The following is a 56,502-nucleotide window of genomic DNA, read 5'->3' as shown; positions in this document are numbered from 1 at the left end:
GGCAGGCGGAAATTGATGTTCTCTTCCTTGACGATCCGCTCTTCGATCTTGAGCGTGTATTTTTCGGCCAGAGCCGTCACCATTTCCTGCACGAGGCTCTCTGGAGCGGACGCACCGGCACTGATGCCCAGCGTTTCCACGCCTTCAAGGACGCTCCAGTCCAGATTCTCAAGCTTCGGCACCAGAAGCGCACGACGCGCGCCAGACCGCTCGGCCACTTCCCGCAGGCGCTGCGAGTTGGACGAGTTGGGCGAGCCGATCACGATCACCAGATCGCTCTCGGGGGCAATCGCCTTCACCGCTTCCTGACGGTTGGTCGTCGCATAGCAGATGTCTTCACGCTTCGGCCCCTCGATGAGCGGGAAGCGTGAGCGCAGGATGTCCACGATCTCGGCCGTATCATCGACCGACAATGTGGTCTGCGTGATGAAAGCCAGCTTCGCAGGGTCTTCCGGCTGGATCGTGCGGGCTTCTTCCGCATCATTGATGAGCGTGACGGCACCCGGCGGAAGCTGTCCCATCGTGCCGACCACTTCCGGATGGCCCGCATGGCCGATCATGAGGATGTGGAGCTGGTCCGGGCCACCGCCCGCGAAGTGACGTTCGGCCTCACGATGCACCTTCGAGACCAGCGGGCACGTCGCATCCAGATAAAGCAGGTTACGGCGCTGGGCTTCTGCTGGAACGGCCTTGGGAACGCCATGCGCCGAGAAAACGACATGTCCGTCTTCGGGGACCTCGTCCAGTTCCTCGACGAAAATGGCACCCTTGGCTTCAAGTCCTTCAACGACCGTCCGGTTATGGACGATCTCGTGACGGACATAGACCGGAGCGCCATAACGGCGAAGGGCCTCTTCCACAACACGGATGGCGCGGTCCACACCGGCACAGAATCCCCGCGGACCGGCGAGCAAAACGCGGAGGGTTGGAGGAGCGTCCACACCATCGGTGCGGGCAGGAGCGAAAGTCGTCTGTTCTGACATGGTGTTCCCCAAGCGGGCGGAGTTCGATATGTAGGACCAGTATCGACCGGATTGCCGCTCGTCGCAACGTCCGGGCCTCTTTGCCGAGCCTCTTTGTAGGAGTTTCTTCAGCTGATGCCAGCCATCCGGCGCTTCGCCTCGCCCCTGTTTGCTCCGGCTTTCGCCCTCCTGGCCCTTTCGAGTCTGGCCGGCTGCGACGAATCCAACCAGAGTTTCTTCGCACCTGCCTGTCCGGCCCTCGATATCCCGGGATCTGCAGCGGACCAGTTCGTCTATGACGGCAAGAGCGCGGATATCGGAAGCCTCGTCAGCCATGCGCAGATCACCTCCCTGTCCGGAGACTGCGAGCGGGGCCCAGAAGGACCGCACGGCCACCAGACGGTGCGCACACGCCTGAGCCTTGCCATGAACCTGACCCGGGGCCCGGCGGCGACCAGCGGTATGATCGACGTGCCATATTTCATCGTCATCATGCGGGACGGCAAGATTGTGGACAAGAAAGTCTTCACGGACACCTTCCGCTTCCCGCCCAATGTCAGCACACAGTCTGTCCGCACGGACCTTCGCCTGATTGACCTTCCCGCCACCGACAACATGGCGCAGGAAAATCCTTATACGCTCGAGATCGGGTATCAGCTGACACACGGCGAACTGGGCTATAATCGCGAGCATCTGGCCCCGGTCGCTTTCCACAGCCACACACAGTAAAATTACGTCAGGAAAAATATGTCGGGGCTGAGGCCTTAGCCCCGGCATGCAGGCACAGCGGGCTGCCCTGTGCCTGACATCATTTCGGAACAGAAACACATGGACAATCGCGAACTGACCCTCCGCGGGATTATTCTCGGAGCCCTCATCACGGTCGTCTTTACGGCAGCAAACGTCTATCTGGGCCTGAAGATCGGTCTGACTTTCGGATCATCCATTCCAGCCACCATCATCTCGATGGCCATCCTGCGCCTCATGGGCGGCGGGACAATGCTGGAAAACAATATGGTCCAGACGCAGGCTTCTGCTGCCGGTACTCTATCCTGCGTGTTTGCGGCCCTGCCGGCTCTCATCATGGTCGGATACTGGCATGAATTTCCCTATGCCATCACACTGCTGCTGACGATGGCAGGCGGCATGACGGGGGTTGTTTTCACCATCCCGCTACGCCGGGCGCTCGTGAGCAATTCCGATCTGCCCTACCCCGAAGGCACGGCCTGTGCGGAAATCCTGCGCGCTTCTTCTCCGGAAGGCGATGCGCGAAGCCTGAAATCCCTCACCCTCGGTACAGTCGTCTCGGGTGTCGTGGCGTTTGCCACATCGGGACTGCGCCTCCTGTCGGACGGGTTTTCGGCGGCCACCGTCGTCGGATCATCGGCATTCCGTCTGAACGGAAGCTTTTCTCTGGCCCTTCTGGGCACCGGCTATCTGGTCGGCATCGGGGGCGGTATTGCGATGCTGCTCGGGGTGTTTCTGGCCTGGGGCATCATGGTTCCGGTTCTGGGACATCTTTCGCCGTCAGCCACACCGCTAACCGAAGCATCGGGTCTCTGGCTGCACAAGGTCCGTTTCATCGGCGCCGGGACCATTGCGATTGCAGCAGTCTGGACACTGCTCGCGCTTGCCCGTCCAGTCGCACAGGGACTGAAAGAAGCGCTTTCCGTCACCCATCTGGCAAACGGCGATGACAGCGATCGCGATCTGGCACCTCGCACACTGATTGCCCTGTGTGCAGGGCTGGCAGTGCTGCTGGCAGGGCTGTTCAGCTATTTCCTGTGGCCCGTCATGCCGCATGGTGGCGCTCTGGGAACACTGGTCGTTCTGGGACTGATCGCCTGTTTCGGGCTGGGCTTTCTGGTCGCCAGTGCGTGCGGCTACATGGCCGGTATCATCGGGTCGTCGTCGTCACCGATATCCGGCGTCGGGATCATCGCCATCATTGCCATTTCGGTTGCCCTCTGGGGGCTGGAAAGCAGTGGCGTCCTGACGGTGGAACAACGCCCGATCGCCATTGCGTTCGGATTGTTCGTCCTCTCCGCCATCACCGCCTCGGCCGCCGTCTCCAACGATAACCTTCAGGACCTCAAGACCGGTCAGCTTGTCGGCGCAGCGCCCTGGAAACAGGAAGTTGCCCTGCTGATCGGCTGTGCCGTTGGCGCGATCGTCATCCCTTGGGTGCTTCAGGTGCTGTATCAGGCCTACGGCTTCGTGGGCGCCATGCCACGCACGGGCATGGACCCGACGCGCGCACTTGCCGCACCACAGCCCGCCCTGATGGCCGCCATTGCAACCGGCATCCTGACGCATCAGCTTGACTGGCTGATGCTGGAAATCGGAGCAGCGCTTGGCGTCTGTCTGGTCATTCTGGATATCGCGCTACATCGCCGGAACCTTGCGCTCCCGCCTTTGGCCGTGGGGATGGGCATCTACCTTCCGGCGGATGTCTCGGTCACCATCGGGATCGGTGCGGGGCTTGGCTGGCTGTTACGTCGTTTCCCCAAGGACCAGGGAACAATGATCGCTTCAGGCTTCATTGTCGGAGAAAGCCTGGTCGGCGTGGCCCTTGCCGCAATGGCGGGCGCCACGGGAAGTTCCGAGACACTGGCGCTTCCCGTCCCGGCCCTGCTGAATGCCGGGCTGGGCTGGGCGGTGTTCTGTGGTGTTTTACTCTGGTTCGGACGTCAGGTCAGACATTCAGAGTAAAAGCCTGCTTTTAGAAAAACGTCAGATCAGGCCTTGACCCACCACTGCACAGGTTCCTGCTCGGCACCCTCGGCTTGTGGCATCTCCACGACTTGCGGAGCGGCCTCCTTGCGGGGGCGCCCAACCGGGCGCGGGGTGCGGCGTGCCGCTTCGGCGGCCTGCTCGCGCGCCTGATGAAGCGACGCCTTGAGTGTCTGGATCGTGTCCTGATTCTCGCGTAGTTCGCGGTTCAGTTCGCTGATCTGGATTTTCGCATGAGCTTCGCGTGTCTCGAACGCCTTGAGCTGGGCCCGGACATCCGTCAGGCTCCGCTCGGCTTCTTCCCAGCGACGCTGTTCACGCTTGACCGACTGACGCAGGCGCTCAAGTTCTTCCTGATCATCCTGTCCGGCATTGCGTGCCGCGATCCCACGACCGCCCTGATGTTCGACCACGACCTGTCCGTCACGCACGAAGCGGCGACGGCGTTCAGCGGTTGGGGGAACCGGTCGTGATTTGGGAGTACGGGAGGACGCTCCAGCACCGAGACGGGCAAGAGCCTGTCGCAGTTTATCTTCTTCGTTAACCTGATGCTCGTCCTGCATTCTGTATTCTTCAACCAATATGATATTTATGGATTTTCCCCTGCTGAACAGGCCTGCCGAAAGGCAGAAAAGCTGACCGGATTTGAACCCGCTCAGCAGCCACATGTCCTGACAAGGATATGAAAAGTCGACTCGTCTGGAAGAACCCCAGCGTTCTGACGAAGATTTTCTAGCACTTCACGTGCATTCTGTCATCAGGGCAATAAGCGGATATTTATATTTTCTTCTGATTCCAGCGTCCCGGCGACCAGAGAATATCCGTTTCACCATGATTGTTGGCATGGCGCGCAAGAATAAAGAAGTAATCGGACAATCTGTTCAAAAAACGAAGTCCGTCTGCCGGTCTCTGCTCCAGTACCGCCACACGTCGTTCGGCCCGGCGCGCAACGGTGCGGACGAGATGCGCCTGCGCCGCGACGGGGCTGCCACCTGGCAGAACAAAGCTTCTGAGTTCCTGCTGGTGACGGCGCAGATCCTCAAGACGGACTTCCAGCCATGCAATGGCCTCCGAGGGCAGGCTGGGGGTACGTTCTGGGTCAGGCAGGCACAGGTCCGCACCAAGATCGAACAGGCAGGACTGGATCTGACGGATTTCGTCTTCAAGCACAGCCATCCGGAAATCCTGCGCCATCGAACAGCACAGAATTCCCAACTGGGCATTCAGTTCGTCCACAGTCCCCATCGCCTCGATCCGGTCTGAAGACTTGGGGACGCGTGTACCGTCCCCAAGAGACGTCTGCCCCCCGTCTCCACCCCGTGTCACGATCCTGTCGATGCGGATAGTCATGACCTGCCTATACCCTCCGCGCTATTTTCAGCGGCTTCTTTTGTGCTTCGCGTGATGACCGATGCTGCGATCGCCCATCAGGTCGCGGGCGCGGGACGTGTGATCCGTCAGCATCTTGTCCGTGTCCTTGGCAAGGGTCTTGATGTCCGGCGAGCCGCCCGAAGCCTGAGCCGTCGCGATGGCCTTGCTCAGATCCGGTGTCCGGATACTGACGATATCGCGCAGGAACATACGATCAAACGCGGCACCGTAAAGATGGGAAAACGACTCGACATGTTCCTGATCGGCCGCGTCAATCTTGGCGGCAACCGTCAGGTTGGCGTCTGAGGCGATCTTGGAGACGGCTTTCTGATTGGTCGTATAATCACCCTGAACGGTCGAGCCGAATGCTTTTACCACGTCACTGTTGCTATGGGTCGCGGCCAGCGTCGCAATAGCGATCTGGGTCTGGTCCATCTCGTCCACCTGCTGGAGGAACGCCGCATCTGCTGTCGTCAGCTTGTAGGTCGAAGCGACGCTCGGCAGCGCCGGCGCCGGAGGGGCATCGGGAGCATTACAGGCCGCAAGACCGGCCAGAAGGCCCGCAGACAGACACAGGCGGAGATACGAAACAGTCATCGAAGCTTCCTTTTTCAAACGCGCCTGCCCTGAAAAGACAGGCCGCGACAGACTGACAATGCACTCATGACAGTCTCTCATTCGCTGTTCAGACAACACATGATACATTCACGGCATGTCCGCAAACCCCATCCAGCCCCGCACGTCAGTTCTGCTTCGGGGCAGTTTCATTTTCGCTGCCCTCTCCGCAGCGTCCGGCGTCATGCTTGGCGCCTTGTCCGCCCATCTGCCGGACCGTCTGTTTGCCGTTCCGGGCGGCAGGGCCATGCTGCATTCCGCAGTTGAAATCCAGATGTGGCACGCACTCGGGCTTTGCCTGCTTTCCCTGAACGCCGCGCGCCTGTCGCCGCGCCTGATCCGCATGGCATGTCTGTGCATGGCGATCGGCATGGTTCTGTTCTGTGTTCCCGTCACCCTGCTCGCGCTGTTTGACCTGAAGCTGGGCCCCGTCTCGATTGGCCGGATCGCGCCTTATGGCGGGACAATGCTCATACTTGCGTGGTGTCTGGCAGCCGTTTCCGCCCTGCGGGTCAGGCCCGGTTTTTTCTGAGTTTCCGAAAGATCAGGAAGCCAACGGACTGGACAACAAGCGCCAACAAAAAGCAGACAACCATGATTCCGGTCAGGATCAGTTGCTCGCGCCCGACCCCCGATTCAATATGAAACAGGCTGTAGAGTTCCTGCCAGACGGACGTTCCAGCGATATGCTGCGCAGCTTTGATGGCCGGTTGCCAGAAACGGAAGACCGATGCGAAAGCAAGCGTCAGCGCCACGAGGACTGCAGTCCGGATCAGGGTTTCCGTAACACTGACTTCGCGGGGAGATGCTGCTTGCGGGCGGGGTACTGCTTTTTTCAAACGCATGACCTTTCCTGAAAATTGGGCTTTAATCATCTGTTCCTGTCATTCTGCGTTATGGCATGCAGAGGACAACATCAATGAAAGCCTTTTTCATGAACCGTTCCCTTCTTGCCGCCGGCCTTGGTCTGGCCCTGACTGCAACCCTTCCGGCACATGCCGCGTCCACAACGCCAGCAGTCCCTGCCCCCAAACTGACCGAAACATCCGCTCCTCCCGTCGCCGAACCCTATCCTGACACGGCTGTGGCGCACGAGCAGGTGGAACAGGCCTTCGCGCTCGCGCAGAAGACGCATCGCAAGGTTCTGCTCGATTTCGGTGGCAACTGGTGTCCGGACTGCAAGATGCTCAGCGGCATTTTCGCGCTGCCTGACGCGGCACGCTGGCTGGATAGCCAGTTCGTAGTGGTGCCGGTCAATGTCGGGCGGATCAACACCAATCTCGATCTGGCGGAACGCTATGGCGTGACCATCAAGTCTGTCCCGACCGTCATTATCGTTACCCCGGAAGGCCATGCCCTGAACGGTGACGGCTCCAAGGCGCTTGGCAATGCCCGCAGCATGTCTCCGCAGGCTGTCCTTGACCTCATTTCCGACTGGAACAAACGCGGCTAAGTCCCTGAGGCTCCGGCTTTTTCCGGAGCCTCATCTCATCTTCAGAGCGCGAGCACCTGCTCGGCTTCATGAACGACTTCAGCCAGAACATCGGCTTCGAACGGAGAGGTCAGCCCTGCTTCGGACACAAGTTGTGCAAATGGCTTGGAGCCTCCCTCGGCACAGAGCCTGCGGTAAACTTCCAGCGTCCCTTCCCGGTCAAGACGAGATCCCAGCCACAGTTGCAGCGCACAGCACTGCGCCAGCGCGTAGTCGATATAATAGAACGGCAGCCGGTAGATATGAAGCTGGGCCTGCCAGCGGCCACCCTTTGCAGGATAGGCCAGATCGCCCCAGTCCCGCCAGGGCATGTAGAGTTTTTCAAGCCGCTGCCAGGTCTGATGCCGCTCTTCAAGCGTCATGTCCGGATGAGCATAAATCTCGTGCTGGAAGTGATCCACGCAGACGCCGTACGGAAAGAACGACAGCGCATCAATCAGATGCATACGCCGATACCGTTCCGCCGCACCGTCCTCGACCAGGTCTCCAATCTGCGGCCAGCTCAGGAATTCAAGGCCCATGGAATGGATTTCCGCCGCTTCCATGGTTGGCCAGAGTTGGTCGATCCACGGCAACTCACGGCTTTTCCAGTTCTGGAACGCGTGGCCCATTTCGTGGGTGAAAACGCCGATATCGTTATGGGTGCCGTTAAAATTGGCGAAGATATATGGTGTCCCAACTGTCGGAAAAGACGTGCAGAAGCCGCCACCTGCCTTCCCCTCGCGGTTTTTCAGATCGAGATACCCAAGATCGCGCATCTGGACATAGAAATCCGCCATTTCGCCTGAAGGATCGAGGTCGCGGAACATGGTTTCAGCGCGCGCCACCAGCAGGTCATGATCACCTGCAGGCTCGGGGTTGCCCTGAAGGTCAATCAGGGCCTCATCCCATGCCATCACCTTGTCCCAGCCCATTTTCAGACGACGACGCTCCATGAGCGCACTGATCAGGGGCGTGACATACGCCAGAACCTTCTCCCGAAAGGCTGCGACCTGTTCAGGGCCGTAATCCGTTCGACGCATCCGGCGATACCCGAGTTCGATATAGTTCTCGAAACCAAGGGTTTTCGCCATCCGGTCCCGCAGAGCGACCAGTTTGCCGTAAAGGGCATCCAGTTCAGCGCCGTTCTGCTCGAAAAAATCCCAGCGCGCCTTCTCCGCCGCATGACGGACATCCCTGTCCATACCCTGAAGATAAGGCACCAGCCCCGACAGGTTCAGAACTTTGCCATCGAAAGGAATTTTCGCGGCCGCCAGAAGGGCCGTGTATTCTCCTGAAAGGCGGGCTTCTTCTTCAAGATCTGCACTGATGCGCGGATCAAACGTGGTCGTATCGGCTTCCCAGAGCCGCACCACATGCGGTGTTACGATGGCTTCGAGGCCAGCGCGGTCAGGATCGGCCAGCAGGCGCTTTTTGACCGTCACCTCATGATCGGTCGCGACCGGAGATAAGCGGTCCGCATAATCCCGATCGGCCTTGGCCGTCTCATCCTGCGTATTGCGCGAGAACTGGAGGTGCACATGCGAGGCCCAGGACTCATACTCGCGACGGACGGCGTCAAAAGCCTCCAGCGCCTCGACCCGGTCCCCGGCATCAAGCAGCGATGCAATGACATCGTAGCGCGTTTTGAGTGAGTTCTCGTCAGGCCGGGGGAAAGACAGTTCGGAAAAGGGAGGGATTGTCTTCGTCATGATCCAATTCTGACATTCCCCCGCTTCTGCGTCCATGCCCTGCCGCGGCTCCTGTCAGACGGGCTGGATAGCGCCCACGAACTGCGCAATACGGCGACAGGCTTCTGCCAGCTGTTCATCAGACGCCGCAAAGGACAGACGAAGATACGGACTGTATCCAAAGGCCGAACCCGGAACGGTCGCGACATGCGCCTCTTCGAGAAGGGCCTCCGCAAACGCCACATCCGTATCCAGAAGACGCCCCTCTCCGGATGTTCTGCCAATCAGGGCCGCGATCCCCGGATAGGCATAAAACGCACCTTCCGGCATGACGCAGGTCAGTCCGGGCACGTTCTGCAATGCACTAACGACCAGAGCCCGACGGCGCTCATACGTCGCCAGCATCCGTGCAATTCCGTCAGTATCCCCATCCAGAGCGGCAACCGACCCGGCCTGTGCAAGCGTGCAGACACCAGATGTGGAATTGCCCTGAACGGCAATCATGGCTTGGATCAGTGGTACGGGACCGCAGGCAAACCCGACACGCCACCCTGTCATGGCATAGGCTTTCGCCATGCCGTTCACGATCAGGATCCGGTCCGCCAGATCAGGCGCGACGTTCAGCAGGGAGAGGTGTTTGCGGCCGTCGAATGTGAGATGCTCATAGATCTCGTCGCTCATCACGAGAACATGCGGCGCCTTACGCAGCACGTCCGCAATGGCTTCCAGATCCTGTCGTTCAAGAATCGCACCGGTCGGGTTGTTCGGGAAATTCAGAACCAGCCATTTTGTACGCGGCGTAATAGCTTCGCGGATGGCCTCTGGGTCCGGGCGAAAGCCGTTCTCTTCCCGACAGCGGATCTCGACCGGAACCCCACCCAGCATCCGGGTGATCAGCGGATAGCTTACCCAGTATGGTGCGGGAATGATGACCTCGTCGCCAGCTTCCAGCGACGCCATCAACGCATTGAAAATAATCTGTTTGCCACCATTCGCGACCATGATCCGACTGGACGCAACGTCCAGATCGTTATCACGCCCAAACTTGCGGATGATGGCGTGGATCAGCGGTTTTTGTCCGGGAATCGGAGGATACCCGGTATCCCCGGCCCTGGCGGCCGCATAGGCGGCGTCAATCGCCTCCGGCGGCGACGGAAAGTCCGGCTGCCCCAGAGCGAGCGAAATGACATCCGCGCCCTCAGCTCTCAGTTCGCGGGCGCGGGCAGCCATGGCGATCGTTGCAGGCCGGGGCAGCTCCGCAAGGCGTGATGCGATGGTAAAACTCATGAAAGACCCTGACAGAAATTCTGGATCCGGGTGCAGGCCTCAACCAGGAGTTCCGTACTGGTGGCATAGGAAATCCGGAAATATCCCGGCGTCAGAAACGCCGTTCCGTGCACCGCCGCAACGCCGGTTTCTTCCAGAAGAGCCGTTACGAAAGCCTCGTCCCCATCAATCAGGCGGCCGCCCTTGGTGGTCTTGCCCAAGACGCCTGCAATGGACGGAAAGGCGTAAAACGCCCCTTCAGGAAGAGCACAGCTCAGACCGGGCGCATCATTGAGCATACCAATCACCAGATTGCGCCGCTCCTGATACACCTTCACCATATCCGAAATGAAGTCCTGCGGACCGGACACGGCTTCCTGCGCTGCCGCCTGCGCGATAGAACAGGGATTGCTCGTGCTCTGCCCCTGCAGCTTGATGAGCTGTTTCGTGAACTCCACCGGGGCTGCGGCAAATCCAATCCGCCAGCCCGTCATGGCATAAGCTTTGGACACACCATTCATCGTCACGGTGCGTGAACGCAGCCGGGGCTCAACCTGCACGACGGTCTTGGCCACAGCACCATCATACAGAAGCTTGGCGTACATATCGTCGGTCAGGATCCAGATGTCCGGATAGTCCAGCAGGACATCCGTCAACTCCTTCAGGGCGGCCTCATCATATGCTGCCCCCGTCGGATTGCACGGTGAATTGAGGCAGAGCCATTTCGTCCGGGGCGTGATGGCTGCGCGAAGCTGTTCTGCCGTCAGGCGAAAGCCATTTTCGGGGTCAGTCTGGACAATGACGGGCGTCCCATCGGCCAGCGTTACGATGTCGGGATAAGACACCCAAGCGGGGGCTGGAATGATGACTTCATCGCCTGCATTCAGGGTCGAGACCATTACGTTGTAGATAACCTGCTTGCCACCCGTGGAGACGCAGATTTCTTCAGCCTTGTAGTCCAGATCAAAGTCGGCGTTCAGACGGGCCGCGACAGCCTTGCGCAGTTCGAGCGTCCCTGGAACATCCGTATATTTTGTCTTGCCGGCCTCGATCGCCCGGATTGCCGCACGCTTGATGAAATCGGGAGTATCGAAATCCGGCTCCCCCGCAGAAAGGCTGATGATATCGCGGCCCTCTGCTTTCAAAGCGCGGGCTTTCTGGGTCACGGCAATCGTCTGACTGGGAAGAATGCGGTTCAGACGGTCGGCAATAAAGGACATGACAGGGTTCCGGATCATTTCGATGACGCGATCCTAGGCATGTTCCAACAGTTTTGACCACAGGCAGCCGGGCTGCGATCAACAAAAAAGGCGCCTTCCCTAAGGAAGGCGCCTGATATGTGTCAGACAGGTCCCGTAAAAGGTCAGGCGAGCTTTTCCATCTCGCGCAGCACGGCCTGTCCCATCATTTCGGTTCCGACTCGAGCCATGCCGGGAGACATGATATCCCCGGTCCGCAGGCCCGAAGCCAGCACGTTCGACACAGCCGTTTCAATCAGATCGGCATCCTCGGCGCGATTGAGCGAATAACGCAGCAGCATTGCAAAAGACAGGATTTGCGCCAGCGGATTGGCGATCCCCTTGCCTGCAATATCCGGCGCGCTGCCATGAATCGGCTCGTACAGAGCATTGCGCTTACCATCGGCGCGAACCGGGCCAAGCGTTGCGGAAGGCAGCATTCCGAGCGAACCCGTCAGCATCGACGCCAGGTCGGAGAGAATGTCCCCGAACAGGTTGCCCGTTACAATAACGTCGAACTGGTTCGGGTCACGCACGAGCTGCATCGCGCAGTTATCGGCCAGCATATGCGAAAGCTGGACGTCGGGATATTCGCGCTTGTGAATGTCGGTCACGACCTCCTTCCACAGAAGGCCGCTTTCCATGACATTGCACTTCTCGACCGAACACACGCGGTTGTCGCGCTTGCGGGCCAGGTCGAACGCCACGCGAGCCACACGCTCGATTTCGGACGTCGTGTAAACTTCCGTGTTGATACCGCGACGGGAGCCATCGGGCAGTGTCTCGATGCCACGCGGCTCACCGAAATAGATGCCACCAACCGTCTCGCGAACGATCATCAGGTCAAGCCCGCGCACCACTTCAGGCTTCAGCGCGGAGGCGTCAATCAGGGCATCGAACAGCTTGGCCGGGCGCAGATTGGCGAACAGTTCAAGTTCCTTGCGGAGCTTGAGGATCGCAACTTCCGGGCGCTTGTCGAACCCGACATGGCTCCAGGCCGGATCCCCCACAGAGCCAAACAGAACCGCATCAGCCTTGCGGGCCAGTTCAATGACCTCATCGCGGATCGGCACGCCGTGTACGGCAAGCGAGGCTGCACCAACGAGTTCTTCCGTGATTTCAAGCTTCAGTCCGCGATGCGCACTCATCCAGTGCACGATCCGCGCAACTTCGCGCATGACTTCCGGGCCGATTCCGTCTCCGGCCAGAACCAGAAGCTTGTGTGCGTCGCTCATTTCACAGTTCCTATGGTAATTGACGGCACCCACGCACGGCTGGGGCGATGTTCGAAGCTGCTGATTTCGGCATCATGCGCCATGGTCTGACCGATGTCGTCCAGCCCTTCCAGCAACATGTGGCGACGGAACGGATCGACCTCGAACGCGATGGTCTCGCCATTCGGACGTACGATGACCTGACGCTCCAGATCTACTGTCAGACGCGAATTCGAACCCTGACGGGCATCGTCCATCAGTTCGTCGCAGATCTCGCGAGGCAGCGGGATCGGCAGAATACCGTTCTTGAAGCAGTTATTAAAAAAGATATCGGCAAAGCTGGGCGCGATCACGCAACGGATGCCGAAGTCCAGCAGGGCCCAGGGGGCATGTTCACGCGAGGAGCCACATCCCAGATTATCATAGGTAATCAGGATTTCGGCATGCCGGTAGGGCTCCTGATTGAGCACGAAATCCGGCTTTTCATTGCCATCGGCGTCATAACGCTGGGCGGCAAAAGCATTCTTCCCCAGACCGGTCCGCTGAATGGTCTTGAGGAAGCGGGCCGGAATGATCTGGTCCGTGTCGATGTTCTCGGTCGGCATGGGCGCCGCAATGGCGGTCAGTTCCATGAACTTGTCCATCAGACGGTTTCCTTCACCAGTTCACGCACATCGCACAGGTGCCCAGTAACAGCCGCCGCCGCCGCCATGGCGGGCGAGCACAGATGCGTGCGGCCGTCCGGGCCCTGACGGCCTTCAAAATTGCGGTTGGATGTTGAAGCGCAGCGCTGTCCCGGCGTCAGACGGTCCGGGTTCATCCCCAGACACATCGAGCAGCCCGCCTCACGCCATTCAAAACCGGCATCCAGGAACACCCTGTCCAGTCCTTCGGCTTCAGCCGCATGCTTCACCAGACCAGAGCCGGGAACGATCATGGCCCGAACGCCCTCGGCAACATGACGTCCGCGCACCACGTCCGCCGCAGCACGCAGATCTTCCAGACGGCTGTTCGTGCAGGAACCAATGAACACGACATCCACCGGGGTCCCGGCAATTTTCTGCCCGGCTTCAAGCCCCATATAGTCCAGCGCACGCTGGATCTGGGCGGCACGGGCCGGATCCGCAACGTCCGACGGAGACGGCACGGAACCATCGATCGGTAGAACGTCCTGAGGGCTGGTGCCCCACGTGACGGACGGGATGATCTCTTCAGCGGCCAGCGTGACTTCCGTGTCGAAATAGGCGCCTTCGTCAGACGCCAGACTGCGCCAGTAGTCACAGGCCTGATCGAACGCCTCACCCTTCGGGGCAAACGGGCGGCCCTTCACATAAGCGAAGGTCGTCTCGTCAGGAGCAACCAGACCCGCACGCGCACCGGCTTCGATGGACATGTTGCACAGCGTCATACGCCCGGCCATATCCAGATCACGGATCGCAGATCCTGCAAATTCAATGACATGCCCGGTGCCGCCAGCGGTGCCAATGCGCCCGATGATGGCCAGCATGATGTCCTTGGCCGTCACACCGGGGCCGACCTTGCCTTCAACCGAGACGCGCATATTCTTCGCGGGTTTCTGCAGGATCGTCTGGGTCGCGAGCACATGCTCGACCTCGGACGTGCCGATCCCGAACGCCAGCGACCCAAGGGCGCCATGCGTTGACGTGTGGCTGTCGCCGCAGACGATCGTCATGCCCGGCAGAGAGATGCCCTGCTCCGGCCCGACAACATGCACGATCCCCTGAGAGGCGGAACGCAGCGGAAAATAGGGAATGCCGAATTCGGCAACATTCTTCTCAAGCGTTTCGATCTGGAGGCGGCTCTGCGGCTCCTCGATCGGCTTGGAACGGTCGGACGTGGGGACATTGTGATCCACCACGGCCACCGTGGCATCCGGACGGCGCACGCGACGCCCGGACAGCCGCAGACCTTCAAAAGCCTGCGGACTTGTCACCTCATGAACGAGGTGCCGGTCGATGTAGAGGATGCACGTCCCGTCCTCGAGACGTTCGACGACATGATCGTCCCAGATCTTGTCAAAAAGGGTTCTGGGCGAATTGGTAACGGGCATCCTGTCTCTACTCCGAACGGTTTAGGAAGCGGCCTTGCTGTCCGCCTTCGGCAGATCGCGGGGACGCTCGGCAATACGGGCGGACTTGCCCGAACGGCCACGCAGATAATACAGCTTCGCGCGACGGACCTTACCGCGACGCACAACTTCGATGCTGGCGATCGACGGTGCGTACAGCGGGAATACGCGCTCCACGCCTTCACCGTTGGAGATCTTGCGAACCGTGAAGTTGCTGTTCAGGCCCTTGTTGGAACGGGCGATAACAACACCTTCGAAGCTCTGAACACGCTCACGCGTGCCTTCGACAACGCGGACGCCAACGCGGACCGTGTCACCTGCAATGAACTCGGGAACAGCGCGGACGCCGGAAAGACGCTCGATCTCGCGCGCCTCATACTGCTGGATAATGTTCATGACCAAACTCCTGAAAACAAAACTTCAATGGACCTGCTGTCGTGCCAGATACGCATCCCAGAGGTCCGGGCGGCGCGCCTTCGTGACGGCGATTGACTGTTCATGGCGCCAGCGGGCGATGGCACCATGGTTGCCGGAGAGAAGAATGTCGGGCACGTCCCGCCCGTCCCACACTGCCGGCTTGGTGTACTGTGGATATTCAAGAAGCCCTTCGGCGAAGCTCTCGTCCAGACCGCTGACATCCGACCCCATGACGCCGGGAAGAAGACGGACGCATGCATCCAGAAGAGTCAGGGCAGGAATTTCCCCCCCTGACAGCACGACATCGCCCATGCAGAGCTGTTCGATATCGTGCTTTTCCAGAACGCGCTCGTCCACGCCTTCAAAGCGCCCACAGAGAACGACGACCCCCGGTCCGGACGACAGGCGCTCCGCATCTTCATGCGACATGCGCTTGCCCCGTGGCGTCGGGTAGACGACCGGACGGCCATCCAGCGCGGGAAGCGCCGAGAGGGCCGTATCCAGAACGTCTGCCCGCATCACCATGCCGGCTCCGCCACCGAAAGGCGTGTCATCGACGGCCCGGTGACGTCCCAGTCCATGCTGGCGCAGATCGTGCGCTTCGCAGGACCAGATCCCCCGCTCCAGCGCCCGGCCCGCAAGGGAGAACCCCAGCGGCCCCGGGAACATGTCGGGGAAAAGGGTCAGGATGTCCGCGCGCCAGCTCATGCCCGCACCTGGACCTCGCCGGAGAGATCCCCCTCGACCTCGACTTCAACAGGAGGGACAAGAACCACTTCCCGTTTCGCAAGATCCACATGGGGAACACAGGCCAGCGTGAACGGCACGATCAGACCACGATCCACTTCGAGGCTGACGCCTGCGCCGTAATCGTGAACCACCGACACCGTCCCGAGAACTTCTCCGTCTTCCGAGACAGCCGTCATACCGATCAGATCGGCATGATAGAATTCGTCGTCTCCGGTTTTCGGAAGAACGGTCCGCGGAACATACAGCTTCGCATTGACCAGACGTTCGGCGGCCGTACGGTCAGGAAGATCCTGTCCGTCGGCGTCCGTCAGTGCAGCCACGCCTGCCGAAATCCAGCGGGCCGTCCACGCCCTGCCCTGCCCGTCATGCAACACGCCCAGCGTCTCGACCGAAGCCGGATCATCTGTGGCAGCATGAAGATGCACCAGACCGCGGACACCGTGCGGACGACCGACGGTGGCAATCAGGACATCGCTGTCAGGGTTGAAGCGGGGCACGTCTCGGGCTTCCTGAAAAGCGGCTCAATCAGGCCGCGGCAGCAGCGGCGGCAGCCTTGGCGCGTTCCTGGGCCTTCGCCTTCGGAGCGGACTGCTTGGGCTGCTCGTTGTAGGTCGGCTTCGGAGCCAGGCCTGCATTGCCGAGGAAGCGGGCAACACGGTCCGTGGCGAGGGCGCCGTTGGACAGCCAGTGCTTGATGCGCTCGTCAACGAGACGAATACGGTCGGCGTGATCGGCCGGCAGCATCGGGTTGTAGGAACCGACCTTCTCGATGAAACGGCCATCACGCGGGCTGCGGCTGTCAGCAACAACGATGTGGTAGTAGGGACGCTTCTTGGCACCTGCACGTGCAAGGCGGATCTTGAGGCTCATGAAATACTCCTGAGAGACAGACTTGTAAAAACGGGACGGATCAGACGAAAGGCGGGCGTCCACCGGGTTTCCCCCCGGGACCGCCCATGCCCTTCATCAGATCCGCCAGACCTCCTGCACCACCCATGCCGCGCATCAGGCCACCCAGGCCCATCTTGCTGATGCGTTTCATCATGGTGGACATGTCGTTGAACTGTTTGAGCAGCCGGTTGATCTCCGGAACCGTGGTTCCCGAGCCTGCCGCGATGCGCTTCTTGCGGGACGCCTTGATGATGTCCGGCGTTTTGCGCTCCTGCTTCGTCATCGAGGAAATGATGGCCTTGTGACGCTTGAAGATCGACGTATCGAGCTCCTTGTCACCCAGCATATCCTTGATCTTTCCCATCCCCGGCATCATGCCGAGAATACCGGAAATCGAGCCCATGCGGTTGATCTGGTCGATCTGGGAAACATAATCATCCAGATCGAACTTGCCCGCGAGCATCTTTTTGGCGACGCGCTCGCCTTCCTCGTGATCGAGGGTTTCGGCGGCACGTTCCACCAGCCCGGCGACGTCACCCAGGCCGAGAATACGGCCGGCGACACGCTCGGGATGGAATTCTTCAAGCGCTTCGAGGTTCTCGCCCGAACCGGTCAGCTTGATCGGCGCGCCCGTAATGGCCTTCATGGACAGGGCCGCACCACCGCGGGCATCACCGTCCATCCGGCTCATGACGACGCCGGTAATCCCGACGGCTTCGTTAAAGGCCTTCGCAGTGTTGACGGCGTCCTGACCGGTCATCGCGTCGACGACCAGCAGCGTCTCGGCCGGCCTGGTGAGTGTGCGGATGTCCCGCACTTCATCCATCAGCGCTTCGTCGATGGACAGGCGGCCTGCCGTATCGAGAATGACGACGTCATAACCTTCAAGACGCCCGGTCTCGAGGGCACGTTTCGCGATCTGGACGGGGGACTGACCAGCAATGATTGGCAGGGCCTGAACGCGCCCCGTCTTGGCGTTGACGCGCTCGGCCAGCTGCTGGAGCTGGAGCTGCGCAGCCGGACGCTGGACGTCAAGGCTGGCGAGAAGGACTTTCTTGTTCTCACGACCGGACAGACGCAGGGCAATCTTGCCCGACGTCGTGGTCTTTCCGGACCCCTGAAGGCCCACCATCAGCACCGGAACCGGCGGATTGGCGGACAGGTTCAGCGGCACGGCCCCTGCCCCGCCCAGTGCGTCGATCAGGGCATCGTTGACGATCTTGGCAACGGCCTGCCCCGGAGAAACGCTTTCCAGCACCTCCTGGCCAACAGACCGTTCACGGACCTTGTTGACGAAGTCCCGCACCACGGGCAGAGCAACGTCTGCCTCCAGCATGGCGAGACGCACTTCACGCATGGCCTCGGTGACATCAGCCTCCGAAAGCTTCCCGTTCTTGGAAAGCCCTTCGAGGACACCGGACATCTTGCCTGAGAGTTGATCGAACAACGGGCCACCTTAAAAGCAAACAGAAACACGCCACTGCGCGAGTCTTCGCGAGGTGGCGTGTCCGGAAACAGGGTTGGTCTATATCCTTGCCGCCAGGGCGTCAAGCGATAGACGCAGAAACCTCGGTTTTCAGGGCATGTCGTCCGGTTCACCTTCTGGCGGGTGCCCCATCAGAGCCTTCATCTGCTCATGAAGCGCCTTGAGCTTGTCCATGGTCTCCTTGCCCTGCTGGCGCTGCGCTGGCGTCAGCAGATCATGAAGCTGCTCCATGGTTTCAAGATGCAAAGCTGAGACCTTTGCCTTGAGCGCATTCTCCTGCCCGTTCAGATCCGTAAGCGCTGCACGGTCCAGATCGCCCACAGCACTCAGGGCATCGCGGATCTTGTCCTCGATAGTCCGCCCTTCGAGACGCAGCGCATGCTCGTCCTGATGAGTCTTGTCAAAAATGGCCTTGAGCTTTGTCTTCTGGGCCGCCGTCAGCGTAACGCCCGGAGGGACAGGAGGCATCATATGACCTGGGCCACCACGCGGACCTCCCGGAGGAGGCTGTACCCAGTCAGCCGCATGATGCGCCTGCGCCGAAGCCACAAGAGGGGTTCCCATCAGGCCGAGAGCCGCAATGACGGGAAGAAAAACAGTGGGACGAAGGATCGTCATGGACGTCATATCCTTGGAGGTTATGGCAGCCGGATAACGCACGGGGCGTCTCCATGACATTCTAGATGGCACGCTTCAATGTTGCTGAGTTCCCCCTCCTCCGTTTCAAAGAGTAAGAGCACAAAGTATATGTAACACGACGACTTGACGGCGGATGCTTCCCGTCGCATGTAGCATCCCGATCTGTACAGAATCCTTCAAAGACGAAGTCTGCACGGATGGAGAGGTGGCCGAGTGGTTGAAGGCAGCGGTCTTGAAAACCGCCGTGCGTGGAAGCGTACCGTGGGTTCGAATCCCACCCTCTCCGCCAGATAAAACAAAAATTCCCAGACTTTTCAGAAGGTTATTTGATTTGTCGAAATTCATCCCACCTTGAGACCCATCTTAAAAAATGCGTCATCGCGCGGCGCTCGGACGCGATATGCGTCGTCCTGTAAATCTTCCGATGCGCTCCGCTGACTGAAATCTTGTGTTTCTCATAGGCATCCAGATAATCTGAGGCTGAGACTGAAGCAGCACTCCGCAAAAATTCGCTCAGAAATATCTTGAAATCGTCGCCTGTGTTCAGCTAATGTTTCTGAGTTAGTTGACACCGCAGTACAGAAGACTTCCACAGGGGAAGTGCATTGCTGCTTCTAATCGAAGCAGCAATTATGCAGAATCCTGAACGCCCAGAAAACCAACGAACCAGGTGTCTTCGTGAGCTTTGCAAGGAGCATGGTTGGATAGGTGCGTCATGGATTCTGTATTGCCGGGTCATCGCTCGGATGACTTTTTCATAAGCCGTCGCGAGGCTGCGATACGGCTTTGTGTCTCTCTCTCGACAATTGATCGGTATGTCGCGACTGGGGTTCTGCAGCGCTACAAGATCGGACCGCGTCGGACGCTTTTCCGGCTACGCGACGTCGAGCATCTCGTCCGTCGCGACGATGTCGGCTTTCAGGCACCTGCGTCGGTGCCCTTGAGACCGGATTTCTAGTCATCTCGCCCCTTCAGGGCCAGATCCACGCAAATCCCACTTCAATGCTGAAAGTCGACCCGATGTTTGATGTCGTTGAAACAGAATTTTTCTGGGAAGCTCCCTGGAGCTCTCTTGAAGTTAAAAATGTTGCCCAGGATTTTTTCTACTGGCTTCTCACGAATGTCTTCAGAGGTCCCACGGATGGAACTTACACAGATCCTGATCACCCGCAGGGCAGTTGGTCACTGTTAGACATTTCCAAAGTCATCGGGCGTTCTTTGCCACGTGATATCGGCGCAAGGTGGTCCCGCGTTTATTTTGAAAGCCCAAATTTCTCGGACAGAAAAATAGATGAAATCATAGAGAGGCTGACACTGCGACAGCCCCATTCAATAACCAGGGGCCCGGACTTTTGGGCACAGACAGATGCACTCATGGAATTGCTGTTCGCCCGGACATCCTTCTGGTCTGATGCATTGACACTGGATGACCTTCTTCCGCAGCTGACATCAGGCCGGATGATCCAGGTTTATGACGAATACCGGAAGACAGGTCTGCCACTCAATGTGATTGCAGAACACGTTCTCTGCAGAACACGTTCTCTTTTATAAAAGACCAATCCGATCCGATGAGCAGCGCGATGTTGCTCGCGCTTTGAGGGATCTTGGCTGGACACAGCATCGCACTGCTCAGGCCCGGCTTTGGATAGCACCCCCTGATTTTCCACCGCGAGACCGAAACAAGCCCCGATGGCATCACAGGTGAAACCCCTTTGAGGCACAGTGGACAGCAGCACGCTGGTAGCCGCCGTAGAAGCAAATCTGACACCCCCAAGTTGTCAGCTATGGGGGGGGGGGATTCAGAGTGTCCGGTTATGGACCGCAAACACAATTAGCAGTCACTTGCTTTTGCAAAAAGATGGTGTGCAGTCAAAGGGTGGGCGCGTAAGTGCAGCGCTGATGCACCCTACACTTGTCAGGCCTTTGCTTTTGATCCGGAGGGCTTGTTGTCTCGCCTAGCGTCAATCAAAACCACATCTCTATTCCCTTCCAAGTCCAATTTCTTAAGAATTAATTTTACCCTCTGAAACTCGGTTTCCGTGAAGTAGAGAATGGCTTTGATAGCCTGCTTTGCATCACTTGCTGCCTGATAAATTTCTGCCTGTTTGGCTAAGTTCTGCTCCAGTTTAGTATTTTTAGCGAGCTTCATTTCAATAAGGGTCTTTTCCCGGCTTCGGCTGGCCTTAAAATCGACAGGACCGCGGCCATCGTTTACTTCGGCGCTAATGTCGGACGGTGTGCCAAACCAAACTAAGCGATACAGGACATGCAAGTCCTTCTCGCGCTCAATCGGTAACCCCTTGTCATCGTAGAAGAAGCGTTGCCCACCCTTATTCTCGATCACATCCTTCAAATAGGCTAAGCGAGCATGAGCTTCTTCATAGGTATTCTTCCCGATCTTATAAAACTCTGTTTGCGCAACCAGAATAGCTTGAAGATGCTGCAACTGCTTTATGAACATATATTCAATCGCGAAAACCCTCTCTTCGCTCAAATCATTCGCTTGATCGCCCTGCATCTCCTTCAAGCGAATGAAATAGTCGATGATATTCGGAAACTTTTGTATAGTCGCAAGCGCGGCGGCGGAGCGGTCCTTCTGCGTCGGCTTTGGCTCCCTCGGCTTCCGCCTGTGCCGCCGTCCCTGCCTTGTCGCAGAGGGTGTGACAGGCTTAACTCTACGACGCAGTTCTTCTTCAAAGTATCCGAAGACAGCCGCTCTGATCTGTGGATCAGGGATAGCTTCCGGTATCTCTTCAAATTGGCCAATTAGGTCTTTGCGATTAATCCAGTTTTCATCGCGGGTGAGCATATCTCTAGGAGTCAAGATAATATAGTCACCGTTGATCGTAGGCAGTTTATATCGCTTCCTTGCCCAACTCTGGGTCTCGTAATGAAATACAGCTCGATCCACCCACACCTCTTTTATGGCATCTGTGGGAAGATGGGCTGCGGCAAATGCCTCAGTATATCGACAGAGAAAGTCTTTAATTAGATTAGTGGTGAAATCGCTTATGTTGTCGCGACCCACTCCATCCGCTACAAGGCACACTTTCTCGATATGGCTACTTTCAGTTATTTTTTCCTTACCAAAATCCGAGAATATGACATGCAGATTGGCATGCAAATTTCTGGCAAAGTCTATGCCTAAACCAGCACCATTGTTCCCGCTCACAGAAAATCCTAGCCAGTTTTGCTTGACCTCTGGAAAACAGTACCAATTTTGCAGTTGGCCTTCGCTTACACTTCCCGCTGCCGCACGATCCCTGAGAAACACAAGGTATTGAATAATATTCTCGTGAAGTTCGACATATTCAGATTTTTCACTATGAAAAAGCAAAAATGGATCAATGAACAATGGCAGGTCATTGATAACCGATACGTTTAGCGCCCCGTATTCTTCAAATACGTTCTCATCTATGTCAAAATGGTCGCTCAGAAACATGGACATTTACTACTCTCCTGACCAAATATAAAATCGATTATAACAATCCTTTAGCATACCAAGACCTCAAAATCGTTGCGAAAATGTGGATTATGCACCATGCGCAAGGTCCACTTTCGAGCACGGTCGCGCAGCCCGGTTATGACCACAGAGGCCACTGCGGCCTACCTGGTCCCCCGTTGCGGAGCCGACAGACAGCTATGGGGGGGGAAGCGGAATGTCTGCTTCCAATCGCAATTACACAAAGGCGGACGCTCATGTAGGCTCGCTGTGTGCGGCATCATAGCGCGAACCGATGAAAGCGCACCCTTCCTCAGTATGCCATGATCAGCAAACCGGCGCGGATGGAAACCGGTCTGTCCGTTTTCGTCTGGAAGCTACGGAAACGGAAGTCTCCGATAATCCCGGATTGGTTCAGGAAACTGCTTTTTACGCTATAGACTGCGTCTACTTGGCAACGTATTTTGCGAAGACTAGACGCCGCCATCCTTGGAGCGGTTCGAACCTGACAAGGACTGTTCCATGACATCCCGTCCAACAATACAAATAGATCCGTTCTTGACCGTCAATATGGATTCTTTATTTAGCTCCGTTGTCGACGTCGACCAACGTGAGTTACGGGTGCCCGATAGCCATCGCACCGAACGCGAGGCGCTAAAGGACAGACGTATCCAAGAATTGCTCAACAGCTGCCGCGAACAGGTTCTGCAGCAGGTGATCGGTCCCTTCGGATTGACCCCGGCAATGTTCTCAGACGTCAGGGGCGGTAATGTTACGACCCAGAATAACGCCAACCAAGACATTTATGCTAAGGATTCCGAGTATTACGACCGGAAATCTGATTACGACTACTCTGCCGCGAAAACTCAGAAAATGAAGGACTCGTTGAAGAACGCCACGATGAACTCGCAAAATTTCATCGACGCCTACACCAATGAGCAAGCTACGACAAAGCGCACAACCAAATCAAACGGTAAGTTGGTGATGAACGCTGAGCTGGATCACACCAAGCCCTTAAAGCAGGCCCACAAAGAAGGCGGCTGGATGCTTACTTCGGAGGAGCGGAAAGCGCTTGCGTCCGAGAAAGACAATCTGAATTGGACCACCTTCGAAAATAATAGAAAAAAGGGCGACACTGCCGCAGAGACTGCGCTTTCTGCCGAAAATGGCTACGATGAATCCATCACCAAGCCGCTGATTGAAAAAGCTCAAGCAGCCGTCGACCAGCATCTGCCAAAAACCAAAGATCGTCTAATATATCACGGCAAGGAGTTGGGTATTACGGGCGCCAAAGAGTTCGGCAAGACCGGTCTGCGAAGAGCAATGGGAGTACTTTTGTTCGAGGTTGTTAATGGCAGTTTTGTCGAAGTGCACAAGATGATCTGTGAGCCTGGCGACCCGCAGCCTTTTCTCGAGCGCGTGTTGGCAGCAGTTGAGCGTGTGTTCGCGCGCGTTCAGAATAAATTTAAGGCAGCTTTCGAAGCTTTTCTCGAAGGCGGCCTCCAGGGCGTTGCAAGCAATCTGCTCACATTTCTAATTAATAACCTCATTACCACATCAGCCAAAGTCGTGACCATTATTCGCGAAGGCATGCAAGAGTTGTTCAAAGCCCTCAAACTGCTGCTATGGCCACCCAAGGAAATGTCTAACACCGAGATTATGAGGGCGGTCAGCAAGAGCTTAGCCGGCCTATTCACTCTAGGTGCCGGCATGCTCTTGGAGCAATCGGTCAACAGCTTCCTTACGAGTGTGCCGGTGCTCGCACCTCTGGCCGGAACGATAGCCCCAGTGCTTACCGGCTTGATGACTGGCTTGGCCAATGCCTTGCTTATGTACGCCATCGACTCCTTGATTGATTGGATGCTGGATAAGGGCACCGATTTCATCAGCTCACAGATCAATGCTTTGCAAGCCAGTGCCGAACTCGGCGAGCGCATGATTCGCAGAGTAGAAATACAATTTTTTTTGTCAGAACGATACCAAATGATGGCCCAAGTAAATCAACGTATCGGTGTGCACTTCGACCAATCGACCAAGGGCGTGAAGCAATCTATAGATTACGCACGAATTACCGTGAGAGAACAAACCGCCACCATAGCCTCTATATCTGCGGCTATCGACAGTAAGAAGAATTTTAACAGTCGATTCAATTCTTTGCTTCAGCAGTTTAAAGAGGAAAACTAGAGGTGAATAATGTAATTGCGAAACTATCAAATACCGTTTCCAGCCACGACTTGCTGTCAAAAATTGATATTTCTGAGGTATACGAAAGATTTCATAGCATCCTTGTGCGTCTGGATGATTTCAAGAAAGCGCGCGACGAACACGAGCAGCGTAGTTTTTTCGGCCGTCTATTTAATGGAGACAAACTGGAGAACGCACAGCTCGACGCGCAGGAAGTGCAAGCGGAATTTTCCAAGGTTTTAGCCCAGTTGATGGTGATCAGTTCGCTACAAGCGCAGCAATTGACTGGGCAGCAAGAGCAATTGGCCGAGCAGCAAAAGAAGATTGATGCTAAGGCAGATGAACTAGCCCGACAGAACTCTTGTCTCGAACAACATCAAGAAGAGATCAAGCTTCAGGCTGCAGACTTACGTCAATACGTCTCAGACTTATTGCAAGTGCAGGGCCTTACTGAAGAGCACGGTGAGATGCTGATCAGCATCGCTAAAGACGTTATGGAAACCCGGGATCGCCTCTTGGCAGATTTCGACAATCGCATGCAGCATGTACAAGAGGTGCTGGGCGAATACCAAGAGCAGTTTAGTAGGGTTCTCGACGAGCAAGCAAACATGTTGGAGCAACGTCTCACAAATTTGCAGCAGAGATTTATTAATAGTCAAGAAGAGGGTTTCAAGGCTGTCGAGCAAATGACATTTGTCGCACTCAAGGAGTACCGCCTTGACGCGACCAGCCAGGTCAAACAGCTTGAGACTGAGTACGCCTCTAAAATGAACAAACACGACAAGAATCATAGCGCCTTGAGCAACCAGATTTTGGAACTGCGCGAATTGGTAGCAGCACAGAATCAAGCGCTACTCGACGAGCGTAGGGAACGGCAACAGGAGCTAACCAAGCGTCAGTCCGAGTTGGATGCTCTTCGCAATAATCAGATTGATGGCGAAGCGCTCATCCGCCGTGAGCAGCGCCGCCTTTTGGCCGGGCTGTGCGGCTTGGCAATATTGTTTGCCGGTGCCCTCGGCGGGCTAACCTTCTTGAATATTTCAAAGCCTACTTGGGCTCCGGTCGAAATTCATAAATGAACCAATGCGTGTGTGAACGAAATTATTTTCCATACCTTATCATCAATGTCCGCTTTGCGGGAATTCTTTGTTGCACTCCGACGTCCGCAAAGTAGGCGGAAGCGGACCTGCTGTTTTCGCCTACATGTCAGACATCGAAGTGTTGATGGCGGCTGCCCGAAAGCCGACATTATCAGGTGAACCGCGATAGACCGCGTTTGGGACAAAACTGCCGCTTGCTGCCACGCCCGAGAACGTCACGTTTTGCCAAATCCAGACATTCTCGGTGACTTGAGCACTGCTTGATCCAAGATGCTTGTTCAGGTGCAATTCTCTGGCTTCGATTGGATCGCGAGCACATCTTCTGCCCATGGGGGCAATGATCTGACAAGCTGGCATGCTACGCGGCCCGCGTTGACAGCCGTCCAGCACCGCTTGATGCGATTTGGAGTCCATGGATCGTTGCGGGGCTACGCACAGAACTGTGAGAATCGCTGCACCTCGATACTGCCGCGGAGTTTCTTTCGGGAACAAAAAGGGTTCGACCGCGACACAATCTATAGTATCCGACTGATATCCGGCAGAATCGCAAGGCCATTTTCGAGCATTAGAGGGTATGGTGGCAGAGAACCCATCACAGGATTACCGCGTGCAGTTCGTCAGCGGACGTGCGATCGCGCGCCAAAGCGAACCCGGCACGATTACGATCGCGCCAAATTCTGACAGCTGGAATGATTTCGGCGAGCGCATCCTCGTGGAAATCGCGGTCCAACCCCGTAGCGAGACCCCATTCTCGCATGAGCGGCTGATCTTCCGCGGCTTCTTTGGCTTCGTCGATAAGCAAGCCGGCAAGAGCGATACGCTGCATTTGCGCGACATCGTCGATCAGACCCCCGACACGCCGGTCCCGACGGACAAGGTACCGAATTATTTCACGATGCTGCCGGACATGGCGAGCTATCGGCGGATCGTCGGCGATCTTGGCCCGGAGGAAGCGCGGCTCGCTCTCCGCGCAATGAACGACATCGTTGAGGCCGATGACCGGCCGGTCGACCGGCCCTGGCTGCGCGCGGCGCGCGAGAGCCAGATCTTCCTCAACGCCTTCCTGCGACACAGCGAGCCGTATTTCACCTGGAAGAATGCGGCGCCGATCCTGCGCGGTGTCGAGTATGAGGAATTCGACCGGATCTCGGACGGACTCCATATCAAATTCCGGCTCGCTGGCCGCCCCAACGACCATAACCTCACCTTCCGCTTCGCCGATGGCGACGCCGTGCTGCCGCAGCGCTTCGCAATCGTCATCGGCAAGAATGGCGTCGGTAAAAGCCAGACGCTGGCGCAGATCGTCAATGCCGCGCTCGCCGGCAAGCCGAAACTGACCGACATTCGCGGCGACCGGCCGCTGTTCAACCGCATCCTAGGATTCTACCCGTCGGCGGCCATCACATCGGTATTCCCGAACGACCGGCGCAAACGCGCGCGGGTCTGGTATCGGCGGTTTTCAATGGTGAGCGGGCGCACGCGCCAGATGACCAGCGATCTCATCGTCCAGCTCGCGCGCAGCACCGAGGGCATTGGCGGCACCAGCCGCTACGACATTTTCCTTAAGGCCATCACCGCGATCGACGGATTCAGGGAACTGGTTCTGCGCACCAAGAGCGGTGAGCGCGGTCCTGTCCCGGTTCACGGCCTGAATCGCGGCTCTGAGCAGGAGACCATCCGGCGCTACGCGTCGATCAATACCCGCTCGGAGCCGGTCCGGATGATCGACGGCCAAACCTATCCCTTGAGCAGCGGTGAGCTTAGCTTCCTTCGGTTCGCGGCGCTTGCTGGCCTTTATATCGAGAACGGCACGCTGCTGCTGTTCGACGAGCCCGAGACACATCTCCATCCCAATTTCATTGGTCAGTTCGCCGCCTTGCTCGACGGGCTGCTCGCGCAGACCGGGTCTGCGGCGATCCTCGCGACCCATTCGGTCTATTTCGTTCGCGAGGCGGTCGAGGAACAGGTCACGGTGCTACGGTCGGATGAAGACCGTACGATCACGGCGGAGACGCCGACGCTGAAGACCTTCGGCGCTGATGTCGGCGCAATCTCCTATTTCGTGTTCGGCGAGGATCAGCCTTCGCGGCTGGCGTTCGAAGTCGAAAACAAGATCATGGCGCAGACTGCGTCTTGGGAAACGGTGTTCGAGACCTATAAGGACCGGGTGTCGCTCGACCTGCTCGGCGAGATCCGCGCGCGCGTGGAAGGCACCGATCGCGAGGCCGACGGACAATGAACCGGCTCGATCCGTCTGAGGATTTCGACGATGCCGGCGCGCTCGATGCGCTCGGCCTCAACACGCGCCTTAAATCCTATCCCGATTTTGCGGCCGAAATCCCCGCGCTCAAGGCCGGCTATCTCCAGTATGTCGCTGCCAGGGGCAACGCCCACGCCATCCTCAACGTGGCCCTGCCCGATCCCATCCAGGCTCAGCTCAAGTCGCTCTATGCCTCGCCCTCCAATGAACTTCCGCACATCAATCGCATGCGCGCGGAGAGCGACGCCAATTGCTGCCCGATGTGCGGCTCGTTCCATAGCGGCACGCTGGATCATTTGCTCCCCAAGAATGACTTTCCGGCTTTCGCGATCTTCGGCCGCAACCTCGTCCCAGCTTGCAAATGCAACAGCAAGCGCAGCACGCTCCTCATCGGACCCAATCCGGGCGAGCGCATTCTCCATCCCTATTATGACGACATCCTAGGCGAACGGCTGTTCGTCGCGCGGTTCGACGATCCCGGCTCCGTTCCCAGAGTTACGCTTCGGCCGCTGCTCGACCCACATGATCCTAACTACACGGCGGTGCGATTTCACATGGCTAACATCGTCGTGCGCACTTCGATCATGCGCTATCTCAAGGCGAGCTGGATGGGCATGCTGCGGCGCCCGAGCCTTGCGGCGGCCGAACTACGTAATTCGCCTGCGACCCGCCAGGATCTTGAATACATTCTGACGCTCGAGCTTGACCGCCAGGACGATACCCACGGCAGCAGGAACAACTGGCGCTCGGTGTTCATTGCCGGCCTGCTGGATGATCCTGTCCTCGACTGGCTGATCGCCGCTTTTCAGCAGCCAAACTATCAACCCGACGGCCCATTGCTCGACGGCATCGTCTAGCACCGCAACTATGAGTGGAGCCGCGATGCCGGAGGCACAGGAAGGAAGCTAGGATCGGCAACAAGATAGGATTAGCGATGAGAGCAGCGCAGTGACGACTAGGGCAGCGGAGGACCATCACTATGTGCCGCAATTTTACATGCGGCGGTTCGCGCTTTTGGAGGATACCAACAAGCTCATGGTGGTCGAGCGACATGGCGACATATTGAACTTCACCCGCAAGTCGGTTGGATCGATCGGCTATGAGAAGCGCCTGCACGATTTCGTCGAGAACGGGGGCACCAAATCGATCGAGAGCGAAGTCAACAAGCTGGTCGAAATGCCCTTTGCGGAAAGCCCAACGTGGAAGAAGATCGTCAACGGTGAGTGCGCCAGCCTCGACGCAGTCGACGGCCTGTCGATCTATGGCTTTGCCCGGCACCTGCTCCGGCGCAACGTAAAGATGCTGCGCTTCATGCAGGCCGAGCACGCTCAATACAGGGCGGGCAACTTGTTCGAGCTGACAGCGGAGGAGCGCGAGATGCATCAGCGAATCGCCCAGGCACCCGGTGGGCCGCACCAGATGTTCCGGGCCAATGTGCTCGATACCTCGATGCCCGACGATGCTCACGCCATCAATGTGATGGTCTGCCAATCGCCCACCCCGTTCCGCTCATCAACAAACCCGACGCTATCGATCTCCGAGCCGGGGCGGGATTCGATCTTTGGTGAGATGTTTAATTCGCTGCGCACCTGGTGGCTGAGCCTCAACCGGTATTTCGGAGCCTTTATCATCGCCGGCGGTTCGCCCGGTTTCAGCAATCTGGGGGTGCAGCCGGAGATTGCGAGGGTTGTCAACCGGCGCTTCCTTGTCCAGCTTCTGCACGGTGACGCCCGCTACATGCTCGCCGATGACGAGCATATCGAAAACGATCTCGAATGGGCGGGGTTCAAGTTCGACAAGAACACCACCCATGGCTTTCGTTACCGAGCCGACGGTTGGGTCGATCCCAACCCTGACACGCGTCGAGCTGTGGGCAGGCAGTGGCGGTCCTAGCGATGCTAGAAGGCCTTCCCCTAACGGCGAGCCCTATCCGTGATACGGGAAGGGGGGGCCGCAAGCCTCTCTTTTCCGACAAGCGAAAATGTCGCCTCAGAAGAGTAGTTCATCGATGGAATGGTTCCCCGTGGCAACGCGAAATGACCAACTTGCGAGCAAAGTTGACCGTGGGCTCGGAGTCCGGCTGGTGCGGTTTCGCGCTGAGTGAATAGCGGATTCTGGCAGCAGCTGTCGCCCACTTGTCGGATGTCAGAGCGCGGCACGACCTTTTCTCGAAGCAGGCGTGTCATGGCGTGCAAGGATTGATTTCGGCCGATCCTGGCGCCGTTTAACCGGCGGTACGCCAGGGTGTCGGTCGTCGCCATGACCCTGCCTGAACTGCCCGCGCAAGACGTCGGAATTGGACATCTTCCATAACGCTGACGTGGCGGCCGGGCTAGATTCAGGGGCGTTGGTTTGCAGGTGCCGAGACGGGCGAACGGCGGCTCCGGCCCGGTCGGCTAGCGCTCTCAGTGGTGCCAGGCGGCGCCTGTGTAGAAGAAGCGGCCGAGGCCTACGGTGAAGATCAGGCAACCATAGAGACTGTGTTCCAGGCAAGTCAGGCGCAGCGACCGGTGGCGTGCGTAGTCGCGGGCGAAGAGTAGGCCGCCGATGGCGGTCAGGGCGATTGCGATCCAGTTCAGAAAGATCACATGGGCGAAGCCAAAAGAGAGTGCGCTTGCGGTGATGATGCCTTTGTCGCTGCGGAACAGCGGGCGATACCGGGCAAACAGGAATGCGCGGTAGAGCACTTCCTGCGGCCATACCGACAGCACCGGATAAAGCACCATGATCAGCAGCCAGAAGCGCGGTTTCTGAAGCGGCAGGCTGAGGAATGTCTCGGGCCAGAACCATGCCGTCAGCGCCACGATAACCGGCGCGAGGATCGCGAAACGCAGGAAGATGACTCGCAGCTCGCGACGCACGTCATGAGGTTGTGGCTTTTCGCCCCGGATCGCGAGAAACGCCGCGATAGCAGTCACCCAGATGAGCCCGAACAGGATGCCGGGGCGGCGGAGTTCGAGGATTATAAAGGGGCCACCGAGATAGAGGGCAGCAAATTCGACGGCAAGGCGAAGGAGAGGCATGTGTTTCGAGTTTGGCACAGAAATGTAGCGGCAGCTATCGCCTACCAAGTTGCCTGTATGCTCAGCGATATATAGCGGCCTACAGGCGGCCATATACCGTAGCTAAAAAGCAGTCATTTAGCGTGAAAATTCACACCCCATGAGTGCGATTACAGACATTGAACATGTCGGAAAACAGATGTTTCTCGACAAGGGGGCAGCTAGAGCGTTCTCTCTCCTGACAGAGACACGCCGATCCAATAAGGCCCTTCAAAAAAAATCCCCAAGCGCTAGGCTCCGCCGCAAAGTTGGTCGACGCGGTAGCGGGTGCTAGGCACGATTGTGAAGGAGACGGCAGCGCTGGCACAGTGCTAGTAGATTACGCAACGGGTTAACTGTGAGATGGTATAATGTGTAGTATCGGAGAGTTTCTACACTCAAACGAGTTTTACGCCGCGATGTTGCAGGTTATTGCAAGCATCGTTGTCGTCTTTCTAGCCGTTTATGCGGGGTTAAGAAGATTACGTGACACAGAGATCGGAAGGCTAAGAATAAAATGTACAGTTGACTTGGTTTCTAATAGATGGATTTTGAAACCTCTACCAGCGATTGCTAATAGCTTAGAAGCTCGCGCTACGTTTATGTCTGCGTTGAATGCAGTGCCAGCTCTTTTCGGTGACGACAGTGGGGTTATGGAAGATTTTCGTTATCTGAAGTCTCAACTCACTAAAGATGCAAACCCTGCTCTTATTATTCTCCTCCAAAAGCTCGCGAAAAAAGTAGACCTGCCGTTTAATTATGTCACAAGCGACGATTTGCTCGTTGCTATGTCGTAGTAATAGTGAGAAGATTTGTCGAATGTTGAGCGCATGGCCGCGTAAGCGTTAACCAATCTTCCCAGTTAATAAGGATAATAAAATGACCGCCGCGTGTTGAGCGGCATCATTTTCGTGAACCGCAATGGCCTGCGCTGGCGTGATGCGCCCCGGGAATACGGCCCACTCAAGACGCTCTACAACCGTTGGAAACGTTGGGGCGACATGGGCATTTTCATGCGGATGATAGATGGCCTGTCTGCCGCGAAAGCCGAGCCTCAGACGATTATGATTGATGCGACCTATCTCAAAGCACACCGCACGGCTTCCAGTCTGCGGTTAAAAAAGGGGATCCAGGCCGCCTAATCGGTCGCACCAAAGGCGGTATGAATACCAAGCTGCATGCGGTCACCGATCAGAACGGACGACCGCTGAGCTTCTTCATGACAGCAGGCCAGATCAGTGATTACACCGGTGCCGCTGCCTTGCTGGACTGTCTTCCTGCAACACAATGGATGCTGGCGGATCGGGGCTATGATGCTGACTGGTTCAGGGATGCTCCGGAGGAAAAAGGGATCAGGCCCTGCATTCCAGGACGGAGATCCCGTGCAAAACCAGTCAAATACGACAAGCGGAAATATAAACGCCGCAACCGTATCGAGATCATGTTCGGAAGGCTCAAGGACTGGCGGAGGGTCGCAACACGCTACGACAGATGCCCAAACGTCTTCTTCTCCGCCATCTGCCTTGCTGAAACCGTCATCTTCTGGCTATGAGTCCTGAGCCTACAAAGTCAGCTGTCGTCCAGTGACGTAGCGTTACCAAGCGCGGCCGGCAAACCTGAAGCGCGGCTTGGAGAACGTAGCGTGTGACACCCATGCAACGCAGGAGCATGCGGTGAGCGGAAATTACTCGCTCGCTATAACACCTAGTGGAATCGCTGCAGTGTCCATAAGGTAGAGTTCCGTCGCCCCGAGTAGATCAAGCTGTCGGTTTACCAAAGCCTTCTTGGACAATCCCGGCTGGACGATGAAGACCTTGAATTCAGGAAGTAGAAGCTTCGCCTGCTTGCCGAGATCGCGCAAGCCGCGAAGATCACCGCGCTCGAATCGCGAAACGTGATTAATCGCGGCAGCCGCGAGCTTTGCCCGGCGGCCGTCCTCGCGGCGACGAAGATGCTTGAAGAGTTCCGGCACTGCGCTACGCCAGTGCGTGCTACGTTGCGCTTGGCCGCACACCGCATAAAGATCGTCGACACGTGCCCCCGCGCTGGGAGATCCTGCGAACTTGCAGTGGTAAAGATGGATTACCAGCCTGCCATCGCAAACCCCAATACAGACAATATCGGCGGCTTCGCCAGCATCATCGTCATCAAAAATGATAGGGAATTCATCCTCTGTGGTAGCGGCGAGAAGGCGATCAAGGACGCGCCGCTGTATTGAGTCTGGTCGCTTCTCGACGCGTTGAGATTCCTTCGCGAGATCGACACCCGCCCAATCCCATTCGACGATCCGATCGCGGTCGAACGGCTTTCGCGCGGCCCCGATCGGAGGCACGAACAGCTCAGTTCCCTCAAGGTAGCCGCCATTGTCGAAGCGTATCGCAGGCGGTTCTCTGCGGAACCAGTCCCCAAGCGATCTTGTGGTGCGCCCAATCGTGATGTTGGCCGCAAAAGCGCCCAGTGGTTCGTAGGAGAGGCCATCCGGCGCGAATCGAACAATATAGTCGGCGATCTTGTTGGGAGTGACGACGCGAAAGCGGATTGGCGTGTCGGTCGTAAAATCCAAAACTTGCAGTTCCACATCAAAGAACAGCACGGATTCTCCATCGATTGTGATCGTGATCGCGTCTTCGGCACGCTTCAGGAATTCCTCCGGCCAATCGATCAGAAGCGGAATGAGGGCGGGACGCTCATTGATTTCAACCGGCAGGATCACGTTGGTGAAGACATCGCGGGTCGAGATCGTATTATCGCGGAGCTTGGCACCGACCGCGTGGCACCATTCAACCCAGGATGCGAGGTCCTCGGCGGTCATCATCGACCACACTCGGCCCTTCTGCGAGCAGCCAACCGTTACTCGCACGCCGTCCTCGTAACCATGGGCGAAGAGGTTGGACTTTCGCTTGTTAGTGCGCATTGCCTCTGGCAATGCATCAGTGATGTCCGGTCCCACATGCAGGCTGAACCTCAGCCGGTCGTTGATCACATCGCTGAGACCAAGATTCGTCAGGACCAGCCGATTCACGTTATGAAGCGAACGAAATACAAGTTCGCCCTTTAATATGGCTGCATCATCGCCGGCCACGGCCTTGGCCAAATCTTCGTGCATGCTGCTGTTGTTTGAACTGTTAATGTAGAGGAGGCCCTGTTCTTCGTGCCAATGAACGAGATAAAGGTGCCACTCGGTGTTTCGGATATTCCGGACATCGCCCCAAGACACGGCGTCATGTTCGCGCGTGATGAATAGCAGCACCTTGTTGCGTTCGTTCACAGTCGGACCAGCATAGATTTCCGTCGAACCCATCGCGGCGATCGCACGATCGGGCCGCCACCGTCGCGTGCCTGTCCGAAACACGACCGCACTCATCTTTGGAAAGATATTGCGCAGCGAAACGACGTCGGGAGCATCTTGGAACGCGTCGATGAAGTCCGATCGACGAGCCTGCCTAGTGTTGGCGCCCTCGCTAAGGTCTCGGAGGAGGACGTTCCAATCCGCATCCTCCGCATACAGGTCCTGTAGAGCCTCGCCGACGCCAGGGTCGGCGATATTGGCGATCATCGTGGCTTCACCGAGATCGGAGCGAAAGCGGGTAAACCGCCCCGTGAACTGCAACGTAATTGCGAGGCTCTTGTGCGGATCATGGATGGCGGCAATCTTCAGCTCTGGAAGGTCGAAGCCCTCCCCCAGCATGTCCACACATACTACGATGCGTGCATCCCCGCGGCGGAGGCGGGCTAAACCATCTCGGGCCTCGCCTGCAGGAATTCCATTGTGGAGCAGCAGCGGCGCATGCTCAGGCGCGAGCGCTGCGTAATAGGCGTGTACCTGTTCAGCACGTTTGACGTCCGAACAGCGCGCCATGACGAGGTGATTGAAACCAGCAGCGGCATCCGAAGCGAGTTGCGCGACGGCGGCTATAGCAATAGCTTGGTCGGCCTCGACCTGGTCCAGTTCGTCAACCGGCGCGAAGCGGATTTCCTTGAAATAACCTTCGGCCTGCGCCTTCCGAAGCGGATAGTTAAAGACGACCTTTCCATCCACATGCTTGCCGTCATTGCGAAATGGCGTGGCCGTGAATTGGACCACTGGACGACCAGCGAAGTGTCCACGAAACGCCTCCCATGTTCGGGCCGAGATGTGATGCGCTTCGTCGATGAACAGATGCGAGCATAGCTCGGCCATGCGGCGCTGGACCGGCTCGGTGCTCTGACCAGCGACCGCCATCGTCGTGACCACCACGTTGCAGCCCATAAAGATGGCGTCTACCTCTTCGGTGGTCTTGGGTTTGTGCTCCAGCAGTCCGACGATCGGTAAGGGCGCGTCCGCCCTCAACGCTCCCAGCTGCTTAAGAAGTCCCATCGAGACGAACTTGTCACCAATCTGATCACGCAGTGCGCCGGTGGGCACGATCACCAGTAGCCGCGACAGTCTCTCCCGCGCCAACAACGCAAGCATCGTTTCCGTCTTTCCGGTGCCGGTCGGCATGACCACGGTTGCGGGCAGATTGCTCGTCTTCCAGTGGGAGAGCACGCCGAATAGCGCTCCAATCTGAGGAGGGCGGAGCCCAGTCTCGATCACACGATCGCCGTCACGCCTTTCCTCGCGAAACTCGAATGCGCCGCGCCAACCGTTCAGCACCGCATCGCGCGCCTCGCTGGCTTGGCTGGGAGATAGTAGATCAAAGCGTGCGGGCGCAGGCGTCAGCCATTCGCCTTCAAGTTCGGTGGATCCGCCGACGAACGCATCCCAGTTACGGCAGCGAAAGACATCGACCTGCTCGTCCGTAACCGTGAGACGGCGGTCCGCTATAAGGATCGACGCGCCCTCATCTGGATGGAGGACTGTATAGGAGGAGCGCTTGATGGCCTTGGATCCGACAGCGAATTCTTCATGAATCGCCGCCCGGTCAAGCTGCTTAATCGCGTTCTTGTGAATTCGGCCCTCGATCGAATAGCGAGCCGGCAACCTAAAAGCGCGGTATGTGCCCGCCGGCATAGGCTAGGTCTCCCACAACGGTGACGATCGTTACGGGAAAAGTGTATCGGAGGATCGTTGTTTTTGCTATGTTCCAGTGCCTTCGATCATCGTGAATTTCTAGCTGTTAGGGTCGGAGACGAACCTGCTAATGTTGGTTTTTCATGGAACAGTCGATCCAAGCTATTTGGAAGCAAGACGAGATCCCCGTCATTTTGCGGCGCACGGGGAAAGGCGAGCTCCTGCGGGTGCGGTTGTCGTTCGATGGCAATGGCTGCAAAACGCGCGCCGCACTACACCAAGCTGGATCGCATCGCACAAGTTCTGGGAAATCCCGAAAGCCTGGTTCGATGATTTCGTGAATCGCGCGCTGCAGAAATATGGCCGCCTTTATGTGATCCAGCCGTATCGTGAGCAGGAAATCTGCTCACCCTCCTGCCAGAACGCCAAGGGCCATGAGTGCCAATGTTCCTGTATGGGCGTCCATCACGGTGCAGGCAGCGACGGGAGCTGTTTTGAGGTTTCCGACGCTTTTTCGACCCGGTGGGGAGAGCGCGAGCTTGCTTGTCGTCTGATGGTTGCCAAGACGCGAGTGCAGTAGATCTTGCTCGCGCTCGCCAAATTTCTCCGCCTCGGGATCGGATCATTACACGGCTTTTGGTAGGTTATGTCAGAAGAAGACATGCTGGGTGCCTGATCTAAACGGCCGATTCTGGTCGGCAGCCGTCATGAACATGAGCGCAGGGAATGGCTGCTTTCGGTAATCGCTTCCCAACAACCGACATTCTGCTGTCCCCCCCAAAGCTGACAAACTTCTCCTCACCAGCGTCCCTCAGAACCTTGAGAGCAGGATATTCCCCCGACTGCGGGCGCGCCGTTCATACCCACAGCGCCGCAGCACCGGAAAAACGTCCTGGGCCCACCGTCCATGCTCGGTGTCTTCCATGATGAGATGATCAGGCCACAACGTCGCAGGCGCCTCGCGGAAAAACGGCAGCAGCGCCCGGTCTTCGTAGCCCTCGATGTCGATTTTCAGAACATGCACGGCCGTCACATCGCAGGCCTGCAGAATGTCCAGAAGCGGACGGATGCGCACCGCAGCGCCGTGTCCCGCACCAATCCGACCGCCGCCAAAATCACCGTTCAGCTGCACGAGTTGGCCAGAGCCCTCCTGATCGCCCACGGCCACACGGAAGAGATCCGCGCGCATCCCGTTCAGCCTCATATTGGTCGCCAGCCGCTCGAACAGCACCGGGTTCGGCTCAACGGCGATGACACGGGCTTCTCTCTGGGCGGCATACAGGGAGAAGAACCCCATATTCGCGCCCACATCCACAAACGTCCCGCCTTTCGGTAGATGGCGACGCAGCCATTTCAGCTCCCGATGATTGTAGTACGTGCCACACACCGCCGACTTTGCGTCCGTCTGGTTGTCCTGAGGGTAAAACCGCACCCTCAGTCCGAACAGGATCGCATCAACAGGACCTGAGGAGCAGTCTTTCTTGAACCGCTCCATGAACGGCCGTCGCAGACGACTGTATCCCAACGGCGTGTTGAAAAAGACTTTCCGGATCTTCTTCTGCACATCCGTCAACGGGTAGGACCCAAAAGGAAGGGCACGCGCAAGGCCGTGTCCGTCCAGCACGATGTGCTCAGAAGAGGGGTCTGAGTGTTCTGACATAAGAGATGATGACCGTATGGAAGGGAACAATGGGGGCTTCGGCGAAGCAAACGGCAGGTTCAGGACGCGCTGTGTCCGACGGACCGCTTCGTCACAGCTTCCCGACCTCGCGGCAGAGCTGGAGGAGACCGCCCATCCGCTGTTGCAGCACGGCCCCGAGCACCATCACGCCCTCCAGCAGGCGCGCGCCTTCCGTATCCGCGCGAAGGCTCTCCAGCCGACCTTTGAGCAGCGCATGCTCGATCTCGATCAGACGCAGCACGTCATGCAGGCCGGCATGCAGGTCCTCGAGGCCAGCTGGACGGGGTGGTGGCAACAGTGGATCTTCAGGCATGACAATCCCTTGGACAAAAATGTCGGTTTCATGCGAGGATCTGACGATGACGAGTCACGGGCCACGCAACATTTCGATGCCAAGAGATGCGGTTTTTCGACTTTCATATCAAGCGGAATATCGTATTGATACCTCATTTCCGAATGAGGACCCTCTGCGTGCCCCGACATTCCAGGCGAAAGCGTAAACTCATGGACGACCAGATCCGCCTGATGCGCGAGCGCGGCGAGCGCCTCCGCGAAGCGGCCCAGAGTATTGGCATCACCCATGCCGCCAAGGCGGCTGGTGTGCCGTATACGACCCTGAGGGACTACATGAATGGCGGGGAGATGAAGTTCTCCGCCCTTGCCTCCCTGGCCCGGGTCTGCGGCGTGTCCCTGGATTGGATCGCCTTTGGCACGGCTGGCGGCTCACCCTCTGGCGCGACAGCGGTCCAGACCACCTCGACCCGTCAGATCGTCGTGCCCTGGTATGATCCTCATGAAGACGGCCTGCGGATTGGTCGCGACTGGTTACAGAGCGTCATTCCCCGGGACCTCACGTCCCTCTGCCTCATCAGCAATGCAGGGGATGCGATGGAGCCGACCCTGTCCTCGGGCGATCTGGTCATCGTAGACCGGAGCGTCACGACCGTGACGGGCAGCGCGCTCTATGCGCTGGAGAGTGCTGGCGCCATCCTGATCCGTCGCCTTGACCCCAAACTCGGTGGCGGAGTTCGGGTGATTACTGACAATCATCGCTACCCGCCTCAGGACGTTGAGGCTGATCGCCTGGACTGCTTTAAACTGCTCGGTGAAGTGGTCTGGATCGGCGGCGTACCTCATCCCTGAAGCGCCTACAGTATACGAGAACCTGTTTCTACAAACGGGCGTATATCCGTATTGACGATGCACGGAGAATCGTAGATCATCAGGCTTGTTGAGTTCGCCGGGTGGCAGGGCCGTCCTACCGCACAGGAACTGCAAGGAGCTGGCGATGATGTCTCTGTCCCGTTGTGTCTTCTGGTCTGCCCCCTGTTCTTGCCTGTCAGGGGGCGTCTGAGATGGTCGTTTCTCTCCTTCTTGTGCTGATCGTTCTTCTCCTGCTGGTGCTGGCGCTCGGATCGTCGGTCAGGCTGTTCGCCTGGCTGAAGGCCCGCGACGTTCTGTCCCCTGCGGCGCTGATGCTGGGCACGGCGCTGGTCGTTCGGGTCGTCTTCCACGCCCACTGGGGGAGATAAGCGCTCATGACGTCTTCAACAGACGGTCTGTACAGCGAGGCGACCGAAGCAAAACGCGCGGCCCGTTTGGCTGCCTATCTCGAAGAGTATGGTGCCGAGGAAGAGGAGACGCGGCTTCTGCTGAGATATGTCTCGTGGTTCGGAGCGGGCGCCTGTCTTTTGTGCGGCATCGCGCTGGCTCTGCCCTGGCATCCGCTCTTTGCATTCGTTGTGGGCATGAGCTGTTGGACGGCTCCCCGAGAACCGTTTCTCCGGAAACTGAAAGCCGCTGAAGACCGTCGCAGGCTTCGCGGGCTGGACTAGACGGTCCGTTCGTTTTTTGGCGGGTCGTCCGCCTTTTTCCAATTCTCCCGTCATCGACTGTTTTGCAAAAACAGCAAAGGGTCCCTCATGTCTGTACGCCTTCTCAGAACCCTTGCCGTCACGTTGTCTCTCACGGGGCTGGTCGCCCTGACAGGCTGTGCCTCGGAAGGCAACGAAACCCTCAAAAACGAGACCAGCGCCTCCATTGATCAGAAGATCCATGATGGCGTGACCACCAAAGAGCAGATCCGGGCCCTGTTCGGAGACCCGCGCGAGAGCACGTTCACCGACAGCGGCCATGAACAGTGGCGCTATGCGTTCACCAACGCCTCGTCTGACGCTGCCAACTTCATTCCGCTCTATGGCGATCTGCATCAGGGCACTCATGGTACGGAAAAGACCCTGACCGTGATCTTCAACGGCGATGTCGTCTGGCACCACACCATGAATGCCTCCGCCGTCAAAACCGGCAGCGGGTTGTTCTGAGGTTACAGAAGCAAAGTCCCCTCTGCTGTCGAAAGCAGAGGGGATGATTCAGGCCGGGGAAGACCGGAAGGCCTCGTCCGATCCAATGGAATATTGAAAACAGCTCTCTGCTAGAATGGAAATGTAGGTTGATGACTTACTCTTCCAGCATGGCGGGGCCTTGAGGAAGACAGGCCCACTCTGCGGCCTGACCGAAGGGTTCCTCCTCGCCAGGCGGTGGAGAGACGACATTGCCTGACAGCACCAGCAGCCGGTTCAGCGGCTCCCACTCAAGAAGTGTTTCAAGCAGCGCGGCTGCGCAGTGCAGACGCAGGAAAGGACTGTCCCGCGTCAGTTCTGTCATCAGGTCTGTCCGCAGTTCGAGGACGGATTCCTGCAACCCGCACGGCCGCAACCAGGACGCCCGCTGTCGTGCGAGCCGGTACAGGCAGAGATCATACGGTGGCCGATCCTGCGGTCCACCCAGCACGCGGCGCAGGAACGACATGTGAAATCCCGCCAGAACAAAGGGTCGCGCGGCATCCACCGGCATCACGGCCCGGAACAGGGGATCGCTGATGGTCAAGGCTGGCTGACCATGCTCATCGGGGCTTTCTTCCAGATGACCCGAGGAACGCCGGGGGGCGCCGAGCCAGAGCAGGCTGCGTCCTTCGACAAAGCCATCCCTCTGCAGCAGCGTGACGGGAGCGCCCGCATAGGGCGCTCCTTTCTGATCCGGCGTCATGTCGAGCAGTTTCAGGCGCGTGATGGGCCAGCGCGGCAGCCGGATCGGACCTTGGGTCATGACCCGCCTCCCGAGCGCAACTGCGCTACCAGGGCAAGGAAACGCTTCTGTAACTGCGCTGGCTCAAGCAGATCGTTGAGATACCAGATCTCGGGCGTAAGGCACTTCTGCCGGTAGACCTCCAGCCTTCGGTCAAACTGGGCCAGCAGATGCGCTTCCCAGTCATTGCGTGTCACCCGGTCTGCACCGCAGGCGCCCACGATCTCGATATGGATCACACGCGAGCCGTAACGGATGGCGAAATCGGAATAAAACCGCGGCTGCTGCAACGGGTCGAGGGCAATTTCCAGATCCAGCGCAACACCCCGCGGAACGACAGGTTTGACGGCTTCGTAAGCAATGCGCTCGAGTGCTGAATTCAGCAGGGTTCCGTCAGAAGCAACGCGGCCACGGCTGGGCAGACCGGGCCAGCGCTACCCGACCCTGCGCAGGAGACCGGCCCAGACGCCGGGTTCTTCATCACCGAGTTGCATCAGGTGCCGTCCCGCCGGCTGGAGGTAGCGGAACAGGCTTGAGGGTGGTTGTGCCTTCAGTTTGAAGCTGATGTCGCGATACAGATCGAGATCGTCATCCGTGGGCTCGAAGAAAGAGCGCGCGTGACGGCGCGCGGTCGCAGCAGCGACCGGGGTTTTTGTAAGAAGCATGAAGCATCCAGATTTTTGAGAAGATGAAATGAAGGGACAGGCCGACGCTGTCGGGCCTGTCGGTGTCAGGCGTTACTGGAAGCCAGCCTCGGGGCCTTGGCCAGTCCAGATTGCTCCGATTAGCCGGGCTGCGGCATGAATGCGGACAAGGTCCGAAGCTGGATGAACGCCCGAGCAGTCTTCCGCTGCAAACCGGGCCAGGAAGTCTTCGGTCGTGTTCCCAGCTCCCGCCAGCTCTGGCGCAAGCCGGTGCATGAGATCGTCCAGAGTCATGACCTGCGGCTTCTCTGACGACCAGGGCCCGAGCCACGCCGTCTCCTGTGCTCCCATGAGCAGAACGAGATCCGGAAGAAGCGCAGGAGGAAAGAGGATACTGCCTGGTCCGTCCTCTCCCGCACCCGTTAAATCCGGCATGGGCTGCTGCAGGATCTGGTCGCAGAGGGTCTGTCTGTGTGCCGGGTCCTGATCGGCCTCCTGACAGGGAAACCATAGCCCCAGGCGTTCGGCCACGGGCACGGGCTCAGTCCGGGACAAAACAAGATCGTAAAGACAGACCGCTGTCCCGGTCGGCCGGAGCGGAGCGTCCGGGCGAACGCGGGAGGAGACAAGACCCATCAGGCGGACAGCCAGGTCCGTGCACAGGAAGGACGTCATGTCCGGTCTCCTGCGTTCTCCGTCAGTTCTCGGTTCAGGGAACGGACAGTCTGCGCCAGAACGATGAGCGTACCCTCAAGCCGCGTGTCGCTGGTAAACGCTCCAGGCTGTGCGATCACATCGCGCAGGGTGGGAAGAACGACGCCTGCCAGGACGGCGTGGGTGTCAAAAAGCGTGTCGAGTTCGGTGAATGATCTGGTCATTGCGAAAGGCTCCAAAGAGAAGAGAGCCCCAGAGAGAAAACCCTAGCTCTGGTCGCACGGCGACCATTCCAGCTCACGCCCCGCGTGAGCCCTCTGGGGTGAGGACCAGCCCGGTCCTCCCTTGCGAAGCCAAAAAAAAACGACAGAACCGCTCTGATCATTTTCCGTCATGAGAGAGAGGAAGAGAGGTTGAGTTCTGCACCGCCGCCCCAAGGGCGGCGCGACCCCGGAACGGGGGCGCGTGCAGGTCCGGATGACGCGTCACAGCGTGATGCGGACGCCCACGGCAGCGCACGAAAATGAAACGGTTTTAAGGCACTGTTTTGAAAGGGTTTTTGCTGCTTTGCGGCAAAAACCCAGTATCGTGCCATCTTAGGCGATCTGGCAGCCCGATTTTATGGCGCAGTGCCATGCTTTTGAGCTGCTCATGGAATGGCGACATAGCGCATTGATGACGCGTCACTGAGATTGTGCGGACCGGTACGACGCAATCCGTGACGCGTCATTGGGCTTCTGACGGGCCGTTCAGGCGTCTGGATCCCCGATGTCAGAGTCTTTCCAGGTGAAGAGCGGGGCGCTGTCAGGATTGGGACGCGGAGGCTTTGCGACCGCCTCACTGGATTGCCCGGCACAGAAGCGTTCCCAGGCGTGCATCATCTCGAAACGCCTGTTGAAGAGATCCCCGCGGCGATAGGCCGCCTCGACCTTGTCACCGATGGCATGGGCCAAAGCCAGTTCGGCGACCTCCCTCGGGAAGTCGGTTTCCTCGGCAGCCCAATCCCGGAAGCTGGAACGCAAACCATGGATCGTCACATCCTTCGTGCCTGCGGCCTGATGGAGGGCCTTCGAGACGGCGACATCGCTTAGCGGTGATCCGACCCGGCCACCGGGAAACACGAAACTGTCCTCACCGGAACTGGATCTCAGAGTCTGGACTTTATATAGCAGGGCCATCGCTCCGTTCGTCAGGGGCACACGATGCTCCCGCCCGGCCTTCATCCGCTCGGCCGGGATGGTCCAGATCTTTTTCTTCAGATCGATCTCCGACCACAGGGCCTTGCGGACCTCGCCAGACCGGGTGGCGGTCAGGCAGACGAACCGTGCGGCCAGAGCTCCTACACCATGCTCGGCGCCGAGCCGGCTGTAGACCGGCGGGAGGTCGCGATAGGGCAAGGCAGCATGGTGCACCACCTTGGTGACGGCCGTGGGTTTGGGGAGGATGTTCGCCAGGTGCCCCCGCCAGCGGGCCGGGTTCTCACCCTCACGCCAGTGATGGCTCTGCGCATAGTCCAGAATACGCTCCATCCGTCCACGCAGGCGTGTTGCGGTTTCGGTCGTGCTCTCCCAGATTGGTCGCAGGACAGCGAGCACGTCCTCTGTCTGGACGCTGCCAATCGGTTTCTGGCCGAGGATGGGAGAGACATGCCGCTCCAGAGAACTGCGCCACATGGGCGCCGAACGCGGGTCTTTCCAGCCGGGAGCCTGCTCGGTGATGTACTGCTCGGCAACCTGCGCGAAGGTGCGCTCCTGAACGGTTTCTCCCTTCTGCCGGGCTTTCTCTTCCAGGGGGTCGATCCCCTCCAGAAGCAGGCGCCGGTTCTCGGTCGCCCGGAGCCGGGCATCGGCCAGAGAAATATCCCGGGCGGGACCGAGTCCCATCTCCCGTCTTTTGCCGGTCTTTGGGCTTTTGTAGCGGAAGGTCCAGGCCCGGGTGTCGCCCCGGACGGTAATCCATAGATTTCCGCCATCGCCGTGAACCCCGTCTTTGAGGGAGGCGACCTTACGGGCATTCATCTGGTTCGGCGGACGCTTGCTCATGGCTTTTCAGTCCCATCTTCCGTCCCACCTTACGAGATGGGTTTCAATGCGTCTATCTGCTTCTTCAGGATTGTATGGATTTCTGTAAAGTCATGAAAAACAAGGGCTATTGCGTTGATCCGCCCTTTCATGACGCCCCAGATCGGCGGACACCCTCTCCGCCAGATAAATCAAAAATTCCCATATTTTTCAGAGAGTTATTTGATTTGTCGAATTTCGTCCCGCCTTCAGAAATGCGTCGTCGTACGGCGCCCGGACACGATACGCATCGTGCTATATGTTCATGAATGCGATTTGGTCGCTGGAGAAGACTGAACGGCAGTTGAAAGCATTCCACTTTCACCTGCGCATGTTTCAATATCCTGTCTGAACTTCATATTCTCATCGCCCCAGGCCTTGAGAGCCATGATGACGGGCTCGAGGGTCCGTCCGCGTGGAGTGAGGCTGTATTCCACCTTTGGCGGAACTTCCGGGTAAACCGTCCGTAACACGAACCCGTCGCGCTCCAGTTCGCGCAGCTGGGTTGTCAGCATTCTCTGGGTGATATTGGGCAGGCGCTTGCGGATGGCGTTGAAGCGTAATGTCCCCTGAAGCAGATGATAGAGGATCACGCCTTTCCATTTCCCGTCGATGAGCTGAAGCGTTGCCTCAACAGCGCAGCCGGGGCTGCAATCGAGCGACTGATGGCGGATGCGAGTCATAACGGTATCATTTCCGACACTATGGGCGTTAAAAGTGCGTTCTTGTCTGAAAACAGCATAGTGCTCACTCTTCTCCTCATTCAACAGAGGATCAGACAATCATGCGGGCCATCGGTTATCAGACGCCGCTTCCCATCGAAAATCCGGCGTCCCTTCAGGACATCGATCTGCCGAAACCTGTTCCTTCGGGCCGGGATCTTCTGGTGGAGATCAGAGCCGTATCGGTCAATCCGGTTGATACAAAGGTCCGCAGCAGCGCAACACCGGATGCTGGTCAGTGGCGCATTCTGGGCTGGGATGCCGCAGGCGTTGTCGTCGGCACCGGACCGGACGTCACGGATTTTTCTGTCGGCGATGAGGTCTTTTATGCGGGGGCGATTGATCGCTCAGGGACCAACGCGGAGTTTCATCTGGTCGATGAACGGATTGTCGGTCGCAAACCCCGCTCTCTGAACTGGGCCGAAGCCGCAGCCTTACCGCTGACCGCAATCACGGCCTGGGAAATGCTTTTCGATCGTCTGGACATTCGTCGGTCTGTCCCGGGAACGACGTCCTCCATTCTGATCATCGGGGGCGCAGGCGGGGTTAGTTCCATGGCGATCCAGCTGGCCAAGGTTTTGACTGATATCACGGTCATTGCCACGGCGTCGCGGCCTGAAACGCAGGACTGGGTCACATCTCTCAGGGCAGATTACGTGATCGATCACAGCAAGCCTCTGGCCGCGCAGGTTGCTGCCCTTCCTACGGGTGCCCCCGGTTTTGTTTTTTCAACGACGCAGACAGATCGGCATCTGGCAGAGATCGTCGAACTTCTGGCCCCTCAGGGACATTTCGGCCTGATTGATGATCCGGCTGAACTCAATGCTGTACCCCTCAAGCGCAAAAGCCTGTCCCTGCACTGGGAGCTGATGTTCACCCGCTCACTGTTCGGAACGGCAGATATCAGCGCACAAGGGAAACTCCTGAACGACGTGTCGCGCCTTATAGACGAAGGTCGTCTTCGGACGACACTCGGCAAAAATCTCGGGCACATCACCGCCGCCAATCTACGGGAGGCTCACGCCCTGATCGAGAGCGGTCGGGCCAAAGGAAAAATCGTGCTCGAAAGTTTTCCTGCCTGAACGGAGACGATCATGGCGAAAACAGCCAAAGCGCTTGAAAAGAACAGATCTCATGAATGACGAAGAACATCTGATGACCCTGAACCGGACGGGAGGTCGCTTCGATCTGAATGAAATTGCCGCTGCGTTCCCTGAAACGGCGGACACGATGCTGCTGGACACCTATCTGACAGACAAGCCGGAAGCCAGTATCCGGGTCTTCCGGATCTATCGGGATGTACCACCGCATTATCATACCCAGTGCGATGAAGTGCTCCATGTTCTCTCCGGGACAGGCACGTTCTGGATTGGTGATCCCAAGGAAGAGGCCCCGTTTGCACCCGGCCATCTTCTGGTGTTCCCCCGTCGGGCCGTGCATGCCGTACCCCGCATTCTGAGCAACCCAGTTATTTTTCTTGCCATTGATACGCCGCGACGGGCGCCAGATGACGTGGTGTTCGTGGATCCTGCCGACGGTACGCCGTCCGGTTTTATCGCAGGGATCTGACGATACGATGGCCATTGTTACTCTGGTGCTTCGCAGTCAGATTATCGAACGATCCCTGGAATTCCCGCGATCTTCTCAGCGAGAAAATCCACGCAGAGCCTGACACGCGTCAGGCCTGCCCTTTCCGGCGAAATCAACATACTGAGTGGCGAGGACGTCAGTTCATAGTCCGGCAGGACGCGTTCAAGGCGGCCGTCAGCAAGGCAATCTTCCACAAGCCAGAGATGCGCAGGACCAAACCCTCGGCCAGCCAGAAAAACTTCGCGCGCCGCAAGCCCGTGATCCACCGTCAGGCGCCCGCGAAACGGCAGGGTTGTGCGCCTGCCGTCAGGCCCCAGAAGAACCAGCCTGTCGGAGCCTTGCACCCGTGAAAGGCGAATTCCCTCCAGATCAATCAGATCCGCTGGTACTTGAGGTCTGCCATGAGCCGCCAGCCAGACTGGTGAAGCAACCAGAACACGATGGCTTTCACCCAGAGCGCGCAGCTTCAGCGCGCTATCCGTCAAAGGACCCAGGCGGAGAGCAATATCAACACCTTCCTGCACCAAATCAATCCGCTCATCCGTCAGGCTGAATTCAATACGGATGCCGGGATGGCTGTCCTGAAAAGCAAAGATCAACTGGCTGATATGAAGAACCCCCAAGGCGGCCGTGCAGGATATCCGGATTGTGCCGGCCGTCGCCTGTTGCGTGTCCCGCATTTCCTGGCTCGCCTGCTCCACGAGGCATAGAATTTTCAGGCAGTGCTCATAATACCGCATGCCCTCATCGGTCAGTGCCACACGCCGTGTCGTACGGGTGAAGAGCGACACACCAAGCGCCTGTTCCAGTTCATGGAGATGCCGCGTGATGGTGGACTGACCATGTCCGAACTCCCGCGCAACGGCTGTCAGGTTTCCCCGTTCGGCAATGCGTACGAAGGTCCTCATCCGGTCGAGTGTGACGTCATATTGTTCCATAAAATGGCAGAGTCCTATTCATACCAGAGCTATAGAGGAACAATATCCGGTCGCCTATTCTGAGTGAGTTTCAATTCCCCTATCGAGCGAGAAAAGACTCATGAATGTTCTGATTGTCTTCGCCCATCCTGAGCGGCAATCGCTGAATGGTGCCCTGCTTGATGTAGCCCTCAGTGAACTACACGCTCAGGGACATCAGGTTCAGGTTTCCGACCTCTATGCCATGAACTGGAAAGCCACTGTCGATCGTGACGATTTTCCTGGACTCAAGCCAACTGACTGCCTGAAAGTCGCGGCAGAATCATCCAGGGAATTTGCAGCCCATACCCTCACGGACGACGTCAAAGCGGAGCAGGAAAAGCTGCTCTGGGCTGATACCGTGATCCTCCAGTTCCCGCTCTGGTGGTTCGCAATGCCTGCAATTCTCAAGGGATGGGTGGATCGCGTGTATGCCTGCGGCTTCGCATACGGGGTCGGCGAACACAGCGACAGTCGCTGGGGAGACCGTTATGGCGAAGGCGTCATGGCCGGAAAGCGCGCCATGCTCATCGTCACGACGGGCGGCTGGCAGGAGCACTATTCGGCGCGCGGAATCAACGGTCCGATCGAGGATTTACTATTCCCGATCCATCACGGCATTCTATTCTATCCGGGCTTTACGGTGCTACCGCCGTTCGTGGCCTATCGTGTTGATCGCACCGACGAAGCAAAATTCGCTGTCATGGCAGATGACCTTCGCGAACGGATCAGAACGCTAAACGATACGCCTCCTATCGCCTACCGGCAGCAGAACGAAGGCGATTATCAGATTCCCACCATGCAACTTCTGCCGGATCTCGAAGAACCGGGCGTCAAAGGCTTCGCTCTGCACCTTCAGAACAAAAAAGGCTGATTCCTCTCTCCGGGAGTGACTCTTCGAAACATTCGGTAAGCCTCCTTCCCCGAGTTCTGAAAAAGAAAAGCCCGCTTCTGCATTTATGCAGAAGCGGGCTTTTCAGAAAACATTGTTAAAAACGGATCAGCGAGGGCTGGAACGCGGACCACCACGACCGGGAGCACCGCCACGACCACCGCCCGGACGACCCCCACCACCTGAGGGCGGACCGGAACGGCGACGTCCGCCACCTCCGCCGCCGCCACGACCACCACCCAGAACAGGCGGCCGCTGCGTGGACAGGCGGGCGTCTTCAGAATGGAAGGGATGATCGGTCACGACAGGAATGGGCTTGCCGATCTTCTTCTCAATATCCCTAAGCCAGGCGCGCTGTTCGGCGTCACACAGCGAAACCGCGCAACCTTCACGGCCTGCACGCGCCGTACGGCCAATACGATGGACGTAAGATTCCGGAACGTTGGGCAGATCGTAATTGAAGACGTGGCTGACCTCGTCCACGTCAATGCCACGCGCAGCAATATCCGTGGCAACCAGCGCCTTGATCGCACCGCTCCGGAACCCTGCCATGGCACGCTCGCGGGCACCCTGGGACTTGTTGCCGTGGATGGCCTCCGCACGGATTCCATTCTTGTTCAGGAATTCGGCGACCTTGTTGGCTTCGTGCTTCATCAGCGTAAAGACCACGGCCCGGGCGACGCTCGGGCTTTCGAGCAGCATGAGAGCCGCATCTTTCTTGCTGTTCGAGTCAACGAACATCACAGCCTGATTGATGCGATCGACCGTGCTTGATTCAGGTGTGACCTGAACGGTTGCCGGATCCTTCAGAAGCGAATGCGCCAGATCGCTGATGGAGGGGGGCATGGTTGCCGAAAACAGCAGGGTCTGGCGCTGCTTGGGCAGCAGGGCCATGATGCGCTGAATATCGCGCACAAAGCCCATGTCCAGCATTCGGTCGGCTTCATCCAGCACGAGGATTTCAAGACTGGAGAGATCAATATACTTCTGCCCGATCAGATCGAGCAGACGTCCAGGTGCCGCGACGAGAACATCCACACCGCGGCGGGTCGCCTCGATCTGCCGTCCCTGCCCCACGCCACCGAACACGACAGCGTAGGAAAATTTCATGTGCCGCGCATAAGCGGCAAAGCTTTCACCAATCTGGGACGCCAGTTCACGCGTCGGCGCGAGAACCAGAGCCCGGACGCCCTTGGGCGGTGCAGGCCGACGGTTGGAGAAGATATGGTTCAGAATCGGGAGCGCGAATGCGGCGGTTTTACCAGTGCCGGTCTGCGCGAGCCCCAGAAGGTCACGGCCTTCCAGCAGGTAGGGAATAGCCCCGGCCTGAATCGGCGTGGGCGTGGTGTAACCCTCTTCTGCGAGAGCCTTCTGAATTGGCTCGGCAAGCTTGAGTTCGGCGAAACTGGTCATTGACCTCTCCCTATGAGACGGCAAGGTCATGCTCAGTCAACCGCACCGCTATACGTCCCGCCGGCCGACTGACCGCAGGCTTTTATTGCAAATCACTCCATGCCTGATTTGCTCGCAAAGCCAGCAGGATCACGAAGTCATCATCACATTTCAGAAAATGCCCCTGAAGTGCACTTGGGATGTAGGACAGCACTTGTCCCATTGCAAGGATACAGCAACGCCATTCTGTGAAAAACCATTGCTATTTCTTGAGTTTTGCCATCAGGCGAAGCTGTCGTATTGAACCACTGCATCAAGAGGCAAGATGCCGCCGCGGGGCCTTGGCGCAGATGCTTCACGTCCGAGCGCTACAAACATCACAATTTCATGATCAGACGGCAGGTTGATGATCTCCCCGACCCGATCAAAGTCAAACCCGTCCATCGGGCATGTCTGAAGACCATAGGCTGATGCCGCCATCATGAGTGCATAGGCGGCCAGACCACAGGACCGGAACCCTTCGTCGCGCTGCACCTGTTCCCGCCCTTCATAATAAGAGCGGATCATCCCGGCATATCCATCGCGCACGGCCTCCGGTGCGTCCTTCCAGTAGCGTGCGGGATCTTTCTCCCATGCCTTGATATCAGCGCACATGACGATCAGCGCGGAACACTCCTCGACCTGCGGCTGATCCCACGCGGCGGCGCGAATTCTGCGGCGCTGTTCCGCGTCCCGCACAACCAGAAAACGATAGTTCTGGATGTTGAATGCTGTCGGCGCACGGCGGGCCGCCTCCAGAATCGCTGTCAGATCGGCATCCGCAATCCGGTATTCCGGATCAAAATGCTTGGTCGCACGACGCGATGCGATGGCCTGAAGAATTTCGCTCATGGATCCTGAACTCCGCTCTCATGGTGAAAGACCCTGATCAGGCCCGGGACTTCAAACCCCTCCCTCAGCGAAAGGTTGCAAACGACGGTCCCGTGTCAGGGCTCCGCACGCCGGAGCAGGAACATGGCCTGCTCTCCGAACAGGTTGGCAAGCCTGATCGAACGACGCCAGGGCGCACGGGCCCCGTCTTCGTCAATCGCCAGCCACTGCTGAACGACATATCCCTCCTCTTCACAAAGCACGAGGAAATCCCGGATTGTGCAGGGGTGAATGTTCGGCGTCGAATACCAGGGCGTGCTCCAGACAGGAGTCATTGGCATCCGCCCTGTCGTCAAGAGCTGAAGCCGCAGTCGCCAATGTCCGAAATTTGGAAAAGATACAATGGCATAGCGGCCAATTCTGAGCATCTGTCGCAGGACTTCCCGCGGACGTTCGACGGCCTGAAGGGTTCTTTGCAGCACCACATAATCGAACGTGCCATCCGGATAATCCGCCAGATCGTGATCCGCATCGCCGTGCATGACAGGCAGGCCGTGCGCAACAGATTGGGTCACGTTCTGCATGTCGATCTCGATCCCCCGGGCATCGCACGAGCGCGTCCGGTACAGATAGTCGATCAGAGTGCCGTCTCCGCTTCCCACATCGAGAACGCGGGCGCGAGGCGCGATCATTTCGGCAATCAGACGCTGGTCAACACGCATCAGCCTTCTCCCGCCAGAAGGGCCGCATGTTCGGCAGCGCCATTGATGAAGCCCCGGATCGTCCGGTCAAAATCCGGCTCTTCCAACAGAAAGGCATCGTGCCCGCGATCGCTCTCGATTTCGACGAAAGAGACGTTCGCGCCCGCCCGGTTCAACGCCCGCACCAGAAGACGCGACTGGGATGTCGGGAACAGCCAGTCCGAACTGAAGGAGACGACACAGAAACGCGTCTGCGATTTCCGGAAGGGGTTGGCCAGATCCCCGTCATGTTCGGCAGCCAGATCAAAATAGTCCATCGCGCGCGTGATGGTCAGATAGGAATTGGCATCGAAGCGTCGCACAAACGACGAGCCCTGATGACGCAGATAGCTCTCGACCTCGAACATCTCGCCAAACAGGGACGGACTGCTGGAGGCAGGTACGGCTGTGGCTGCATCATGCCGGATCCGCCGCCCGAACTTCCGGCTGAGCGCCTCCTCCGACAGATAGGTGATATGCGCCATCATCCGCGCGACCCCCAGCCCGCGGGCAGGTATGGCGTCGAAATCCCTGTACTGCCCGTCATGCCAGTCCGGATCGGCAAAAATGGCCTGTCGGCTGACTTCATTGAACGCGATATTCTGGGCGGAGTGAAAAGGTGAAGTCGCAATCGGCATGGCGGCAAACACCCGGTCCGGAAAATCCGCAGCCCAGGTCAGAGCCTGCATTCCGCCCATTGACCCGCCAATAACGGCAAACAGACGGTCAATACCCAAGTGGTCGATCAGCCTGGCCTGAGCGGCCACGATGTCGTGCATGGTGATCGGCGGGAATGCACTGTCCCATGCCTTCCCCGTCTCTGCGCAGATCGATCGCGGCCCCGTCGTACCCATGCAGCCCCCAAGAACATTGGAGCACACAACGAAATACCGATCCGTATCAATCGGAAGACCTGGCCCCACCATGCGGTTCCACCAGCCGGGTTTGCCGGTCAGGGGATGCTGTTCCGCAAGGTACTGGTCACCTGTTAACGCATGACAGACCAGAATGGCGTTGTCGCGCGCCGGCGAAAGCGTTCCATACGTACAATAGGCGACCTCCAGAGGCGCCAGATGCACACCGCATTCCAGATCGAGACCGCCTTCAAGGCGCACGGTCCGATGCTCATGAACCGGACCATCCGCGATAATCGGTAACGCGCTGATGTCCATCGTTAACCTGCCTCTGATGTCACGACCGAAGGCCGCATTGCCTTGCTGGGCGCCACGGTATGACACCCCCGAGCCATGCGATCAAATTTCTTTTGGATTGACGATCAATTAACGGGTTGAATAAAGTTAAAAAAAAGTAAAAAAGTTATACATGATGAATGCGTTTTCACATTCTCCTGCCGAAGTTTCACGATCATCGTCTTTCCCGGTCGATGCGTCGCCTTTGCAGATCCTCGGGCATTCCGGGCTTTTTGACGCATTCTACTATCTGCAGACCAATCCTGATCTTGAGACGCTTGGAACCGAGGTTCTGCGCCATTATCACCAGCATGGCTGGCGCGAAGGCCGCAAACCCAATCCATTTTTCGATCCCCACTGGTATCTCAGCCAGAACCGCGACGTCATTGGCGATCCATTGCTGCATTACATCCTGCGGGGTGAGCGGGAAGGACGCCGCCCGATCGCATGGTTCGACCCGGTATGGTACGCCCGGACCTATCGTATTCCGGAAGGGATGCTCGCCCTCGCCCATTATCTGCTGAACCGCCACAACACATCGCTTCGGCCGATCCCGGAATTCGACCCCGAATTTTATCTGCGCTCCTATCCGGACGTCGCGAAAGCAGGGCTCGATGCGCTTGAACACTACATGGTCCAAGGGTTTCGTGAAGCACGCCGTCCTTTCGACGGGTTTGACCCCCTATATTACAGACGAAAACACCTGCGGCATGCTCCGGAAAGTAATCCGCTGCTGCATTATCTGGAGCATCGCGATCGACCGGATGTGCACCCCTGCAGCCCGGAAACTGAAGTATCGGTTTTTGGAGAAATCAGGCGCAGAACCAGACCAGGCCCTCTTTTTGAAAAGGCCCACCCCCTTCCCGCAAGCGCCATCCGCCGCGCGCGGGTTCTGGCCTATTATCTTCCGCAGTTTCACGCCATTCCGGAAAACGACGCCTGGTGGGGCGATGGGTTCACGGAATGGGCCAACCTGCCCCGTGGTGTTCCGCGTTTTGCGGATCACTATCAGCCCCGCATTCCACGGGATCTGGGCCACTATACCCTGAACTCGCCAGAAATCCTCGAACGGCAGGCCGCCATGGCCCATGCGGCTGGCATCGAAGGGTTCATTTTCTATTTCTACTGGTTCAACCGCCAACGTCTGCTTGAACAGCCGCTGGACATTCTCCTGGCCAACCCGCAGATCGACCTGCCATTCTGCCTGATGTGGGCCAATGAGAACTGGAGCCGTCGCTGGGACGGATCGGATGACGACCTGCTGATTGCGCAGGATTACTGCCCCAAGGATGACGAAGCGCTCATAGACTGCTTTGCCCGCTATCTGAGAGACCCGCGCTATATCCACTGCGACGGCCGACCGCTCATCATGATCTACCGTCCCGGCACGATCCCGGATGCTCCGGCCACAATCGTCAGATGGCGCACGATGTTCCGGAAACGACATGGTCTGAACCCGATTCTTGTCATGGGACAGGCGTTTGGAGATGAAAATCCCGATCTTTTCGGCCTGGACGGAGCTATCGAGTTCCCGCCCCACAAGGTGGTTTCAGGCTGCAACCTGATGAATGACGAACTCAAGCTGTTCGATAATGAATTCAGTGGTCAGGTCTATGATTACAGCGAAGTCGTAGACACAGCCCTGTCTCAGCCTAAAACGCCATTTCCACTTATCCGGACAGCGGCCCCGTCCTGGGACAACGATGCGCGTCGACAGGGGAAAGGTCTTGTCCTGCATGGATCAACACCTGAACTCTATGAACGCTGGCTCGGCGGCCTGATCGAACAGGCCCAGACGCGCACCTTCTTCGGAGACCCGGTGGTCTGCATCAATGCCTGGAACGAATGGGCCGAGGGAGCCTATCTGGAGCCGGACCAGCACTTCGGAAGCGCTTACCTCAACGCAACGGCCCGCGCCTGCACGGGTTCTGGTGGCAGTCAGTCGCGATCCAAACTTCTGCTGATTGGCCATGACGCATTTCCAGCCGGCGCACAGCGGTTGCTTCTGGAAACAGGTCGGACCCTGAAACACTGCTTTGGAGTTGAAATCCAGTTCCTCCTTCTGGACGACGGCGCCCTTCTGAACGACTACCGGAACGTTGCACCGACTGAAGTTCTCTCCGCAGAATCTGAAACAACTGCATCCCGTCTCAGTATGCTTCAAAAACAGGGATTTCAGTCAGCCATTCTTAACAGCGCGGCGTCTTCGGCTATGGCGCCTCACCTTGCACGGGTGGGTATCCATTTCCTGTTCCTGATTCATGAACTGCCGACCCTCCTTCGCAGCCGCCACCTTGATGCCCCTATGAAACAGGCCTGCGCCCTTGCACGGAACGTCATCGTCCCAGCCAGAAGTGTGGCCCGAAAACTTGACCTCGAAGCTGCAAAAAACCTCAAAATTCTGCCACAGGGCCTGTATTCTGCCACTCCACTTTCATTGCAGACACGACAGGTGATCCGCAAGCAGATGGGCTTTGGCGGGACAGATCCGATCGTGATCGGGGCAGGCTATGCCGATTTACGTAAGGGGTTCGACCTTTTTCTCCAACTCTGGCGCAAGCTGGGCGGCACAATCCACTGTGTCTGGCTGGGAGATATTGATCCGTCCCTGAAAGACAATCTTCACGTCGAACTCGAAAACGCCTGCTCCAGCGGAACATTCCACATGCCGGGCAGAATAGACAATGTTCCGGCCTGGTTAGCCGCCGCAGACGTCTTTGTTCTGTCGTCACGCGAAGACCCCTATCCTTCAGTCGTGCTCGAAGCATTGGCTTCAGGGCTTCCATGCGTTGCATTCGAAAACGCAGGAGGAATTCCGGATCTTCTCAAGAAACTCGACAACAATACAAACTTCTGCAACAGAACTGTTCCGTTCGCGGATGTATCTGCATTAGCCAAAGCCGCTAAAGAGCTTGCTATCTGGTCCATGAAAAGAACTGGAAAAGCGCGCCAAAAAATCGGGCGCTTTGCTCAGGACGCATTCAGCTTCAAACATTATGCTCAGGATATTCTCGGTCTGGCCATGCCGGAGATACCAAAAATCTCCGTAGTCATTCCTTCCCACAACTATGCCCGTTACATGAGCAGCCGGTTGTCTTCTATTTTTGCACAGACAGTGCCGGTTTTTGAAATTATCGTCCTTGATGACGCATCTCACGACAACAGCCTTGAAGTTGCGCGTCAGACTGCAAAAGACTGGAACAGGGACATTCTCTGCATTGAAAATACCATCGCTTCAGGATCAGTCTTCCGGCAATGGCACAAGGCTCTCAAACTCGCACAGGGCGACTGGATCTGGATCGCCGAAGCAGATGACTTCTGTGAACCAGATTTTCTTGAAAATATTCTGTACGCGATCAAAGATAATCCGTCCATCGTCATGGCATTCACCGACAGCCGTTCTGTAGACGAAGACGGCACTCCAATTTCTTCCTCTTATCGTCCCTACTACTCAGAAAGTGCAGGGTCCCTTCTGGAAAATAACAGTCATTTCACGGGCGAAGGGTTTGTAAGAGGATGTCTGTTCGAGCGCAATCTTGTACTCAATGTCAGTAGCGCTATTTTTCAAAAAAAACGTTTGTTAACTGCCATTAATTCCTGTCAGGAAGACTTGAAGACACTTCGTGTTGCCGGAGACTGGAGGGTTTATATTGAACTTCTGACACAGAAAAATGCAGAAGTCATATACATAGCAAAACCTCTTAATATCCACCGTAGACACGCTGAATCAGCAACTCATACCCTCAATCGACGAAATCATCTCGAAGAAATAACGTGTATACACACTCTTCTAGCCAATCGATTAGCTCTTTCCGATACTCATATAATACGTCAAAAATATTACCGTACCATACTGAAAAATCAATTTGGATTAGAAAGGAAAAAACCTGAAAAAAATATTCTTCTTTAATTTCTAAATTTTTATAATTATAGATTTACAAAATACATAAAATTTAGGGTAGTTATTAAAGATAACAGTTATTTAGTACATATATTAATATAAATTAACTTATAGAATAATTTACCTATTATCCACGACCCAGGTCACGTTGACAAAAGATCTATACGATCTGCCTGAGATCTGATTCACTTCCTGGCTGCGGGATAACGGGCAGAGAGAGCAGGCATGGCACGAGGCGATCTGACGGATCAGGAATGGGCGATGATTGGTCCG

General features: G+C 57.5%; 56 protein-coding genes, 1 tRNA gene and 1 pseudogene (1 of these 58 only partly in view). 22 read left to right on the top strand and 36 right to left on the bottom strand.

The features are described 5' to 3' along the window. Positions 1–983, bottom strand: partial view of a 4-hydroxy-3-methylbut-2-enyl diphosphate reductase gene (ispH, locus tag HK22_RS11775; protein ID WP_062029505.1) — the 5' portion only. 28 nt of this gene lie to the left of the window's left edge; the window shows 983 of its 1,011 coding nt (coding positions 1–983); it begins with the start codon at positions 981–983; the stop codon falls past the left edge of the window. Between the two features lie 114 nt (positions 984–1,097). On the opposite strand from ispH, the gene HK22_RS11770 reads away from it, so the two are divergent. Both HK22_RS11770 and HK22_RS11765 read left to right on the top strand, forming a co-directional pair. Further along, positions 1,098–1,691 (top strand): hypothetical protein, encoded by a 594-nt coding sequence (locus tag HK22_RS11770; RefSeq protein ID WP_062029506.1) that lies wholly within the window; start codon positions 1,098–1,100, stop codon positions 1,689–1,691. A gap of 99 nt (positions 1,692–1,790) precedes the next feature. Beyond that, positions 1,791–3,674: an OPT family oligopeptide transporter gene (locus tag HK22_RS11765; protein WP_086649439.1), complete on the top strand. Its 1,884-nt coding sequence runs from the start codon at positions 1,791–1,793 to the stop codon at positions 3,672–3,674. Between the two features lie 26 nt (positions 3,675–3,700). On the opposite strand, the gene HK22_RS11760 is transcribed toward HK22_RS11765, so the two are convergent. From HK22_RS11760 to HK22_RS11750, 3 genes are all read right to left on the bottom strand, one after another. Then, on the bottom strand, positions 3,701–4,258 hold the full coding sequence (locus HK22_RS11760) for a hypothetical protein (RefSeq protein ID WP_086649438.1): 558 nt from the start codon (positions 4,256–4,258) through the stop codon (positions 3,701–3,703). Positions 4,259–4,472: 214 nt separating this feature from the next. Then, positions 4,473–5,045, bottom strand: coding sequence for a cob(I)yrinic acid a,c-diamide adenosyltransferase (locus tag HK22_RS11755; RefSeq protein ID WP_086649396.1), 573 nt, complete (start codon positions 5,043–5,045; stop codon positions 4,473–4,475). A 27-nt stretch (positions 5,046–5,072) separates the two neighbouring features. Beyond that, positions 5,073–5,663 (bottom strand): DUF4142 domain-containing protein, encoded by a 591-nt coding sequence (locus HK22_RS11750; protein WP_086649395.1) that lies wholly within the window; start codon positions 5,661–5,663, stop codon positions 5,073–5,075. Between the two features lie 115 nt (positions 5,664–5,778). Here HK22_RS11750 and HK22_RS11745 point away from each other — a divergent pair, with 115 nt between their 5' ends. Next, the gene (locus HK22_RS11745; protein ID WP_086649394.1) at positions 5,779–6,213 is read left to right on the top strand and encodes a DUF423 domain-containing protein; all 435 of its coding nucleotides are present in this window, start codon (positions 5,779–5,781) and stop codon (positions 6,211–6,213) included. Here HK22_RS11745 and HK22_RS11740 read toward each other — a convergent pair. Then, the gene (locus HK22_RS11740) at positions 6,194–6,526 is read right to left on the bottom strand and encodes a hypothetical protein (protein WP_062109722.1); all 333 of its coding nucleotides are present in this window, start codon (positions 6,524–6,526) and stop codon (positions 6,194–6,196) included. The two genes, HK22_RS11745 and HK22_RS11740, sit on opposite strands and share 20 nt — an antisense overlap. 89 nt (positions 6,527–6,615) lie before the next feature. On the opposite strand from HK22_RS11740, the gene HK22_RS11735 reads away from it, so the two are divergent. After that, a complete protein-coding gene (locus HK22_RS11735) occupies positions 6,616–7,134 on the top strand; it encodes a thioredoxin family protein (RefSeq protein WP_231865292.1) in 519 nt (172 codons plus the stop codon). Between the two features lie 41 nt (positions 7,135–7,175). Here the strand turns inward: HK22_RS11735 and HK22_RS11730 are convergent, their stop codons facing one another. The 12 genes from HK22_RS11730 to HK22_RS11675 form a co-directional block, all read right to left on the bottom strand. Then, on the bottom strand, positions 7,176–8,864 hold the full coding sequence (locus HK22_RS11730; protein ID WP_086649437.1) for a M3 family oligoendopeptidase: 1,689 nt from the start codon (positions 8,862–8,864) through the stop codon (positions 7,176–7,178). Positions 8,865–8,918: 54 nt separating this feature from the next. Then, positions 8,919–10,130: a pyridoxal phosphate-dependent aminotransferase gene (locus HK22_RS11725; protein WP_086649393.1), complete on the bottom strand. Its 1,212-nt coding sequence runs from the start codon at positions 10,128–10,130 to the stop codon at positions 8,919–8,921. Beyond that, positions 10,127–11,329 (bottom strand): pyridoxal phosphate-dependent aminotransferase, encoded by a 1,203-nt coding sequence (locus HK22_RS11720; RefSeq protein WP_086649392.1) that lies wholly within the window; start codon positions 11,327–11,329, stop codon positions 10,127–10,129. The genes HK22_RS11725 and HK22_RS11720 overlap by 4 nt, the downstream gene beginning before the upstream one ends. A gap of 143 nt (positions 11,330–11,472) precedes the next feature. Then, on the bottom strand, positions 11,473–12,582 hold the full coding sequence (leuB, locus tag HK22_RS11715) for a 3-isopropylmalate dehydrogenase (protein ID WP_062029522.1): 1,110 nt from the start codon (positions 12,580–12,582) through the stop codon (positions 11,473–11,475). Further along, complete coding sequence (gene leuD / locus HK22_RS11710; RefSeq protein ID WP_086649391.1) at positions 12,579–13,205, bottom strand: 3-isopropylmalate dehydratase small subunit; 627 nt, start codon at positions 13,203–13,205, stop codon at positions 12,579–12,581. Before leuD ends, leuB begins: the two co-directional genes overlap by 4 nt. After that, positions 13,205–14,632, bottom strand: coding sequence for a 3-isopropylmalate dehydratase large subunit (leuC, locus tag HK22_RS11705; RefSeq protein WP_086649390.1), 1,428 nt, complete (start codon positions 14,630–14,632; stop codon positions 13,205–13,207). The genes leuD and leuC overlap by 1 nt, the downstream gene beginning before the upstream one ends. Positions 14,633–14,653: 21 nt before the next feature. After that, positions 14,654–15,046: a 50S ribosomal protein L19 gene (rplS, locus tag HK22_RS11700; RefSeq protein ID WP_041110658.1), complete on the bottom strand. Its 393-nt coding sequence runs from the start codon at positions 15,044–15,046 to the stop codon at positions 14,654–14,656. A 24-nt stretch (positions 15,047–15,070) separates the two neighbouring features. Then, on the bottom strand, positions 15,071–15,775 hold the full coding sequence (trmD, locus tag HK22_RS11695) for a tRNA (guanosine(37)-N1)-methyltransferase TrmD (protein ID WP_086649389.1): 705 nt from the start codon (positions 15,773–15,775) through the stop codon (positions 15,071–15,073). Next, complete coding sequence (gene rimM / locus HK22_RS11690) at positions 15,772–16,314, bottom strand: ribosome maturation factor RimM (RefSeq protein ID WP_077803041.1); 543 nt, start codon at positions 16,312–16,314, stop codon at positions 15,772–15,774. Before rimM ends, trmD begins: the two co-directional genes overlap by 4 nt. Positions 16,315–16,342: 28 nt before the next feature. Further along, complete coding sequence (gene rpsP / locus HK22_RS11685) at positions 16,343–16,687, bottom strand: 30S ribosomal protein S16 (RefSeq protein WP_062029531.1); 345 nt, start codon at positions 16,685–16,687, stop codon at positions 16,343–16,345. A gap of 40 nt (positions 16,688–16,727) precedes the next feature. Then, positions 16,728–18,155, bottom strand: coding sequence for a signal recognition particle protein (gene ffh, locus HK22_RS11680; protein ID WP_086649388.1), 1,428 nt, complete (start codon positions 18,153–18,155; stop codon positions 16,728–16,730). Positions 18,156–18,284: 129 nt separating this feature from the next. Continuing rightward, positions 18,285–18,812 carry a Spy/CpxP family protein refolding chaperone gene (locus HK22_RS11675; RefSeq protein WP_233142608.1) on the bottom strand — a complete coding sequence of 176 codons (528 nt, stop codon included), beginning with the start codon at positions 18,810–18,812 and terminating at the stop codon, positions 18,285–18,287. Between the two features lie 220 nt (positions 18,813–19,032). Here HK22_RS11675 and HK22_RS11670 point away from each other — a divergent pair. Next, positions 19,033–19,122: transfer RNA gene (locus tag HK22_RS11670), tRNA-Ser, on the top strand. Positions 19,123–19,835: 713 nt separating this feature from the next. After that, complete coding sequence (locus HK22_RS14995) at positions 19,836–20,384, top strand: hypothetical protein (RefSeq protein WP_233142606.1); 549 nt, start codon at positions 19,836–19,838, stop codon at positions 20,382–20,384. A 364-nt stretch (positions 20,385–20,748) separates the two neighbouring features. Here the strand turns inward: HK22_RS14995 and HK22_RS11655 are convergent, their stop codons facing one another. After that, the gene (locus HK22_RS11655; RefSeq protein ID WP_086649386.1) at positions 20,749–22,281 is read right to left on the bottom strand and encodes a hypothetical protein; all 1,533 of its coding nucleotides are present in this window, start codon (positions 22,279–22,281) and stop codon (positions 20,749–20,751) included. Between the two features lie 516 nt (positions 22,282–22,797). Here HK22_RS11655 and HK22_RS11650 point away from each other — a divergent pair. Together HK22_RS11650 and HK22_RS11645 are read left to right on the top strand one after the other, a co-directional pair. Then, positions 22,798–24,459 (top strand): hypothetical protein, encoded by a 1,662-nt coding sequence (locus HK22_RS11650; RefSeq protein ID WP_086649385.1) that lies wholly within the window; start codon positions 22,798–22,800, stop codon positions 24,457–24,459. A 2-nt stretch (positions 24,460–24,461) separates the two neighbouring features. Continuing rightward, complete coding sequence (locus HK22_RS11645; protein ID WP_086649384.1) at positions 24,462–25,538, top strand: hypothetical protein; 1,077 nt, start codon at positions 24,462–24,464, stop codon at positions 25,536–25,538. A 120-nt stretch (positions 25,539–25,658) separates the two neighbouring features. Here the strand turns inward: HK22_RS11645 and HK22_RS14990 are convergent, their stop codons facing one another. Next, positions 25,659–25,973 carry a hypothetical protein gene (locus HK22_RS14990; RefSeq protein ID WP_143412417.1) on the bottom strand — a complete coding sequence of 105 codons (315 nt, stop codon included), beginning with the start codon at positions 25,971–25,973 and terminating at the stop codon, positions 25,659–25,661. Positions 25,974–26,166: 193 nt separating this feature from the next. On the opposite strand from HK22_RS14990, the gene HK22_RS11640 reads away from it, so the two are divergent. From HK22_RS11640 to HK22_RS11630, 3 genes are all read left to right on the top strand, one after another. Then, positions 26,167–27,798: an AAA family ATPase gene (locus tag HK22_RS11640; protein ID WP_158093560.1), complete on the top strand. Its 1,632-nt coding sequence runs from the start codon at positions 26,167–26,169 to the stop codon at positions 27,796–27,798. Then, entirely contained in the window at positions 27,795–28,676 is an 882-nt protein-coding gene (locus HK22_RS11635) for an HNH endonuclease (RefSeq protein WP_086649382.1), read from the top strand. The genes HK22_RS11640 and HK22_RS11635 overlap by 4 nt, the downstream gene beginning before the upstream one ends. 124 nt (positions 28,677–28,800) lie before the next feature. Next, positions 28,801–29,712: a hypothetical protein gene (locus tag HK22_RS11630; RefSeq protein ID WP_143412416.1), complete on the top strand. Its 912-nt coding sequence runs from the start codon at positions 28,801–28,803 to the stop codon at positions 29,710–29,712. Between the two features lie 512 nt (positions 29,713–30,224). Here HK22_RS11630 and HK22_RS11625 read toward each other — a convergent pair. Further along, complete coding sequence (locus HK22_RS11625; RefSeq protein WP_086649380.1) at positions 30,225–30,842, bottom strand: CPBP family intramembrane glutamic endopeptidase; 618 nt, start codon at positions 30,840–30,842, stop codon at positions 30,225–30,227. Positions 30,843–31,279: 437 nt separating this feature from the next. Here HK22_RS11625 and HK22_RS14980 point away from each other — a divergent pair, with 437 nt between their 5' ends. Beyond that, on the top strand, positions 31,280–31,657 hold the full coding sequence (locus HK22_RS14980; RefSeq protein WP_143412415.1) for a hypothetical protein: 378 nt from the start codon (positions 31,280–31,282) through the stop codon (positions 31,655–31,657). Positions 31,658–31,738: 81 nt separating this feature from the next. Further along, positions 31,739–32,412, top strand: a pseudogene (locus HK22_RS11615) (IS5 family transposase); the annotation flags it as partial. Between the two features lie 132 nt (positions 32,413–32,544). Here the strand turns inward: HK22_RS11615 and HK22_RS11610 are convergent. Beyond that, positions 32,545–35,853 (bottom strand): DEAD/DEAH box helicase, encoded by a 3,309-nt coding sequence (locus HK22_RS11610; RefSeq protein WP_086649378.1) that lies wholly within the window; start codon positions 35,851–35,853, stop codon positions 32,545–32,547. A gap of 130 nt (positions 35,854–35,983) precedes the next feature. On the opposite strand from HK22_RS11610, the gene HK22_RS11605 reads away from it, so the two are divergent. Further along, positions 35,984–36,433 carry a hypothetical protein gene (locus HK22_RS11605; RefSeq protein ID WP_198945547.1) on the top strand — a complete coding sequence of 150 codons (450 nt, stop codon included), beginning with the start codon at positions 35,984–35,986 and terminating at the stop codon, positions 36,431–36,433. Between the two features lie 231 nt (positions 36,434–36,664). On the opposite strand, the gene HK22_RS11600 is transcribed toward HK22_RS11605, so the two are convergent. Beyond that, the gene (locus tag HK22_RS11600) at positions 36,665–37,513 is read right to left on the bottom strand and encodes an FkbM family methyltransferase (protein ID WP_086649377.1); all 849 of its coding nucleotides are present in this window, start codon (positions 37,511–37,513) and stop codon (positions 36,665–36,667) included. Between the two features lie 91 nt (positions 37,514–37,604). Next, positions 37,605–37,847 (bottom strand): hypothetical protein, encoded by a 243-nt coding sequence (locus HK22_RS11595; RefSeq protein ID WP_007284186.1) that lies wholly within the window; start codon positions 37,845–37,847, stop codon positions 37,605–37,607. Positions 37,848–38,038: 191 nt separating this feature from the next. Between HK22_RS11595 and HK22_RS11585 the strand changes: the two genes are divergently transcribed. The 4 genes from HK22_RS11585 (at position 38,039) to HK22_RS11570 (ending at position 39,855) form a co-directional block, all read left to right on the top strand. After that, complete coding sequence (locus HK22_RS11585) at positions 38,039–38,677, top strand: LexA family transcriptional regulator (RefSeq protein ID WP_086649375.1); 639 nt, start codon at positions 38,039–38,041, stop codon at positions 38,675–38,677. A 212-nt stretch (positions 38,678–38,889) separates the two neighbouring features. Further along, positions 38,890–39,066 (top strand): hypothetical protein, encoded by a 177-nt coding sequence (locus tag HK22_RS11580; RefSeq protein ID WP_233142602.1) that lies wholly within the window; start codon positions 38,890–38,892, stop codon positions 39,064–39,066. 6 nt (positions 39,067–39,072) lie between these two features. After that, positions 39,073–39,369: a hypothetical protein gene (locus HK22_RS11575; protein WP_086649373.1), complete on the top strand. Its 297-nt coding sequence runs from the start codon at positions 39,073–39,075 to the stop codon at positions 39,367–39,369. Positions 39,370–39,456: 87 nt separating this feature from the next. After that, a complete protein-coding gene (locus HK22_RS11570) occupies positions 39,457–39,855 on the top strand; it encodes an outer membrane protein assembly factor BamE (RefSeq protein WP_086649372.1) in 399 nt (132 codons plus the stop codon). 136 nt (positions 39,856–39,991) lie between these two features. Here HK22_RS11570 and HK22_RS11565 read toward each other — a convergent pair whose 3' ends face one another. The 7 genes from HK22_RS11565 to HK22_RS11540 form a co-directional block, all read right to left on the bottom strand. Next, positions 39,992–40,639 (bottom strand): hypothetical protein, encoded by a 648-nt coding sequence (locus tag HK22_RS11565; protein WP_086649371.1) that lies wholly within the window; start codon positions 40,637–40,639, stop codon positions 39,992–39,994. Further along, the gene (locus HK22_RS15340) at positions 40,636–40,908 is read right to left on the bottom strand and encodes a hypothetical protein (protein WP_233142600.1); all 273 of its coding nucleotides are present in this window, start codon (positions 40,906–40,908) and stop codon (positions 40,636–40,638) included. The genes HK22_RS11565 and HK22_RS15340 overlap by 4 nt, the downstream gene beginning before the upstream one ends. A 144-nt stretch (positions 40,909–41,052) precedes the next feature. Continuing rightward, entirely contained in the window at positions 41,053–41,283 is a 231-nt protein-coding gene (locus tag HK22_RS15335; RefSeq protein WP_233142598.1) for a hypothetical protein, read from the bottom strand. A 72-nt stretch (positions 41,284–41,355) separates the two neighbouring features. Continuing rightward, a complete protein-coding gene (locus tag HK22_RS11555) occupies positions 41,356–41,937 on the bottom strand; it encodes a hypothetical protein (protein ID WP_086649370.1) in 582 nt (193 codons plus the stop codon). Then, positions 41,934–42,140 carry a hypothetical protein gene (locus HK22_RS11550; protein WP_061509724.1) on the bottom strand — a complete coding sequence of 69 codons (207 nt, stop codon included), beginning with the start codon at positions 42,138–42,140 and terminating at the stop codon, positions 41,934–41,936. Before HK22_RS11550 ends, HK22_RS11555 begins: the two co-directional genes overlap by 4 nt. A gap of 525 nt (positions 42,141–42,665) precedes the next feature. After that, on the bottom strand, positions 42,666–43,958 hold the full coding sequence (locus tag HK22_RS11545; RefSeq protein WP_086649369.1) for a phage integrase central domain-containing protein: 1,293 nt from the start codon (positions 43,956–43,958) through the stop codon (positions 42,666–42,668). Between the two features lie 281 nt (positions 43,959–44,239). Further along, positions 44,240–44,659, bottom strand: coding sequence for a helix-turn-helix domain-containing protein (locus HK22_RS11540; protein WP_167369400.1), 420 nt, complete (start codon positions 44,657–44,659; stop codon positions 44,240–44,242). Positions 44,660–44,760: 101 nt separating this feature from the next. On the opposite strand from HK22_RS11540, the gene HK22_RS11535 reads away from it, so the two are divergent. Both HK22_RS11535 and HK22_RS11530 read left to right on the top strand, forming a co-directional pair. Beyond that, on the top strand, positions 44,761–45,780 hold the full coding sequence (locus HK22_RS11535; protein ID WP_086649367.1) for a zinc-binding alcohol dehydrogenase family protein: 1,020 nt from the start codon (positions 44,761–44,763) through the stop codon (positions 45,778–45,780). 52 nt (positions 45,781–45,832) lie between these two features. Continuing rightward, the gene (locus tag HK22_RS11530; RefSeq protein ID WP_086649366.1) at positions 45,833–46,267 is read left to right on the top strand and encodes a cupin domain-containing protein; all 435 of its coding nucleotides are present in this window, start codon (positions 45,833–45,835) and stop codon (positions 46,265–46,267) included. A gap of 41 nt (positions 46,268–46,308) precedes the next feature. Here HK22_RS11530 and HK22_RS11525 read toward each other — a convergent pair whose 3' ends face one another. Then, positions 46,309–47,226 (bottom strand): LysR family transcriptional regulator, encoded by a 918-nt coding sequence (locus HK22_RS11525; RefSeq protein ID WP_086649365.1) that lies wholly within the window; start codon positions 47,224–47,226, stop codon positions 46,309–46,311. 100 nt (positions 47,227–47,326) lie between these two features. Between HK22_RS11525 and HK22_RS11520 the strand changes: the two genes are divergently transcribed. Next, positions 47,327–48,118, top strand: a complete 792-nt coding sequence (locus HK22_RS11520; RefSeq protein WP_086649364.1) for an NAD(P)H-dependent oxidoreductase — start codon at positions 47,327–47,329, stop codon at positions 48,116–48,118. Between the two features lie 126 nt (positions 48,119–48,244). On the opposite strand, the gene HK22_RS11515 is transcribed toward HK22_RS11520, so the two are convergent. The 5 genes from HK22_RS11515 to HK22_RS15330 all read right to left on the bottom strand — a co-directional run bounded on the left by HK22_RS11515 (position 48,245) and on the right by HK22_RS15330 (position 52,734). Continuing rightward, positions 48,245–49,549: a DEAD/DEAH box helicase gene (locus HK22_RS11515; protein ID WP_086649363.1), complete on the bottom strand. Its 1,305-nt coding sequence runs from the start codon at positions 49,547–49,549 to the stop codon at positions 48,245–48,247. A gap of 261 nt (positions 49,550–49,810) precedes the next feature. Further along, complete coding sequence (locus HK22_RS11510; protein ID WP_086649362.1) at positions 49,811–50,419, bottom strand: nitroreductase family protein; 609 nt, start codon at positions 50,417–50,419, stop codon at positions 49,811–49,813. Between the two features lie 95 nt (positions 50,420–50,514). Continuing rightward, a complete protein-coding gene (metW, locus tag HK22_RS11505) occupies positions 50,515–51,120 on the bottom strand; it encodes a methionine biosynthesis protein MetW (protein WP_062109755.1) in 606 nt (201 codons plus the stop codon). After that, complete coding sequence (locus tag HK22_RS11500) at positions 51,120–52,310, bottom strand: homoserine O-acetyltransferase (RefSeq protein ID WP_062027199.1); 1,191 nt, start codon at positions 52,308–52,310, stop codon at positions 51,120–51,122. The genes metW and HK22_RS11500 overlap by 1 nt, the downstream gene beginning before the upstream one ends. A gap of 193 nt (positions 52,311–52,503) precedes the next feature. Next, complete coding sequence (locus HK22_RS15330) at positions 52,504–52,734, bottom strand: hypothetical protein (RefSeq protein WP_233142596.1); 231 nt, start codon at positions 52,732–52,734, stop codon at positions 52,504–52,506. A gap of 90 nt (positions 52,735–52,824) precedes the next feature. Here HK22_RS15330 and HK22_RS11495 point away from each other — a divergent pair, with 90 nt between their 5' ends. Next, positions 52,825–56,238, top strand: a complete 3,414-nt coding sequence (locus HK22_RS11495; RefSeq protein WP_233142593.1) for a glycoside hydrolase family 99-like domain-containing protein — start codon at positions 52,825–52,827, stop codon at positions 56,236–56,238. The last annotated feature ends 264 nt before the right edge of the window (positions 56,239–56,502 follow it).

The organism is Gluconobacter sp. DsW_056 (genome assembly GCF_002153595.1).
GTDB classification, from domain to species: Bacteria; Pseudomonadota; Alphaproteobacteria; order Acetobacterales; family Acetobacteraceae; genus Gluconobacter; species Gluconobacter albidus.
Note: the sequence above shows the minus strand (reverse complement) of the source record. Positions and strands in the feature narration are given on the sequence as shown.

Bases quoted from the DNA above. Each gene is read 5' to 3' on its own strand.
- HK22_RS11770 (WP_062029506.1), top strand. From the start codon at position 1,098: ATGCCAGCCATCCGGCGCTTCGCCTCGCCCCTGTTTGCTCCGGCTTTC.
- HK22_RS11765 (WP_086649439.1), top strand. From the start codon at position 1,791: ATGGACAATCGCGAACTGACCCTCCGCGGGATTATTCTCGGAGCCCTC.
- HK22_RS11760 (WP_086649438.1), bottom strand. From the start codon at position 4,258: ATGCAGGACGAGCATCAGGTTAACGAAGAAGATAAACTGCGACAGGCT.
- HK22_RS11755 (WP_086649396.1), bottom strand. From the start codon at position 5,045: ATGACTATCCGCATCGACAGGATCGTGACACGGGGTGGAGACGGGGGG.
- HK22_RS11750 (WP_086649395.1), bottom strand. From the start codon at position 5,663: ATGACTGTTTCGTATCTCCGCCTGTGTCTGTCTGCGGGCCTTCTGGCC.
- HK22_RS11745 (WP_086649394.1), top strand. From the start codon at position 5,779: ATGTCCGCAAACCCCATCCAGCCCCGCACGTCAGTTCTGCTTCGGGGC.
- HK22_RS11740 (WP_062109722.1), bottom strand. From the start codon at position 6,526: ATGCGTTTGAAAAAAGCAGTACCCCGCCCGCAAGCAGCATCTCCCCGC.
- HK22_RS11735 (WP_231865292.1), top strand. From the start codon at position 6,616: ATGAACCGTTCCCTTCTTGCCGCCGGCCTTGGTCTGGCCCTGACTGCA.
- HK22_RS11730 (WP_086649437.1), bottom strand. From the start codon at position 8,864: ATGACGAAGACAATCCCTCCCTTTTCCGAACTGTCTTTCCCCCGGCCT.
- HK22_RS11725 (WP_086649393.1), bottom strand. From the start codon at position 10,130: ATGAGTTTTACCATCGCATCACGCCTTGCGGAGCTGCCCCGGCCTGCA.
- HK22_RS11720 (WP_086649392.1), bottom strand. From the start codon at position 11,329: ATGTCCTTTATTGCCGACCGTCTGAACCGCATTCTTCCCAGTCAGACG.
- leuB (WP_062029522.1), bottom strand. From the start codon at position 12,582: ATGAGCGACGCACACAAGCTTCTGGTTCTGGCCGGAGACGGAATCGGC.
- leuD (WP_086649391.1), bottom strand. From the start codon at position 13,205: ATGGACAAGTTCATGGAACTGACCGCCATTGCGGCGCCCATGCCGACC.
- leuC (WP_086649390.1), bottom strand. From the start codon at position 14,632: ATGCCCGTTACCAATTCGCCCAGAACCCTTTTTGACAAGATCTGGGAC.
- rplS (WP_041110658.1), bottom strand. From the start codon at position 15,046: ATGAACATTATCCAGCAGTATGAGGCGCGCGAGATCGAGCGTCTTTCC.
- trmD (WP_086649389.1), bottom strand. From the start codon at position 15,775: ATGAGCTGGCGCGCGGACATCCTGACCCTTTTCCCCGACATGTTCCCG.
- rpsP (WP_062029531.1), bottom strand. From the start codon at position 16,687: ATGAGCCTCAAGATCCGCCTTGCACGTGCAGGTGCCAAGAAGCGTCCC.
- HK22_RS11675 (WP_233142608.1), bottom strand. From the start codon at position 18,812: ATGACGATCCTTCGTCCCACTGTTTTTCTTCCCGTCATTGCGGCTCTC.
- HK22_RS14995 (WP_233142606.1), top strand. From the start codon at position 19,836: ATGCTGAAAGTCGACCCGATGTTTGATGTCGTTGAAACAGAATTTTTC.
- HK22_RS11655 (WP_086649386.1), bottom strand. From the start codon at position 22,281: ATGTCCATGTTTCTGAGCGACCATTTTGACATAGATGAGAACGTATTT.
- HK22_RS11650 (WP_086649385.1), top strand. From the start codon at position 22,798: ATGACATCCCGTCCAACAATACAAATAGATCCGTTCTTGACCGTCAAT.
- HK22_RS14990 (WP_143412417.1), bottom strand. From the start codon at position 25,973: ATGGACTCCAAATCGCATCAAGCGGTGCTGGACGGCTGTCAACGCGGG.
- HK22_RS11635 (WP_086649382.1), top strand. From the start codon at position 27,795: ATGAACCGGCTCGATCCGTCTGAGGATTTCGACGATGCCGGCGCGCTC.
- HK22_RS11625 (WP_086649380.1), bottom strand. From the start codon at position 30,842: ATGCCTCTCCTTCGCCTTGCCGTCGAATTTGCTGCCCTCTATCTCGGT.
- HK22_RS14980 (WP_143412415.1), top strand. From the start codon at position 31,280: ATGTTGCAGGTTATTGCAAGCATCGTTGTCGTCTTTCTAGCCGTTTAT.
- HK22_RS11610 (WP_086649378.1), bottom strand. From the start codon at position 35,853: ATGCCGGCGGGCACATACCGCGCTTTTAGGTTGCCGGCTCGCTATTCG.
- HK22_RS11605 (WP_198945547.1), top strand. From the start codon at position 35,984: ATGTTGGTTTTTCATGGAACAGTCGATCCAAGCTATTTGGAAGCAAGA.
- HK22_RS11600 (WP_086649377.1), bottom strand. From the start codon at position 37,513: ATGTCAGAACACTCAGACCCCTCTTCTGAGCACATCGTGCTGGACGGA.
- HK22_RS11595 (WP_007284186.1), bottom strand. From the start codon at position 37,847: ATGCCTGAAGATCCACTGTTGCCACCACCCCGTCCAGCTGGCCTCGAG.
- HK22_RS11585 (WP_086649375.1), top strand. From the start codon at position 38,039: ATGGACGACCAGATCCGCCTGATGCGCGAGCGCGGCGAGCGCCTCCGC.
- HK22_RS11580 (WP_233142602.1), top strand. From the start codon at position 38,890: ATGGTCGTTTCTCTCCTTCTTGTGCTGATCGTTCTTCTCCTGCTGGTG.
- HK22_RS11575 (WP_086649373.1), top strand. From the start codon at position 39,073: ATGACGTCTTCAACAGACGGTCTGTACAGCGAGGCGACCGAAGCAAAA.
- HK22_RS11570 (WP_086649372.1), top strand. From the start codon at position 39,457: ATGTCTGTACGCCTTCTCAGAACCCTTGCCGTCACGTTGTCTCTCACG.
- HK22_RS11565 (WP_086649371.1), bottom strand. From the start codon at position 40,639: ATGACCCAAGGTCCGATCCGGCTGCCGCGCTGGCCCATCACGCGCCTG.
- HK22_RS15335 (WP_233142598.1), bottom strand. From the start codon at position 41,283: ATGCTTCTTACAAAAACCCCGGTCGCTGCTGCGACCGCGCGCCGTCAC.
- HK22_RS11555 (WP_086649370.1), bottom strand. From the start codon at position 41,937: ATGACGTCCTTCCTGTGCACGGACCTGGCTGTCCGCCTGATGGGTCTT.
- HK22_RS11550 (WP_061509724.1), bottom strand. From the start codon at position 42,140: ATGACCAGATCATTCACCGAACTCGACACGCTTTTTGACACCCACGCC.
- HK22_RS11545 (WP_086649369.1), bottom strand. From the start codon at position 43,958: ATGAGCAAGCGTCCGCCGAACCAGATGAATGCCCGTAAGGTCGCCTCC.
- HK22_RS11540 (WP_167369400.1), bottom strand. From the start codon at position 44,659: ATGACTCGCATCCGCCATCAGTCGCTCGATTGCAGCCCCGGCTGCGCT.
- HK22_RS11535 (WP_086649367.1), top strand. From the start codon at position 44,761: ATGCGGGCCATCGGTTATCAGACGCCGCTTCCCATCGAAAATCCGGCG.
- HK22_RS11530 (WP_086649366.1), top strand. From the start codon at position 45,833: ATGAATGACGAAGAACATCTGATGACCCTGAACCGGACGGGAGGTCGC.
- HK22_RS11525 (WP_086649365.1), bottom strand. From the start codon at position 47,226: ATGGAACAATATGACGTCACACTCGACCGGATGAGGACCTTCGTACGC.
- HK22_RS11520 (WP_086649364.1), top strand. From the start codon at position 47,327: ATGAATGTTCTGATTGTCTTCGCCCATCCTGAGCGGCAATCGCTGAAT.
- HK22_RS11515 (WP_086649363.1), bottom strand. From the start codon at position 49,549: ATGACCAGTTTCGCCGAACTCAAGCTTGCCGAGCCAATTCAGAAGGCT.
- HK22_RS11510 (WP_086649362.1), bottom strand. From the start codon at position 50,419: ATGAGCGAAATTCTTCAGGCCATCGCATCGCGTCGTGCGACCAAGCAT.
- metW (WP_062109755.1), bottom strand. From the start codon at position 51,120: ATGCGTGTTGACCAGCGTCTGATTGCCGAAATGATCGCGCCTCGCGCC.
- HK22_RS11500 (WP_062027199.1), bottom strand. From the start codon at position 52,310: ATGGACATCAGCGCGTTACCGATTATCGCGGATGGTCCGGTTCATGAG.
- HK22_RS15330 (WP_233142596.1), bottom strand. From the start codon at position 52,734: ATGCAGCAATGGATCGCCAATGACGTCGCGGTTCTGGCTGAGATACCA.
- HK22_RS11495 (WP_233142593.1), top strand. From the start codon at position 52,825: ATGCTCGCCCTCGCCCATTATCTGCTGAACCGCCACAACACATCGCTT.